42 protein-coding genes are annotated in these 50,109 nt (G+C 66.0%); 26 read left to right on the top strand and 16 right to left on the bottom strand.

The genetic code is table 11. The features are described from left to right. From D2V17_RS17665 to D2V17_RS17650, 4 genes are all read left to right on the top strand, one after another. On the top strand, positions 1-2,112 hold a 2,112-nt coding region (locus D2V17_RS17665), incomplete at its 5' end, for a TonB-dependent receptor (protein WP_119594416.1). Positions 2,113-2,191: 79 nt separating this feature from the next. Beyond that, positions 2,192-5,359 carry an autotransporter outer membrane beta-barrel domain-containing protein gene (locus D2V17_RS17660; protein ID WP_119594400.1) on the top strand — a complete coding sequence of 1,056 codons (3,168 nt, stop codon included), beginning with the start codon at positions 2,192-2,194 and terminating at the stop codon, positions 5,357-5,359. 205 nt (positions 5,360-5,564) lie between these two features. Then, entirely contained in the window at positions 5,565-6,095 is a 531-nt protein-coding gene (locus D2V17_RS17655) for a MarR family winged helix-turn-helix transcriptional regulator (protein ID WP_191229269.1), read from the top strand. A gap of 84 nt (positions 6,096-6,179) precedes the next feature. Continuing rightward, positions 6,180-7,835, top strand: a complete 1,656-nt coding sequence (locus D2V17_RS17650; protein ID WP_119594396.1) for a dihydroxy-acid dehydratase — start codon at positions 6,180-6,182, stop codon at positions 7,833-7,835. A 105-nt stretch (positions 7,836-7,940) separates the two neighbouring features. On the opposite strand, the gene D2V17_RS17645 is transcribed toward D2V17_RS17650, so the two are convergent. Further along, positions 7,941-9,431 (bottom strand): FAD-dependent oxidoreductase, encoded by a 1,491-nt coding sequence (locus D2V17_RS17645; RefSeq protein WP_119594394.1) that lies wholly within the window; start codon positions 9,429-9,431, stop codon positions 7,941-7,943. A gap of 209 nt (positions 9,432-9,640) precedes the next feature. Here D2V17_RS17645 and D2V17_RS17640 point away from each other — a divergent pair, with 209 nt between their 5' ends. The 3 genes from D2V17_RS17640 (at position 9,641) to D2V17_RS17630 (ending at position 14,251) form a co-directional block, all read left to right on the top strand. Next, complete coding sequence (locus D2V17_RS17640) at positions 9,641-12,718, top strand: TonB-dependent receptor plug domain-containing protein (RefSeq protein ID WP_191229268.1); 3,078 nt, start codon at positions 9,641-9,643, stop codon at positions 12,716-12,718. Positions 12,719-12,779: 61 nt separating this feature from the next. Next, positions 12,780-13,307, top strand: coding sequence for a hypothetical protein (locus D2V17_RS17635; protein ID WP_119594390.1), 528 nt, complete (start codon positions 12,780-12,782; stop codon positions 13,305-13,307). 32 nt (positions 13,308-13,339) lie between these two features. Further along, positions 13,340-14,251: a TauD/TfdA dioxygenase family protein gene (locus tag D2V17_RS17630; protein WP_119594388.1), complete on the top strand. Its 912-nt coding sequence runs from the start codon at positions 13,340-13,342 to the stop codon at positions 14,249-14,251. Positions 14,252-14,267: 16 nt separating this feature from the next. Here D2V17_RS17630 and D2V17_RS17625 read toward each other — a convergent pair whose 3' ends face one another. Both D2V17_RS17625 and D2V17_RS17620 read right to left on the bottom strand, forming a co-directional pair. Then, complete coding sequence (locus D2V17_RS17625) at positions 14,268-15,218, bottom strand: MarR family winged helix-turn-helix transcriptional regulator (RefSeq protein ID WP_119594386.1); 951 nt, start codon at positions 15,216-15,218, stop codon at positions 14,268-14,270. A gap of 147 nt (positions 15,219-15,365) precedes the next feature. Further along, a complete protein-coding gene (locus tag D2V17_RS17620) occupies positions 15,366-18,326 on the bottom strand; it encodes a TonB-dependent receptor plug domain-containing protein (RefSeq protein WP_191229267.1) in 2,961 nt (986 codons plus the stop codon). Positions 18,327-18,784: 458 nt separating this feature from the next. On the opposite strand from D2V17_RS17620, the gene D2V17_RS17615 reads away from it, so the two are divergent. Next, entirely contained in the window at positions 18,785-19,528 is a 744-nt protein-coding gene (locus D2V17_RS17615) for a hypothetical protein (RefSeq protein ID WP_119594382.1), read from the top strand. Positions 19,529-19,550: 22 nt separating this feature from the next. Continuing rightward, positions 19,551-19,934 carry a DUF6152 family protein gene (locus D2V17_RS17610; RefSeq protein ID WP_119594380.1) on the top strand — a complete coding sequence of 128 codons (384 nt, stop codon included), beginning with the start codon at positions 19,551-19,553 and terminating at the stop codon, positions 19,932-19,934. Positions 19,935-19,958: 24 nt separating this feature from the next. Here D2V17_RS17610 and D2V17_RS17605 read toward each other — a convergent pair whose 3' ends face one another. Both D2V17_RS17605 and D2V17_RS17600 read right to left on the bottom strand, forming a co-directional pair. Then, positions 19,959-21,581, bottom strand: a complete 1,623-nt coding sequence (locus D2V17_RS17605; RefSeq protein ID WP_119594414.1) for a mechanosensitive ion channel family protein — start codon at positions 21,579-21,581, stop codon at positions 19,959-19,961. A 10-nt stretch (positions 21,582-21,591) separates the two neighbouring features. Further along, positions 21,592-22,827 (bottom strand): patatin-like phospholipase family protein, encoded by a 1,236-nt coding sequence (locus tag D2V17_RS17600; protein ID WP_191229266.1) that lies wholly within the window; start codon positions 22,825-22,827, stop codon positions 21,592-21,594. A 481-nt stretch (positions 22,828-23,308) separates the two neighbouring features. Between D2V17_RS17600 and D2V17_RS17595 the strand changes: the two genes are divergently transcribed. Then, on the top strand, positions 23,309-25,690 hold the full coding sequence (locus D2V17_RS17595) for a TonB-dependent receptor (protein ID WP_245978783.1): 2,382 nt from the start codon (positions 23,309-23,311) through the stop codon (positions 25,688-25,690). Between the two features lie 76 nt (positions 25,691-25,766). Here D2V17_RS17595 and D2V17_RS17590 read toward each other — a convergent pair whose 3' ends face one another. Beyond that, positions 25,767-27,011 carry an MFS transporter gene (locus tag D2V17_RS17590; RefSeq protein ID WP_119594376.1) on the bottom strand — a complete coding sequence of 415 codons (1,245 nt, stop codon included), beginning with the start codon at positions 27,009-27,011 and terminating at the stop codon, positions 25,767-25,769. Between the two features lie 202 nt (positions 27,012-27,213). On the opposite strand from D2V17_RS17590, the gene D2V17_RS17585 reads away from it, so the two are divergent. The 3 genes from D2V17_RS17585 to D2V17_RS17575 all read left to right on the top strand — a co-directional run bounded on the left by D2V17_RS17585 (position 27,214) and on the right by D2V17_RS17575 (position 33,456). Beyond that, positions 27,214-29,577, top strand: a complete 2,364-nt coding sequence (locus tag D2V17_RS17585) for a TonB-dependent receptor (protein WP_119594374.1) — start codon at positions 27,214-27,216, stop codon at positions 29,575-29,577. 26 nt (positions 29,578-29,603) lie between these two features. Next, on the top strand, positions 29,604-31,259 hold the full coding sequence (locus D2V17_RS17580) for an alkaline phosphatase D family protein (RefSeq protein ID WP_119594372.1): 1,656 nt from the start codon (positions 29,604-29,606) through the stop codon (positions 31,257-31,259). Between the two features lie 148 nt (positions 31,260-31,407). Further along, a complete protein-coding gene (locus D2V17_RS17575) occupies positions 31,408-33,456 on the top strand; it encodes a S46 family peptidase (protein WP_119594370.1) in 2,049 nt (682 codons plus the stop codon). A 52-nt stretch (positions 33,457-33,508) separates the two neighbouring features. Here D2V17_RS17575 and D2V17_RS17570 read toward each other — a convergent pair whose 3' ends face one another. From D2V17_RS17570 to D2V17_RS21610, 9 genes are all read right to left on the bottom strand, one after another. After that, positions 33,509-34,222 (bottom strand): sigma-70 family RNA polymerase sigma factor, encoded by a 714-nt coding sequence (locus tag D2V17_RS17570; protein WP_119594368.1) that lies wholly within the window; start codon positions 34,220-34,222, stop codon positions 33,509-33,511. Continuing rightward, positions 34,219-36,300 (bottom strand): flagellar biosynthesis protein FlhA, encoded by a 2,082-nt coding sequence (locus D2V17_RS17565; protein WP_119594410.1) that lies wholly within the window; start codon positions 36,298-36,300, stop codon positions 34,219-34,221. The genes D2V17_RS17570 and D2V17_RS17565 overlap by 4 nt, the downstream gene beginning before the upstream one ends. Positions 36,301-36,335: 35 nt before the next feature. Continuing rightward, on the bottom strand, positions 36,336-37,157 hold the full coding sequence (locus tag D2V17_RS17560) for a transglycosylase SLT domain-containing protein (RefSeq protein WP_119594366.1): 822 nt from the start codon (positions 37,155-37,157) through the stop codon (positions 36,336-36,338). A 118-nt stretch (positions 37,158-37,275) separates the two neighbouring features. Then, complete coding sequence (locus D2V17_RS17555; protein WP_245978782.1) at positions 37,276-37,578, bottom strand: hypothetical protein; 303 nt, start codon at positions 37,576-37,578, stop codon at positions 37,276-37,278. Further along, positions 37,578-37,883 (bottom strand): flagellar biosynthesis anti-sigma factor FlgM, encoded by a 306-nt coding sequence (gene flgM / locus D2V17_RS17550; protein ID WP_119594364.1) that lies wholly within the window; start codon positions 37,881-37,883, stop codon positions 37,578-37,580. The genes D2V17_RS17555 and flgM overlap by 1 nt, the downstream gene beginning before the upstream one ends. Before the next feature lie 101 nt (positions 37,884-37,984). Continuing rightward, positions 37,985-38,500 carry a flagella basal body P-ring formation protein FlgA gene (locus tag D2V17_RS17545; RefSeq protein WP_119594362.1) on the bottom strand — a complete coding sequence of 172 codons (516 nt, stop codon included), beginning with the start codon at positions 38,498-38,500 and terminating at the stop codon, positions 37,985-37,987. Positions 38,501-38,566: 66 nt separating this feature from the next. Then, a complete protein-coding gene (locus tag D2V17_RS17540) occupies positions 38,567-39,004 on the bottom strand; it encodes a hypothetical protein (RefSeq protein ID WP_119594360.1) in 438 nt (145 codons plus the stop codon). After that, positions 39,001-39,657 (bottom strand): MotA/TolQ/ExbB proton channel family protein, encoded by a 657-nt coding sequence (locus tag D2V17_RS17535; protein WP_119594358.1) that lies wholly within the window; start codon positions 39,655-39,657, stop codon positions 39,001-39,003. Before D2V17_RS17535 ends, D2V17_RS17540 begins: the two co-directional genes overlap by 4 nt. A 65-nt stretch (positions 39,658-39,722) precedes the next feature. Then, positions 39,723-39,860, bottom strand: coding sequence for a hypothetical protein (locus D2V17_RS21610; protein ID WP_220474153.1), 138 nt, complete (start codon positions 39,858-39,860; stop codon positions 39,723-39,725). 15 nt (positions 39,861-39,875) lie between these two features. On the opposite strand from D2V17_RS21610, the gene flgB reads away from it, so the two are divergent. Genes flgB through D2V17_RS17470 form a run of 13 tightly spaced genes read left to right on the top strand, consistent with a single transcriptional unit; the run spans position 39,876 to position 49,483 of the window. Continuing rightward, on the top strand, positions 39,876-40,223 hold the full coding sequence (flgB, locus tag D2V17_RS17530) for a flagellar basal body rod protein FlgB (RefSeq protein ID WP_119594356.1): 348 nt from the start codon (positions 39,876-39,878) through the stop codon (positions 40,221-40,223). A gap of 2 nt (positions 40,224-40,225) precedes the next feature. Next, a complete protein-coding gene (flgC, locus tag D2V17_RS17525) occupies positions 40,226-40,627 on the top strand; it encodes a flagellar basal body rod protein FlgC (RefSeq protein ID WP_119594354.1) in 402 nt (133 codons plus the stop codon). Next, positions 40,624-40,956: a flagellar hook assembly protein FlgD gene (locus D2V17_RS17520; protein WP_119594352.1), complete on the top strand. Its 333-nt coding sequence runs from the start codon at positions 40,624-40,626 to the stop codon at positions 40,954-40,956. Before flgC ends, D2V17_RS17520 begins: the two co-directional genes overlap by 4 nt. Before the next feature lie 31 nt (positions 40,957-40,987). Beyond that, positions 40,988-41,800: a flagellar hook-basal body complex protein gene (locus tag D2V17_RS17515; protein WP_119594350.1), complete on the top strand. Its 813-nt coding sequence runs from the start codon at positions 40,988-40,990 to the stop codon at positions 41,798-41,800. Positions 41,801-41,809: 9 nt separating this feature from the next. Beyond that, positions 41,810-42,556 (top strand): flagellar basal body rod protein FlgF, encoded by a 747-nt coding sequence (locus D2V17_RS17510; protein ID WP_119594348.1) that lies wholly within the window; start codon positions 41,810-41,812, stop codon positions 42,554-42,556. 38 nt (positions 42,557-42,594) lie between these two features. Continuing rightward, on the top strand, positions 42,595-43,383 hold the full coding sequence (flgG, locus tag D2V17_RS17505) for a flagellar basal-body rod protein FlgG (protein WP_119594346.1): 789 nt from the start codon (positions 42,595-42,597) through the stop codon (positions 43,381-43,383). An 8-nt stretch (positions 43,384-43,391) separates the two neighbouring features. Further along, a complete protein-coding gene (locus D2V17_RS17500) occupies positions 43,392-44,051 on the top strand; it encodes a flagellar basal body L-ring protein FlgH (protein WP_119594344.1) in 660 nt (219 codons plus the stop codon). Next, on the top strand, positions 44,051-45,151 hold the full coding sequence (locus tag D2V17_RS17495) for a flagellar basal body P-ring protein FlgI (protein WP_119594343.1): 1,101 nt from the start codon (positions 44,051-44,053) through the stop codon (positions 45,149-45,151). The genes D2V17_RS17500 and D2V17_RS17495 overlap by 1 nt, the downstream gene beginning before the upstream one ends. Continuing rightward, positions 45,151-45,495: a rod-binding protein gene (locus tag D2V17_RS17490; RefSeq protein WP_119594341.1), complete on the top strand. Its 345-nt coding sequence runs from the start codon at positions 45,151-45,153 to the stop codon at positions 45,493-45,495. The genes D2V17_RS17495 and D2V17_RS17490 overlap by 1 nt, the downstream gene beginning before the upstream one ends. Positions 45,496-45,498: 3 nt before the next feature. Continuing rightward, positions 45,499-46,836, top strand: a complete 1,338-nt coding sequence (gene flgK, locus D2V17_RS17485) for a flagellar hook-associated protein FlgK (RefSeq protein WP_119594339.1) — start codon at positions 45,499-45,501, stop codon at positions 46,834-46,836. Then, positions 46,836-47,747: a flagellar hook-associated protein FlgL gene (gene flgL, locus D2V17_RS17480; protein ID WP_119594337.1), complete on the top strand. Its 912-nt coding sequence runs from the start codon at positions 46,836-46,838 to the stop codon at positions 47,745-47,747. Before flgK ends, flgL begins: the two co-directional genes overlap by 1 nt. Before the next feature lie 34 nt (positions 47,748-47,781). Beyond that, entirely contained in the window at positions 47,782-48,645 is an 864-nt protein-coding gene (gene motA / locus D2V17_RS17475) for a flagellar motor stator protein MotA (RefSeq protein ID WP_119594335.1), read from the top strand. Position 48,646: 1 nt separating this feature from the next. Continuing rightward, positions 48,647-49,483, top strand: coding sequence for a flagellar motor protein MotB (locus D2V17_RS17470; RefSeq protein WP_119594333.1), 837 nt, complete (start codon positions 48,647-48,649; stop codon positions 49,481-49,483). 539 nt (positions 49,484-50,022) lie between these two features. Here D2V17_RS17470 and D2V17_RS21840 read toward each other — a convergent pair. Further along, positions 50,023-50,109: flagellin (locus D2V17_RS21840; RefSeq protein ID WP_281270604.1), on the bottom strand; the 87-nt coding region annotated here is incomplete at its 5' end.

The following is a 50,109-nucleotide window of genomic DNA, read 5'->3' as shown; positions in this document are numbered from 1 at the left end:
GAGGGGCGCGCGCCGACCACGCCGCCGCCTGTGCGCATCGCGCCGCTCGAACCGGCGGAAATCGTCGTTTCGGCGAGCAAGCAGGACGCCATGCTGAGCCAGTTCGCCGGGCAGGTGTCCTTCATCACGGGAGAGGATATCGCCCGTGGCGGGATCGGCGGCACCGAGCGGATTTCCGAGCGGATCGCCACCGTGTCCTCGACCCATCTGGGCAGCGGGCGCAACAAGCTGTTCATTCGCGGCATCGCCGATTCCAGCTTCACCGGGCCGACACAGGCGACCGTCGGGCAATATCTCGGCGACCTGCGCCTGAGCTATAACGCCCCCGATCCCGACCTGCGCCTGTCCGACATGGAGCGGGTGGAGGTGCTCGAAGGTCCGCAGGGCACGCTTTATGGCGCGGGATCGCTGGGCGGGATCATCCGGCTGGTGCCCAATGCGCCGGAGCTGGGCGTGGTGGCCGGGTCAGCGCAGATCGGCGGTTCGCTCACGCAGCACGGTGCCGGCGGGGCAGATGCGAATGCGGTGGTCAACCTGCCGCTGCTGGGCGAGAGTGCGGCGCTGCGGGTCTCGGTCGATGCAGCGACCCAAGGGGGCTATATCGACAAGCCGCTGCTTGGGATGGAGAACGTCAACCGCACCAATATTCTCGGCGGCCGCGCCACGGTTCGCGTCGAACTGACGCCCGACTGGACGGTCGACCTGATCGGCCTGGCGCAGACCACCGAGGCCGACGACAGCCAGTATGCCGACCGCGATGGTCTGCCGCTGGTCCAGTCATCGCAGGTGGTGGAGGGCTCCAGGGCGGACTACCGGCATGGGCAGGTGGTGGTCTCGGGGTGGCTCGGCGACATTCGCCTGCGCTCGACCACGGGCGTGGCCTCGCAGGAACTGCGCGAACGCTACGACGCGACATTGCCCGAGGGCGCGCCGCGGTTGTTCGTGCAGGCCAACAACACCGAGATGGTCGCCAACGAAACGCGGATATGGCAACCGCTCACAGGCCGCATCGGCTGGCTCGCGGGTTTTGCGTTCACGCACAACACCACCCGGCTGACGCGGTCGCTGGAAGGGGCGGCGCTTACCGAAAGCACGACCGGCGTTTCCAACACGGTCGACGAAGCGGCGCTCTATGGCGAGGTGCGGCTGGCCTTGCGTGAAGGCCTGATTGCCAGCGTTGGCGGGCGTCTGGCCCATTCCCGGCTCGGCGGTGCGGCCGAGGATGTTGCAGAGGTGTTGAGCATCCGACTGGGGGACGCGACGGCCAGCCGCAGCGAAACGGCCTTCCTCCCCTCGGCCTCGCTGCTGGCGCGGCTGGGAACGAAGGACAGCCTGTTCGTTCGCTATCAGGAGAGCTTTCGTCCCGGCGGCCTCGCAATCGAAGGGCCGTTCGTGCGCCAGTTCGCCAACGATCACACCTCCACCTTCGAACTGGGCGCGCGGCACGGGCAGAGCGGCAGCGGCAAGTTCGATCTCGCGGCGAGCCTCTCCTACACGCGCTGGACGGATATTCAGGCCGACTTCATCGACAGCGCGGGCTTTCCCACCACCGCCAATATCGGCGACGGTCACGTCTGGTCCGCCAGCCTTTCGGGCGGAGTAGAGCTTGCAGCCGGACTGCGCATCGAGGCGGGGCTGGTGTTCAACGAGAGCGAGATCGACAATTCGGACCTTGCGCAATTGCTGCGGATGACGGCCTTGAAGGGGCTTCCGGCAGACTATCTGGATCAGGGCAATACCCCGCAGGTCGAGGCCTTGCGCGAACTCACGCAGGTGCCGAATATTGCGCGCTTCGCCGGGCGGCTCGGGTTCGACTATCGGCGCCCGATCGGGTCGAGGCTGGAGCTTGGGGCGAGGGGCTGGGCGAACTATGTCGGTAAGTCCCGGCTTGGGGTCGGCCCGGAACTGGGCGACTTGCAGGGCGACTATCTCGACAGCGGCGCAACTTTGCGCATCGGCACGAGGACAAGCGGCCTGACCCTCAGCGTGACCAATATCGCCGATATCGAAGGCAACCGCTTTGCGCTGGGTACGCCTTTCGCGGTGGGGCGCGAACAGGTGACTCCGCTGCGCCCGCGTACCATCCGGCTCGGCTTCGACGCCGCTTTCTGAATTTTCTGCAAATCGGGCCAAGGTGCCCGCCAATCGGCTCCGTCTTCCTGGTCATAGGCACCTGGGAGGACTTTCTTACATGCGCAATTTCCTGTTCGTTTCGACTGCCATGATCGCGCTCGCCACGCCTGCGCTGGCGGAAGACATCGGCACTGCGCGGACCACGCCCGCTCGCACCTCGACCATCGCCAACGGCGCGCCCGGTGCGATCACGATTACCGACAAGGGCTCGATCACGCTGACCACCGGCACGGCGGTGACGATGGACAGCAACCACGCGGTCACCAACGCCGGTGCGATCAAGATCACCGGTGCCAATGGCGCGGCCGGGATCGTCGCACAGGCGGGTACAAATGGTGCAATCGTCAATTCGGGCACGATCACCATCGACGAGGACTACACTCCGACCGATACCGACAAGGACGGCGACCTCGACGGGCCCTTCGCGCTCGGCAGCAACCGCTTCGGCATCCGCATCGACGGGGCCCACACCGGCAAGGTGGAGAACAGCGGCAAGATCATCGTGGAAGGCAACAATTCCGCCGGCATCTGGATCGCCGGACCGCTTGACGGCGCGTTCACCCACACCGGCGCGACCTCGGTGCTGGGCGATGGCAGCACCGCAATCAGGACGGATGCGATCACGGGCGATGTGCGCCTGGCCGGCACCGTCACCGCTCAGGGCAAGGACGCGGTTGCAGCGCAGTTCACCGGCGATATCACCGGAGCCATGGTGGTGCAGGGCAGCGTCAGCGCGACCGGCTATCGCTATCCCACCGCGCCCTCCGATCCTTCCAAGCTCGACGCCGATGATCTTCTGCAAGGCGGCTCGGCCCTGCTTGTCGAGGGCAATGTCACCGGCGGGATTGTTATCGCCGCCAAGCCCAAGGACGCGAAGGATGGCGAGGTCGCGGGCAGTGTCATCGGTTATGGCGCGGCCCCGGCCATGGTGATCGGTGCGCAAGGGCGCGATGTGGCGATCGGGCCGGTCGGCTCCACCGCCAGCAAGTTCGGCTTGCAGATCGACGGCGCGGTGCGCGGTGCGGGCGTCTATGCGGGGGTCGATGCCAACGGCTTGCAGATCGGCGGACGCGGCGGTGCGGTCTCGGTGGCCAATGGCATTTCGGTCGCGGGCGGCGTCACGGCGGTTTCGCTTGGTGCCAATGCCACGGCGCTGCGGCTGGGTGCCGGAGCGACCACCCCGGTGCTGCAGGTTTCGGGCACGGTCCAGGCGACCGGCGCCGATGCCGCCAACGAATATGCGAGGGCCCTGCGCATCGACGCCGGGGCCTCGCTCCCCACGCTGCGCAACAGCGGCACGATCAAGGCGGCGGCAAACGGCGAGAATGGCAACGCCACGGCCATTTCCGATGCCAGCGGCACGCTCGCCCTGATCGAGAACGCCGGCAGGATCGAGGCCAGCGGCGCGAAGGCGGGTTCGACGCGCAACATCGCCATCGACCTCAGCGCCAACACCGGCGGAGCAACCGTGCGCCAAACGGTTGTGGGCAACGGCTACGACGCCCCCACCATCGTCGGCGATATCCGTTTCGGCTCGGGCAACGATGTGCTTGACCTTGCCGATGGGTCGATGGTCGGCTCGGTCTATTTCGGCAGCGGCTCGGGCGAGATGACGCTGTCGGGCAAGGCCAGTCACAAGGGCAACGCCTATTTCGCGGGCACCGCTGACGATGCGCTCGCGCTGTCGGGCAGCTCGGTGTTCGACGGCAGGGCCGACTTCGGCGGCGGGGCGGGCACCCTGACGCTGGCGGGAAGCTCGCGCTTCTCCGGCTCGCTGGCGAATGCCGGCAATCTGGCCGTAACCGTGACAGGCGGCACGCTCGATCTGACCGCGCCATCTGCGATGGGCTCGCTCGACATGGCGAAGGACGGCCGGCTTGTCGCCACGCTCGACAAGACGGCGGGGCAGGGCTCGCTTTACGATATCGCGGGCACCGCCAGCTTCGCCAAGGGAGCCAAGCTGGAACTGCGGCTGGCCAGCATCGACGATGCGGAAGGCCGCTACGAAGTCCTGCGCGCGGGCACCTTGCAGGGCGCGTCCGACCTTGAGCTGGGCGAAGCGCTGATGCCGTTCCTGTTCAAGGCGACACTGGCCAGCAATGCTCCGGCCAATACCCTCGCGGTCGATGTCTCGCGGCGCAGCATCGAGGAACTCGGCCTCACGGGCGCGCGCGCCTCGGCCTACAATGCGGTGTTTGCCGCGCTCGGCAAGGACGAGGACATCGAAGACTTCTTCATGGGCGTGACCAAGGGCGAGGTCTTCCGCGCCGCGCTCGGCCAGTTGCTGCCCGAACACAGCGGCGGCGCCTTCGAAGGGATCAGCATGGGCACGCGCATCCTCGCGCGTCAGGCCTCCGAGAGCGTGGGGCCGACCTATTCGCTCGGCGGTGTGGACCTGATCTTCAACGCGGCGGTGTGGACCGGCTCGAAGGATGAGGCGAACACCGCCTCCTACGATGTCGACGGCATGGGCTATTCGGTCGCCGCCGAACTCGACACCGAGAAGCTGGGCACGGTCGGTGTCTCGCTGGCCTATCTCTACACCACCTTCGATCAGGGCAGCGACCTCAGCCGGGCGCAGTCCGATACCATCGAGCTGGCGGCCTACTGGCGCGGCAAGTGGGGCGGCTTCAGCGCCTTCGGTCGCGGTTCCTATGGCTTTGTCGATATCGGCGGCACCCGCACCTTCCAGATCGGTTCGGGCACCACGGCGAAGAAGCGCGAATCGCGCGGCGACTGGGGCGGCAACGTCACCACGCTGAGCGGCGGCGCCTCCTACGAGAGCGGCGGCTGGCTCTATGTGCGCCCCGCCGTCTGGGCCGATTTCACCAAGCTTTCGGAAGACGGCTATACCGAAACCGGCGGCGGCAAGGGCATGGACCTGATCGTCGAGGAACGCGACAGCGACGAGTTTGCGGTCAACGGCAGCGTCGCCGTCGGCATCGACTTCTACGGCAAGGGCCCGCGCGACAGCAGCTGGCTGCGCGTCGAAGGCGAAGGCGGCTGGCGCGAGGTGGTCGGTGGCACTCTGGGCGCGACCACCGCGCGCTTCGATGGCGGCGAGGCGTTCACCATCGCCGCCGATCAGCAATCGAGCGGCTGGTTCGCGCGCGCGCGCGCCGTGGGCGGCAGCGAGGTGTTCGAGTTCGGCGGTGAGGTCGGCGCGGAAGAGCGCTTCGACAAGACCGCCTTCTCGCTCAAGGGCACCTTGCGCATCGGCCTGTAACGGACACCCGAAAGGTGCTGCTGGCCAGACCCCACTGGGCAGGCGCCGCGGGGGTGAGGTTACTTGGAGGCCTCACCCCCGCAACTCTTCGTCCGGCCCCGTCCGCTTATCTCCGCTAACGCTGGCCGCGACAGCCATCTTCTGGCTATGGTCGGGAAGGCCCGGGCCTGCGAGCCTGGGCGTGCGTTACATGGAGAGGGCGCGAATGACGTTCGATGGCGATCTCGAGATCGACAAGTGGGCCACCCGTTTTTACGAGCACTATGCGCGCGACAGCCGGCTGGAAAAGGAATTCCTGTTCACGCGCGGGCTGGTGATCGCCGCCCGGCGCTGGACCAGCTATGTCGACGTCCTCATCAAGCAGCGAACCGGCATTTCGCGCGCGCAATGGCAGACGCTTTCCGCGCTGACCTTCCGCGATAAGCCGGTGACGGTCGGCGATCTGTCGCGCAACATGCACGTGCGCTGGCCGACCGCGATCAGGGTGCTGAAGGAACTGGAAGCGCTCGAACTGATCAGCAGCGAGCCCGATCCCAACGATGCCCGCGCGCGGCTGATCACCATCACCAAGGAGGGCGAGCGCATCATGGAAGAGGTGCGCGAGGTGCTCGACCCGACCCGCGAGAAAATTCTCGGCACCCTTTCCGACGAGCAACTGGTGGCCGGTACGCGCATGCTCGAAGCCCTGATGGCGGAGATTTCCGGAGCGCTGGAGCCGCCCGAAGCGGAAGATTGAGGCAGGCTTGGGGCGCGGCTTGCACGGGATTATGTAGTATGCGACATAACTGCAAAGCCAATATCCCTGGGAGAGAATTACGTCATGAAACTACGCAGCCTTGATGCTAACAGCCCCGGCCGCCGCGCCAACTGGAAGGCGCTTGGCCTCTCCAAGGAAGACATGGAAAAGCCCAAGATCGCGGTGGTCAATTCCTCCAGCGAACTGGCGATCTGCTATGCCCACCTCGACGGCATCGCCAAGCTGGTGAAGGAAGCGATCCGCGAGGCGGGCGGGGTGCCGTTCGAAGTGCGCACCGCCGCGCCCAGCGACTTCATCACCGGCGCTGGCAAGTCCGGCTCCTACATCCTTGCCGGGCGCGACATTATCGCCAACGACATTGAGGTGCAGGTCGAGGCGGCGCTGCTTGACGGCATGATCTGCCTCACCTCCTGCGACAAGACCCCGCCGGGGCACCTGATGGCAGCGGCGCGGCTCAATATCCCGACGATCCTCGTGATCGGCGGCTATCAGCAAGCCGGCGACATCGATGGCGAGCCGGTCGATGTGGAGGACGTGTGGTCGGGGCAGGTCGGTGCGATCTTCGGCAAGGAGCCGAAGTTCCCGATCCCCGACATGGCCGAAAACGCCATTCGCGGTCCCGGCGTCTGCGCCGGGATGGCGACGGCCAACACCATGCATTGCGTGGTCGAGGCGCTCGGCATGGCTTTGCCCGGCCATGCGCCGGTGCGCGGCAACTCGCCCAAGATGCAGGCCAATGCCAGGGCCGCGGGCAAGCGTATCGTCGAGATGGTGATGGAAGACCTGCGCCCGCGCGACATTCTCACTCCCGGTGCGTTCAAGAATGCCGTGGCGACCGTGCTGGCGGTGTCCGGCTCGATCAACGCGATCAAGCACCTTCAGGCCACAGCGATCGAGGCCGAGAACGGTGTCGATGTGTTCGCGCTGTGGGAGGAGATGAGCGACGTGCCGGTGCTTTCACCCGTGCGGCCGACCGGCCATATCCGCATCGAGCAGTTCGAGGATGCCGGCGGCGCGCGCGCCACGCTCAAGCGCCTGTTGCCGATGATCGACGGCGGCGCGCTGACCGTTTCCGGCAAGACGCTGGCGGAAAACCTCGCCGGCTACGAGATCGAGGGGCCGGACGTGATCCAGCCGCTCGACAATCCGGTGGGCAAGGGGCCTGCCATCGCGATCCTCAAGGGCAACTTTGCCGATACGGCGGTGGTGCGCCTCGGCGTGCGCGACGGCTCGCGGCCCGAGGAGTTTACCGGCCCGGCGCGGGTGTTTGAGGACACGGCGACCTGCATGGATGCGATCAAGACCGGAGCCGTGAAGCCGGGCGACGTGATCGTCAGCCGCAATCAGGGGCTCAAGGGCGGCCCGGCGATGGGCGGCGGTGCGTCGCTGATCCTGTTTGCGCTCGATGCGGCGGGGCTGGCGAAGACCACGGCTTTCGTCACCGACGGGCAGCTTTCAGGGCTGTGCCTCAAGGGGCTGACCGTGGCCGAAGTCTCGCCCGAGGCGGCGACCGGCGGCCCGATCGGCAAGGTGCGCGATGGCGATGTGATCACGATCTCGGTTGAGAGCCGCAGCATCGATGTGGCGCTGACGGCGGAAGAGCTGGCCTCGCGCAAAGGCGTTGGGGTGCGGGTGCCGGCCTCGGGCTATCTCGATAACTTCCGCCACGCGGTGCGCGGTATGGAAACCGGCGGCGTGCTGCTCCCCGAGAAGAGCTAGAGCCCTTACTCCCCTCCCCTTGGGGAGGGGCCGGGGGTGGGGGCTCGACGCTGGCCCCCATCCCAACCCTTCCCCACAGGGGAAGGGCTTTGCGAGTCGATGCGATCAGGCGACAGTAGCCGCCTCGTTGCGGGCTTCTTTCACCGCTGCATCGTCGTGCAGGTGCGCGCCCTGAGTGCGCAGCGTGCGGCGAATGTCGTCCACGTTCACCGCGCGCGGTTCGATCCCGGCATTGGCCGCCAGCGCCGCGCCGACACCGGCGGCATGGCCGGTCAGCCAGCACTGCGGGATCTCGCGCATGAAGCCGTGGCTGTTGGCATCGCAGCTGATGTGCCGTCCGCCCACCAGTAACCCGTCAAGCACACGCGGCACGAGGCTGCCATAGGGCACCGACACTACCGGGAACTTGGGGCTGATCGAGGGCGACACGCCCACCTCGTCGGCCACGGGCTTGCCCTTCGGCCAGTCGGCGCGCTCGATGCGGCCCAGTCCGCCGAGCCGGCGCGTATGGCGCACCCCCAGCTGGCTGGCGCTTTGCAGCGAATAGACGTTCTCGAAGCCGGGGGCGTGCTTGCGGAAGAACTGGCAGTGCCCCTCCATCAGCCGGTGGCTGCGGATTTCCACCTCGGTCATGTCGTCGACATCGAGCGCGCTGAGGCCCGACTGTCTCGGGCCGAGGAACAGCGCGATATCGGGCCGCCAGCTGACATAGGGCGTCTGGAAGAAGCCCAGTTCCTCGCGGCCCCGGTTCATCAGCTCGGTGAGCTGTTCGGGATAGAGCACTTTCCAGTTGATCCAGCGGTCCATGTTGACCCCGCCGAGCACCCAGCCGGTGTTCATCGAGTGGTGGACGTCGCCTTCCTCGATGTCGGTATCGAATTCGGCCCCGGCGCGCGCGAACATGTCGCCATCGCCGGTGGTGTCGACCACCACCTTGGCCTTGATCGCTTGCCGTCCCGCCTTGCTCTCGAAGATCACGCCGCGTGCGGCGCCGTCCTCGATGATCGGGCGCGCGGCCCAGGCGTGGAACACGATCCGCACCCCCGCTTCGAGCAGCATCTCCTGCGCGTTCAGCTTCATCCGCTCGGGGTCGAGCGTGGGGGCCCATTGCACGATGCCGTGGAAGGCAGTGGTGCGCTGGCTCCAGTAAGCGACCTTGGCCTCCTCGCGCGCGCCCCAGTCCTCCATCGGCGGACCGGCGACGCCGTCTTTCGGCATGCGGTCGATGAACTCGCGGGCAAAGCCCTGAATGACGTGGTTGCCGCTCCAGTCGGTCATGCGGTCGATCCACATCACGAGGCCGCCGGTGGAAAGGCCGCCGAGGCAATTATACCGTTCGACCAGCGTCACATCGGCCCCGGCCTTGGCCGCCGCCCATGCTGCCGCGCAGCCCGCGGGGCCGCCGCCGACCACCACCACATCGGCCTGATGATAGACGTCGATATCGCGCGCTTCCTCGCGAATCGTGCCGCCGCGAGTGGACGGGGGCAGGTTGCGCTCTTGCGAGCGGAATACGTCCGAACCCAGGAACCGGTCTTCGGAGTGTCCTTCAACCTTCTGTAATTCCGGTGTATTCTGTGATTTTTGTTTGGTCACGCGTCAGTCTACCTCGTCCTGTCGCCCCATGTTTCTGGAGCTGTTCTGATTACCCGCCCTGCTTGGCGATGGGAATGATTGCAGTGCTCAGCATAGGGGCTTGCACCATAATGTATCAACCTACATAATGCCTTCGGCTCGCACCGATCGGTCGATGCCGACAGAACATGGCCCACCGGTTTCGGGAGAGGTCAGCTAGGGAGAGTGATATGAAAAACGCGCAAGTTGCGCGACGGGCGGCGCTTGCCTGCTCGTCAGCGATGCTGATTTGCCTGAGCGCCAATGCGCAGGCTCAGGACAGCGTGGGAACCTCCGCCAGAACGGCCGATGATCAGATCGTCGTCACCGGTTCGCGCATCGCCCGCCGGGATTACGATTCCGAAAGTCCGATCGTCACGGTCGGCTCGGACATGCTGGAAAACACCGCGTCGGTCTCGCTCGACCAGAGCCTCAACAAGCTGCCGCAGTTCTCGGGCGGGGCGAACCAGATCACCAGCGCCGACGACGGCCAGACCACGCCCACCAGCAGCCCCGGCATCGCCACCGTCAACCTGCGCGGGCTTGGTTCCAACCGCACGCTGGTGCTGCTGAACGGACGGCGCACGCAGCCGGCCAATGCCAGCCTCGTGGTCGATCTCAACACGATCCCCACCGCCGCCTTGCAGGGCGTGGAGATCATCTCCGGCGGTGCCGCCTCGACCTACGGCGCCGACGCCGTGGCGGGCGTGGTCAACTTCCAGCTCAAACGCAATTTCAGCGGGGTGGAGATCGACACCCAGTTCGGCCAGTCGTTCCGCAGCGATGCCGAGCAATACAAGGTGACGGCGCTGATCGGCTCCGACTTTGCGGATTCGCGCGGCAACGCGATGATCGGTGCCACCTATCAGAAGCGCGAAGGCGTCCATCTGCGCGACCGCCCCTTCTATGAGGCGGCCTTCACCGATCCGAACACGCCGGGTCGCAACACCTGGCCCAACTTCGGCGGCTTCAACGGCACCTCGACACAGGCGGCCTACGATTCGGTGTTCGTGCCCAAGGGCTATCTGCCCGGTGACGTGCCGGCAGGCACCCAGCTGTTCTTCAACACCGCGCCCACGGTTGACGGGGCATCCTTGTTCGCCGTCGCTCCGGGTGCCGTTTCGGGGGAGGCAGCGCCCGGTTACACCGGGTCGCTCTATCCCGATAACAAGCTGCTGGCCGATGGCACCCTGTCGCCCAACTCCTTCCCCGGCCTGCTGTCCAGCCCGATGGAACGCTATTCGCTGTTCGCAACGGCCTACTACGAGGTCAGCCCGGCACTCGAATTCTACGTGCAGGGCAACTTCGACCAGAACGAGGTGATGACCGAGTTTATCGGTTACACCCCGGCCTTCAACCAGTGGTCGGTCAACATCCCGCGCGACGGTGCCCATGCGATCCCCGACGAGCTGGCGGCGATCCTCGATGCGCGCGGCAATCCAGCCGCGCCGTGGACGCTCTACAAACAGCTCGACTATGCCGGGCCGCGTCAGGTGACGACCAACACCTATACCTACGAGGTGCTGGTGGGCGCACGCGGCGAGCTGCCGGTCAGCGACTGGACCTATGACGTGTTCGCCTCGCACGGGCGCACCAGCTCCGATGTGGACTATGCCGGGTTCGTGGACCTCGCCCGCTATCAGGATCTGATCGCGCGCCCGAACTATGGGGCGGGGGCCGAGTTCAACAACGGCCGCACCGGCCTGCTCGCCACCTGCACCAGTGGGCTCAATCCGTTTCTCAATACCGGCGTTTCGCAAGACTGCCTCGATATCATCGCGCCGCAGTACAATTCCGAAACCGAGCTGACGCAGGATCAGATCGAGCTGAATATCCAGGGTGCGCTGTTCGCGCTTCCGGCGGGCGATCTGCGCTTTGCCGTGGGCGGGGCCTATCGCGAGAACGACTTCAGTTACGATCCCGATCCGAACTTCTCGACCTCGAACACCACCTCGCTGACGATCGGCCTGTTCGACGTGTCGCCGACCTCGGGTTCGACCAACGTGAAGGAAATCTACGGCGAAGTGCTGATCCCGGTGCTGACGGACAAACCGTTCTTCGAGGATCTGAGCCTTAATGCGGGCATCCGCTATTCGGACTACAACACCTCGGGCGGGGTCACGACCTGGAAGCTGACCGGCGACTGGCGGGTGACCTCGTGGTTGCAGCTGCGTGGCGGCTATCAGCGGGCCAACCGCGCGCCGAACGTGGCCGAGCTGTTCCAGCCCGCCGTGTTCCAGACCGTCGCCTGGCCCGACCACGATCCGTGCTCGAAGTTCACCCGCGCCGATTACGGCAACGTGCCCGGCAACCCCAACCGGCAGCAGGTGCTCGATCTGTGTTCGGCGATGGCGGGCGGCTTCCCCGTCACCGAGGACTTCGTCGGCAACGTGCCGACCTACTTCCCGCTCGGGCGCGACCTGCAACGCGGCAACCGCAACCTGACCTCGGAGAAGGCCTCGACCTGGACCATTGGCGGCGTGATCTCGTCGCCCAGTTCAAGCCCGCTGCTGCGCGATCTGAGCCTGTCGGTCGACTACTACAACATCACCATCGACGGCGCGATTGCGCCGGCCTCGACGCAGGTGGTCTATCAGGAGTGCTTCAACGCGCTGGGCAACAACCCGACCTACGACCCGAACAACGAGTTCTGCCAGCGCATCAACCGTTCGAGCATCGACGGGCGCTGGATTTCGACCGTGGCTTCGTTCGAGAACCTCGGGATGCTGGCGACCTCGGGCTTCGACGTCCAGCTCGACTGGGCTCTGGAAGCGCCGGGGCTGGGCGGTGACAGCGGCTCGATCTTTGCCAATGTGCTGTTCAACTACCTCAGCGAGTATCTGGTGCAGAACAATCCGGGCGGCCCGGTGTTCGACTATTCGGACACGGTTGGCGCGGAAATCGGCATTCCGCCCTATGGGCCGCAGTTCCGGTGGAAGCTCAACACCACAGTTGGGTATGACTTCGGGCCGGGCATGATCAGCCTCAACTGGCGGCATCTGCCCTCGGCGCGGCATTTCGTGAAGGCGACCTCGCCCAATGCCCAGCAGGACGATATCCGCGCCTACGATATCTTCGATCTGGCCGGGCGCTATCAGGTCAATGAAACCCTGCAACTGCGTGGCGGGATTGAAAACCTGTTCGACCGTGACCCGAACATCTACGGTCGCATTCCCGGCGTCACCGATGCGGTGGGCGAGCCCGAGCCGGGCGGTGCCTACGACGTGCTCGGACGCCGGTTCTATATCGGTGCGAAGGTCTCGTTCTGATGTCGGCGGGAGGGGCAAGGCAGTGGTCGTGCCCCTCCCGGCCAAACGGGAGAAGAGTGTGATGAAGGCAATCGGTTTGATGGCGGGGGCGGCTTGCTTGCTGGCGGCCCCGGCTGCCGTCGCCCAGCAGGAGCGCGACTGGGGCGGGATCGAACGCTGCGCCGCTATCGGTGAGGCGGGCGAGCGCCATGCCTGCCTCGACCGCGAGCTGGCCGCGCTCGGGTTGCTTGCGCGCGCACCCGTTACGGCGGCTGTCCAGACGCCGACCTCGCCGCCGGTGCAGGCGCGGGCAGTTCCTCCCGCCCAACCGGCCACGGCGGCTGGTGAGACGATCGTTTATGAAGACAGTACCCCGCGCGAACCGGCCATCGCCAATATGACCAGCAGTGTCACCACGGCGCGGCTCGATCGCGGGCGCGGGCTGGAGGTCGAGGCGGCCAATGGCACGCGCTGGCGCTCCACCTCCTCGGTATCGCTGCGCCGCGCGCCGCGAGCGGGGGCACCCTTCGCGGTCGAGCAGGGCGCGCTCGGCAGCTACACCTGCCGCATCGAAAGCAGCACCTATTTCAAATGTGAGCGCCTGTCGTGAGCGGCAGAGCGCAGCAGAGAGGATAACGAGATATGATTGAGGCAAAACCCCTGTCCCCGCGCTTCGGGGCCGAAATCGTCGGCGTCGATATCAGCAAGCCGCTCGATCCTGAGACGATCAGGGAACTGATCGCCTTGCAGGATCAGTGGGGCGTCACCGTCTACCGCGATACCGGGCTCGACGACGAGGGGCAGATCCGCTTCGCGGGCTATTTCGGCCATCTCGAAAGCCTGCCCCCGCGCGATGGGCGCCCGCGCCAGTTCCTGTTCAATGCGGGCAACCTCGACAAGGACGGCGAGATCAACCGCGCGCCCAGCGCCCTCACCTACCGCAAGGGCGACATGATCTTCCACACCGACAGCTCGTTCATGGACCTGCGCACCAGCTATTCGATGCTGCGCGCGGTGGAAGTGCCCCCCAGCGGCGGGCCGACCTGCTTCGTCGATGCGCGCACCGCCTATGACGACCTGTCCGACGACGTGAAGGCGAAGATCGCCGATCTCGAATGCGAGCATTCCTTGTGGTGGTCGCGCAAGCAGGGCGGGGCCGAGATCACCCGCGAGATGATCGAGGAGCGCCACCGCCCGGTACACAAGCTGGTCCACACCCACGCCGGATCGGGCCGCAAGATGGTCTATGCCGGGGCCCATTGCTACCGTGTGGTCGGCTGGAGCTGGGGCGAGAGCCGCGCGCTGATCGACTATCTCAACGCCCATGCCACCCAGGACAAATACATCATCTCGGTCGACTATGCGGTGGGCGACATGGTGATCTGGGACAACCTCGCCTGCCTCCACCGTGGCGGCGGGTTCAACTGGGACGAGCGCCGCGACATGCGCCGTGCCACGGTGCGCGAGGCGGCCGCGCCCGAGCAGCCCGACGATCCGTTCGGCGAGCTGTTCAGCAATGCCCCGCCAATGGCGCGGCTCGACAAGATCAACTGATCGGGAAAGCGGCAGCTCAGGCCGGTGGGATCGCCGCCACGATATTGGCGATCAGCCGGTCGAGCTGCGCGCGCAGGCGGTCGAGATGGATCGGGCGCAGGCCGTCGATCATGCGCGCGTTGCGTTGTTCGGAATCGGCCTCCATCAGCCGATAGACGCGCCGCCCCTTGGTCGTGAGGTCGAGACGGCGCGAAGTACCGGCACCGTCGAAAGAGCGAACGATCAGGCCCGACTGTTCGAGCGCGTTCAGCGTGCGGCTGAGCTGGCCCTTGTCCACGCCGATGTGCTGGACGAGGCCCGCAAAGGGGATCGCGGGCCGGTCGGCCATGTTGACCAGCACCCGCCATTCGAACTGCGAGACCCCAGCCAGCCGCTTGAAGGCGGCGGTGGCCGTGCGCAACACCGTGTTGGCAAGATTGTACAGCAGCGGGTGAACGCGGGTGGCAAACTCGGTGTGGGCGGTGGGCAGCTCGGCAGGCTCGCCTTCCGCTCTTGCCAGGGCCAGTTCCTCGGCCAACAGGGTGCTGGCCCGCGCTTGCAGGTGGATGAGCATGGCCACCAGTTCGATGATCTCGCCCGTCTCCAGCCCGTGCAACAGGCGCGCCTCGCGCTGTTCGGCGATGGCGAACAATTGCTTGCCCAGCTTCTCGCCCTCGGGCGTAAGGGTATAGGGATCGCGCTGGCGGCGGGTGTTGACGAGCCCATCCTTGCGCAGCGCAGTCAGCCCGCGGCTGACCTGTGCCATGTCGCTGCCCAGCGTGTAGGCCAGCTCGAACACGCGGCCTTCGCCGTTGCGATAGAGCGCGAACAGGATGCGCCGGGTGAACGAGTTATCCGGCTCAAGCCCGGCGAAATCGGTGCGGGCGCTCTGTTCGAGCAGCCGCCGCAGGACGAGGATGCGCGGTGAGAGCAGGTCATTCTGGATCCCGGCCAGCAGCGCGTGGTCGCCATTTTGCTCGCCAGCCATCGCGCCCCTGCTTCCCTTGCCGCTACATCAGACTTGTGAGGCCCCGATATTCGCAAATGCCTGAGGGTGCAAACCGCCGAACCGACGCCAGCACATCTCCTTGCGGAGCGGCTGGCGTCGTGCACCGGGGAGGTCGGTGCAACCGGATCAGAACCGGGCGCGGGCCCCGAAGGTGAAATAGCGCCCGATGGTATCGAAATAGACCGGGTTGGTCGGGAACTGGAACTCCGGCACGATCGGCGGATCCTTGTCGAGCAGGTTGTTGATCCGCGCGAACAGTTGCAGCCCTTCGCCATTCTCCCAGTTGGAGCCGAGGTTGAAGGTGCCGAACAGGTTCAGATAGAGTCGGCTCGGCACCGAGTTGTCGGAGATCGAGTTGGGCTTGGTCGGATCGTAGCCGGCCTGTCCGGGCCCGGTGTAAAGCGCGTCGACCACCCCGCTGGCGATGTAGCGCCCCTGCAAGGTCGCTGAAAAGCGCGGGTTGACCAGCGTGACGAAGGTGTTGGCCGTCCAGTCGGCTGAGGCATTGCCCGCCGACCCGCCGGTCTGGCCCGAGCGGTCGATCAACTGGCCGAACGAGAGCGTGGAAAGTTCGTCGACATAGGTGGCGAGCGCGCGCAGGATCAGCTGGTTGCTGCCGCCGAGGTCGGCGCGATATTCGGCCTCGAAATCGAACCCCTTGGTGTGCAGCTCCTCAAGATTGAGCGACACGTTGCGGATCTCGGTCAGCGCGTCGCCGGTGGCGATGGTGCCGTCGTTGATCAGCGCGCAGGCCGCCTCGCGCCCGCCGAAGCACTCGTTGACGATGTTCTGCGCGCCGCCGGGCGGGCTCGATATGTAGTCCTTCACCGTGATGTCGAAATAGTCGACCGACAGCCGCAGGCCGCTCAATGCACCGCCGGGACTGAGGATCGCGCCCGCGCCCCAGGTATCGGCCTTTTCCGGGTTCAGGAACGGGCTGCCGCCGTTGCGCAGCGAGGGGTTGTTGCCCGCGCCGCCCTGAAACGGGTTGGAGATCGTGCTGAAGGCGCTGGCCGAGGACAGGAACAGCTCGGCAAAGTTGGGCGCGCGGATATCGCGCGAGCGGCTGAGGCGGAAACGCAGCCAGTCGGTCGGCTCCCAGTTGGCGCTCAGCTTCCAGGCGGTGGCGTCGAAGGAGTTCGAGACATTGGTGCGCAGGTAGCTGCCGAAGCCGGTGATCTTGTAATGCGTCTGCCGGATGGCGGCGTTGAAGGTGAGCGCCTTGGCCATCGTAACATCGGCCAGCAGCGGCACCTCGATCTCGCCGAAGCCTTCGAGCACCTCGGTCTTGCCGTCGTAGTCGGCGCCGAAGTTCTGGAAATAGGCATAGAGGTTGGAGAGGTCGTCATGCTCAACGTCGATCTTGTCGATCCGGTATTCGGCCCCGAAGGCGAGGCCGACGCTGCCGCCGGGAGCTTCGAACAGGTTGCCGCTGACACTGGCCGCCAGCACGTGCTGTTGCAGGCGGATATCCTCGATCAGGTCGCCGTAGATATAGTCCTTGGCGGCGGGGTCGTAATTGTTCTCGCCGAACAGGTTGAGCGGCACGCACCCTTGCGCGGCGGCCCTGAGCGCAGGATCGTTGCTGAGCAGGGCGCGGCAGGTCGGCTGACCGGTTGCCGGATCGACCACCGCATCGGCGGCGAAGTAGAAGAAGGCGTTCGATTGGGCGATGGTGGCCGGATCGGTGACGGGGAACACCGCCGCGCCGACCACGAGATTGTCCTGCACCACCTGAAGCCGGTCGGTCCGGCTGTACTGGTAGTAGCCGTCCCAGCTCCACCCGCCGCCGAACTCGCCGTCGAGCCCGGCGGTGATGCGGTAGGTGTCGGCATCGGAGGTGCTGTAGCCGCGCGCGAGGTCGTTAAACAGGCGGGCCATGGTGAAGGCGGCGCTGGCGTTGCTCGGGCGCGTTAGCGAGGCCGGGCCGGTCGGCTGGGCTGGGTTGGCGAAATTGTTGCGGATGGCGGCGGGGATGAACGGGTTGTCCGCGAAGATCGGGATCGCGGTGTTGAAGAACGAGGTCTGCAACAGCTGCCCGTCGACATGGCCATAGGTGCCGTCGATGAAGGCGGTGAGCCCCTCGGCCAGTTCATAGTCGAAGTGGGCGTTCACCGAGTAGCGCTCGACCGGCACGGTGATGTTGGCGTCGATATAGGCGGGTACGATATCGCCGCCGACCTGAAACAGCGCGAAGCTCGGGCTGCCGACGTTGAAGGCCGTTGGGTTGCCGTTGCCATCGAAGGTGATGCCGCCGGTGCCGAACAGGTTTGCATAAGGCCCGCGCGTCACCACGCCGCCGCTGTTGAAGTTGAGCCCGGCGTTATCGTTGCTGCGCACGTAGTTGGGCTGGCCGTTGCCGCCCGCATAACCGAGGTTGGTGACGACCGCTCCGGGCGTACACCAGTCGCGCTCGAAGCAGTTGCCGATGCCTTCCTGCTTCGACCATTCGCCGCCGATCACGAAATGGCCGCGGTCGCCCACGCGGGTGCCGAAGGCGGCGGCGGCGTGATAGCGCTCGCCATCACCCCGCTCGGATACGCCGATGTCGGCTTCCAGCTTCAGCCCTTCGAGGCTTTCGTTGAGGATCACGTTGACCACGCCGGTGATCGCATCCGAACCATAGGCCGCCGATGCGCCGCCCGAGACGATTTCGGTCCGCTCGATCAGGATCGAGGGCACGAAGTTGAGGTCGACCGAGCCCTCGCGCGTGGTGGGCGCAAAGCGGCGGCCGTTGACCAGCACGAGGTTGCGCGTGACGCCAAGCCCGCGCAGGTTCACGATCCGCGCGCCGACGTTGAAGCTGCCGAAGCCCTGTGTCTGCGGCCCGGTGGTGTCGCGGAACGAGGGGAGTTCGGTGATCGCCTCGGCGATGTTGGTGACGCCCCGGCGTTGCAGGTCGTCCGCGCCCAGCGTGGTGACGGGGGCGGGGCTGTCGAAGGTGCCGCGCGCGATGCGCGAGCCGGTGACGACGATGGTGCTGTCCTGCTCGCGGTCTCGCTCCTGCGCGAGGGCGGGGGTGGCGGCGCAGGTGGCGCTGGCGGCCAGCAGCGCAGCGCGGAATCTGAGTGCAGTTCGGCTTGTCATCAGTGTTCCCTCCCAGACCGGCGCCGCAAGGCTCGGCGGAGGACACAGATGCGCAAGCCGCAGGTTTGCCCCTCGCTGGCCAAGCGCAACCTTATGTCGGGCCCAAAGCCCGTCTCCCCCGTTTTTGACACCTGCAAGCGCCATTTTTCTCAAGGACTTCGGTCCCCGCCATGGTCATCCAATTTGATTCAATCAATGTCAAGACCGGATCGGTATAGGGTGCATATCGGACGGAGATGGCTGAAACTTGCTGGAGCGCGCAATAATTGATGATATTCTCTCGTTTGAGACGTTCAATTTGTGAGCTGCACTCGTACTTGGATGCCTTATCGGCAATCATGAGATTGACTGGATCAACTTCGTGAATTAGCGATAGTCCATGTGTCCAGCCTGATCCGGGGCTGGGCCAGACAGCGGACGAGGGTGCGGAGTTGCGGTTTTTCAAAGCCTTGAGTGTTATGGCTCTGTCGGCGAGCGCGCTCGCCAGCACGGCTTCGGCCCAGAATGCGGGGGAGCCGAGCCGCGAGTCGGTCTATGCCGCGATTGCGCGCCTGCCTGCCTTCGAGGGCGTGTGGCAGCCCGACTGGTCGGCCATCACCCGGCTGCGCGCCGCCGAGGGAGCCGCCCCGCTGACCGAGCAGGCGCGCGCCGCGATCGATGCCTTCAACGCCGCCAAGGCGAACGGCGAAAACCTCCAGACCGAGGGTGCCAACTGTCGACCCACCGGGATGCCGGGGGTGATGCGCTATCCCTATCCGATCGAGTTCATCTATTCGCCCGGCAAGGTGAACATCGTGATCGAGACGCACAGCCAGCTGCGCCAGATCTTCACCGACGGGCGCGAGCTTCCGGCTGAGCCCGACTATCTGTTCAACGGCAATTCGGTCGGCCACTGGGAGGGCGAGGTGCTGGTGGTCGACACCGTGGCCTTTTCGCCGCTGATTTCGCTGATGTCCGGCCTGCATCCCACGCCGCAGACCGTGATGCACGAGCGCATCTATCTCGAAAACCCGGAGAAACTGGTGGTCGAGACCACGATCACCGATCCGGCGTTGTTCACCGAGCCCTTTACCACCTCCGTCTCCTACCGGCTCGAGCCCGATTGGGATCTGCGCGAATACATTTGCCAGGAAAACAATCGCGACGCGGCCGACGAAGACGGGCGCCCCAGCATGAACCTCGGGTTCGATGAACTCGATTAACCGATCAGGTCCAGGAGCCAGTATGAAACTGCCAGCTATCGCACTTGCCACTGCCGGGCTTCTCGCTCTCGGCACCACCACATCCTCGGCGCATCACTCCACCGCGATGTTCGAATGGGGCAGCGCGGTCCCGCTCAGGGATGCGACCGTCACGCGCTGGGAATGGACCAATCCGCACACCTTCCTTTATGTCACCGCGAAGGACAGCAGCGGGCAGACCAAGCGCTGGGCGTTCGAGGGGATGAGCCCCAATCACCTCAGCCGCGCCGGGTGGTCGCGCACCACCTTGCGGCCGGGCGAGAAGATCGACCTCACCTATTACCCGCTGCGCGATGGTCGCAATGGCGGCTTCAACGTTACCGTGACCTTCGCCGACGGGCGCACGCTCAACCAGCTCGAATTCTGATCCGCAGCATCCGGCGATGCCGGACTAGGCGCGCGCGGTGTCGGGTTGGCCCGCTGCACCGGGCGCATTGTGCAGATGGATCGTCTGGGTCGGAAAGGCGAACGAAAAGCCGCCGCGCTCCAGCTCGTCCATGATCGCGAGCAGCAGCTCTTCGCGCACCTCCAGACTATCGGGGTAGGTCGGGGCGGCGATATAGGCGTAGATCTCGATGTTGAGCGAACTGGCCCCCAGGTCGACGAAGCGGACCCGCGCATCTTCCTCGAACACCCGCTCGTTGTCGTCCACCACCTTGCGTACCAGCCGGAGGGCCTCGCGCATTCCGGCGGCGTCGGTGTCGTAGGTCAGCCCGATGCGCGGATTGAACAGGAAGCGGTCGCGGCGGCTGTAGTTCTCGATCCGCTCCGAGGCGAAGTCGCTGTTGGGAATGGTGACATGCGTGCGCTCGGTGGTGCGGAGCTTGGTCGAGCGGATGCCGATGTCCGTCACGGTGCCCAGAGTGTCGCCCACCCGGCAATAGTCGCCCACCTCGACCGGGCGGTCGGCGATCACGGTGATGCAACCGACCAGATTTTCGACCGTTTTCTGCGCGCCCAGCGCCAGAGCAAGGCCGCCCACGCCGAGCGCCGCGACACCGGTGGTCACATCGAAGCCGAGCGTGTCGAAGATGGCGAGCAAGGCGAGCGCGACGGCGGCGATCTTGCAGGTGCGGCGGATCAGTACCACCAACGATGCGCCCTGTCGCCGTGCGGTGCGCTCCATCCGGTTGCTGGCCGTGCGCGCAACAGCGTCGATCAGGCGCAGCGCGAACCAGGCCAGCGCGATCCAGCCGGCGATCCCGATATAGCGCAGGATCGCCTGCCGCGCGACGATCGAGGCTTCGATGCCCTGCGTCCAGAACTGGAAGGTGATGACCGCCAGCAGCAGGCTGGCCGGGGGCAGGGCTGCCTCAATGAAATTCAGCACGAATTTCGACTGCGCTTCGGCGAAGGCGCGCCGCACCAGCCACAGCACCCCGGCGGTGGCCAGCCAGTAGAACAGGAAGCTGCCCCCGGCCGCACCCAGCAGCTTGAGCCAGTCGGGCAGGGGAGCGCCCGCCACCTGCACACCCTGATCGCTGGCGGGCTGTTCGTCGGCGGGGGCGATGGTCAGATGGTCGAGCGTTTCCTGCGACACCCGCCAGACAGGCGGAGTGTCCATGGCATCGCTGCGCACCAGCAGAATGGGCGTTTGCTCGTCATCGCCCAGTGCGCCGACCCGCTCCTGATCCGGGGGCAGCTGATCGTCGCGCTTGCCAAGCGGATCGTTCGACAGCAGCAGGTAGGAGAGCAGTTCGCCGCCGCCGTCGAGGCTCGCTTTCAGCGCGCGGGCGAGCTGCGCGTCCTGCTCGCGAAATTTGTCCGGGTCGACGTTTTCGAAATAGGCTGAGGCCCCGGCATAATCCTGTCGTCCCAGCGCATTGAGCAGGCCAGTGACCGTTCCGCGCGGCGTTTCGCGTCCGAGCGGATCGGTGGCAGGCGCGGGCGTCGCGGTTGCTTCGGCGGGACTTTCGGTTTGCGCGGCGGCCGTGCTTGTCAGCGCGCAGGCCACGGCCAGCGCGAGCACGACAAGCGCCAGCTCCAGGCGTTCGATCAGTGCGCGATTGGGCATGGTCAGGCCATCACCAACCGGATTCGGGCGACGCTGGATCGGCCTCGTGCGCCCCGGCATCGAGGCGCGGGGTAAAGGCTGGCGGGCGATCCTGCCACAGGCCCTCCCGGCCACGGGCAAGGCCATAGGCGTAGAGCCCGCGCATGAAGTCCTGGTCGAAGAGTTCGTGCTCTCCATCGTCGTAGTCCTGTCCGATATAAGTCAGGCGATAGGCCGCACCGACGCCTTTCGCCCAGACATAGGCGGAATTCACCCGGTCTTGCAGGCCCGAAAAGAGCATCACGTCAATCGCGCGCGCCGCAATATCGGGAAGCGAGCCATCGATCATGTCGAATTCGCCCGCCATCTTGCCGTTTACCAGCAGATAAAGCTCGCTCGGCGGCGTGTCGGGATCGTTGGGCCCGTTGGCGGGCGATGGTGCGGCGAGCAGGGTAGCGATGGTGCCGCCATCGACGTGCAGCTCGCTGATCGCGTGGCCGTCGACCTGCGTTTCGATCAGCACCGGCGGGAAGGCGACCGGCACCGAACTGCTGGCGAGCATGATCCGGCGGAACAGGTCATAGCGGCCCGGCGCGGTGCTGGCGGCGATCGCGCCCATGTCCCAGATCGCGTTGCCGGGCCGGTCAAGATTGACGGTGCCGACGAACAGCCGCCGTCCGAGGCGATGCTGCTCGGCGACCGCGTCGATCACGGCATCGGTGGCAAAGCGGGCGATCAGCCGTTCGAGCGGGCGGGTGGTCGCCGCGCTTGACGAGAACGGGATCGCGAGCGGGAAGCGCGGCTGGTAGATATCGTCGGGGGTGATGCCGGTATAGGCGGCGGTGAGGTCGTCGTCGTAGCCGGGGCCGAGCAGCGCAAAGGGGGCGATCAGCGCGCCGGTGCTCACCCCGGTAACAATGGAGAACTCCGGCCGCGTGCCGGACTGGGTCCAGCCGTTGAGAAAGCCCGCGCCATAGGCCCCCTTGTCGCCGCCGCCCGACAAGGCGAGCAGGCGCAGCGGCTCGCCCGCAGGCGGGGCGGGCAGGGCCATCTGTTCGAGCAGGTCTGGCGCGTCGGCCCAATAGCGCACGCGCGGCATGTCGGCGGGTTGTGCGGCCTCCACCTGCAAGCCTGTGAAGGTCTCGCGCTGGATACTGGCGCAGCCGCCGAGCAGCGCCAGCGAGGCGACCAGAAACATGACAAGAGGGCGGCGCAGCCGGGCATGCGCGGCACCTTTGCCAGCCATCGCCTCCGCTTGCCTCGTCATCGGTGCCTCCATTGCCGCTCTCATAGCGCAAATTCCCAAGCGGCAATGCCTCTCCTCGATCCAGCCACCTCATGGCGGGCCGCACCGAGAGTACATCAGGGCGATGAGGAGGTGAAACGGGCAGGCCGTGAATGACGATTGCCTTTTGCCGCGAATAACCCTAACGGGCGTTACGGTAAAACGTTTGTAACGATCGTTAGGAAGCGGGAGGTCCTCGTCAAGAGCCTCCGCTTCGAGGAGAGGATGCTCAAGCTGTGGCGCTGGCCCGCCATCACCGCAGCCAGGTTTCCCGACATGTTGCGCCGCCCTTCCACGATCATGCGGGGAAGCGATCGGAGCATCGGGTCGCCGAGGCCTCGGGCATGACAGGTGTCTCTCTCCTTCATCGATCAGAAAACCAGGCCTCTGGCCGAAAATGCACGCCGAATGGCGCTGCATGTTCGGTCCGCTGGCTGACAAAATGGACAGAGGAGAAGCTAGCGTGCTGAAATCCAAGACCCGTCTTAACGCCATTCTGGCCGGTGCCTCGGTGATGGCGCTGGGCACTGCCTTGCCCGCCCATGCGCAGGACAACGCGGCTGCATCCGCGCGGGAAGCCAACAATACGATCGTCGTTACGGCCCAGTTCCGTGAGCAGAACGTGCAGGATACGCCGATTGCGATCACCGCGATGACCGGGCAGATGCTCGAAGCGCGCGGGCAGACCAGCGTGGCCGATCTCGGCGACTTTGCGCCCAACGTCGCGCTCGAACCGGCCACCGGCCTGCAGGGCAACTCGATTGCCGCCTTCATCCGCGGCGTCGGCCAGGCCGACAGCAGCTTCGCGCTCGAGCCGGGCGTGGGCATCTACATCGACGACATCTACTACGGCACCACCTTTGGCGCGGTGATGGACCTCACCGATCTGGAGCGCGTCGAAGTGCTGCGCGGCCCGCAGGGCACGCTGGCCGGCAAGAACTCGGTTGGCGGCGCGGTGAAGCTGTACACCGCCAAGCCCGATGGCACCGGTGGCGGCTTCGTCGAGGCGACCTATGGCAGCTATGACCGGCTCGATCTGCGCGCCAGCGCCAACTTTGCGATCTCGGACGAGCTGTTCGCACGCGTTTCGGTCGTTTCCAAGTCGGCTGACGGCTATTTCAAGCGGCTGGACTACGGCTGCGTCAATCCGGGCGAGGGCTTCCCCGCCACCGGCGATGGCGGTTCGGACTGTGTCCTCGGCACCGAAGGCGGCCGCGATTTGCAGGCGGTGCGGCTGGCGCTGCGCTATGCCCCGGTCGATGCGCCGTTCGAAGTGACGCTGCGCGCCGACTATGCCAACGACAAGTCGGAAATCGCGCCGACCAAGCTGCTCTATGCCAACAATCCGAATGTGCGCAGCTATGTCGAGGGCGATCCGGCGGCGGGTATTCCGTTCGATAGCCGGTTCCTGACCGCGCCCGACAGCTACACCAGCTATGCCACCTATTCGAACGGCGGCAACTACACGACCCCGTTCGGCATCGACCGGCAGGTTGCGCCGGGCAGCTTCTCGGTCAATCCGCAGGGCTCGGTCGAAAGCTGGGGCGTGTCGGGCCATGTCGATATCGACCTTGCCGACAATCTCGTGCTGACCTCGATCACCGGCTACCGCAAGGCCGAGGGCACCAGCGGCATCGATGTCGATGGCTCGCAGCTCGCAATCCTGTTGCAGCAGTTCAACTACAGCCACGAGCAGTTTACGCAGGAACTGCGCCTGTCGGGCCAGTTTGCTGACGGCATGGTCGATGCAACTGTCGGCGGGTTCTACTACGATGCGAACGACATCCTCACCGGTCGCAACCAGATCCCGACGCTGCTGTTCGACTTCCTCTCCGACGATCTGGTGACCAACCGCTCGGCCTCGGCCTTCGGCCATGTCGAAGTGCATGTGACCGACAATATCAACCTGATCGGCGGGCTGCGCTACACCAACGACAAGAAGGTCTACAACTACAGCCGCCTGAACGTCGACGGCTCGGTGCCGAGCGGCGTTCCGCTCACCCCGAACTTCCTGCTGGCGGGCCTCAACGGCGAAAGCGGCACCTTCAAGGGCGACCGGGTCGACTACCGCCTTGGCTTCAACGTGACGCCGATTGACGACCTGATGCTCTATGCGCAGGTCTCGACCGGCTTCAAGGGCGGCGGCATCAACCCGCGTCCCTCGGCGCCCGATCAGGTGCTGACCTTCGGTCCGGAGAAGCTGACCACCTACGAAGCGGGCTTCAAGTCGCAGCTGGTTGACGGGCGCGTGCGCCTCAACGGTGCGGTGTTCCTGAACGACTACACCGACATCCAGCTGGTGCGCTACAACTGCCCGGACAGCGTCGTGCTGTCGTGCTCGGTGCCGTCGAATGCGGGCGATGCCGAGGTGCTGGGCTTCGAGCTCGAAACCTTCCTCGAACCGGTCGACAACTTCACCATCGACGGCTCGCTCGGCTATCTCGATTTCGACTACAAGGAGATCAAGAACGCCTCGACGCAGGTGACGCTCGGCATGGTCGCGCCGTTCATCAGCAAGTGGCAGCTTTCGGCTGGCGCGCAGTACCGCGCCGAACTGCCGGGCGGTGCCTCGATCACGCCGCGCGTGGACTGGAGCTACCGTTCGGACTTCTGGTACAACTCGATCAACAACGATTATAACAAGATCGACGGCTACAACCTCGTCAATGGCCGCATCACCTTCGAGAGCGCCGATGGCAACTGGTCGCTGAGCGGCGCGGTCACCAACATCTTCGACAAGTTCTACTACACGGGCAAGTCGGAGAACGTGGCCAGCTTCGGGGTCGTGACTGGCAATCCGGGCCGTCCGCGTGAGTGGTCGGTGACCCTGCGTCGCAACTTCTGATCCTTAGGCATTCCGAAAAGGGCCGGGCCAGCGCATCTGCTGACCCGGCCCTTTTTGTATGCCCTGATGCAGTGCCCTAGCTGTCGCCGTTCTGATCGGTGGTTGCGCTCGGCTCGCTTTCGAGCACGGCGGCCGCGGTGCTGGTGCGCGGCAGACCGACGAAGGCCTGCTGTTCCTCGGCCGGCACCGGCAAGGCGATTATCGTGCGCCACAGTCCGAACAGCGCGGCAAGCAGCGCCACGCTGCCGATCGCCGCGAACAGTCCGCCCGGTCCGGCCATCGCCATCGCAAACGAACCGAGCAAGGGGCCGACCACCGCGCCCGCCGAATAGACCAGCACCAGCCCGCTGCTCGCGCCGACGCGTTCGCCTTCGCTCAGGTGATCGTTGGCGTGGGCCACGCACAGCGGATAGAGCGCAAAGGCAAAGCCGCCGAACAATGCCCCCGGCACGAACACCGCCAGCGGGCCGTCGGCCAGCACCAGCGCGGCACAGACTGCCGCAGTCGCCAGCATCGTGCCGACGATCACGCGCCGCCGGTCGAACCGGTCGGACAGGATGCCGAGCGGATATTGCAGCACGACCCCGCCCGCGATCACGATTGAGGTGAAGGCCGCGACCAGCGCCAGCGGCAGGCCGAGCCGCTGCGCGAACACCGCGCCAAGGCCGTAGAACGCGCCCATCATCAGCCCGGTCGAAAGCACCCCGACGATCCCCAGCGGCGAGGCGGCGTAGAGGCGGCGCAGCGAAAAGGGGGCGATATCCTCCATCACCGGCTGCGCGATCCGCGTCAGCACCACGGGCAGCAGCGTCAGCGACAGCAGAATGGCCGAGATCATGAAGGGCAGCGAGGGTGCGTTGTCCTGCAGGTTGAGCAGGAACTGCCCGAGCGCCTGCCCCAGATAGAGCGCGATCATATAGGCCGCGAGGATGGCGCTGCGGTTGTCTGGCCGGGCCACGCGGTTGAGCCAGCTTTCAAGGCATACGAACACGCCGCTCATCACGAACCCGTCGATGAAGCGCAGCACGATCCAGATCGGCCAATAGTCCGTAAGCGCGTAGGTGAGGCTGCTGGCCGAATAGATCGATACGAAGGCGGCAAAGGCGCGGATATGCCCGACCCGCACGATCAGCGGCGTCACCCGCAGCGCGCCGAACATCAGTCCGGCAAAATAGGAGGTGGCGACAAGGCCGATGACCAGTGCGCCGACGCCCGCCTCTTCGAGGCGGATCGCGATCAGAGTCGCGAGAAAACCGCTGCCTGCCATCAGCATGAAGATGGCCACGAGCAGAGCGCGCACGGAAAGGAGCGAGGCGAACATGGCCCGCACATAGGAGCGCCAGCCAAGGCAAGCTAGCCCATGCACGCGGCGGGGGCTTTTCAATCAGGGCAGGGCGCCTTCGCCGCGTTGTAGCGGTTGGGCAACAATATTACGGGGTCACGCAATCGTCATCAAGTTGCCGCGAACCCGTCATTCATCATGAATAGGCGCGCTCCGGTTCAACCAACACGGGAATCGCACAATGACCATTCGCTCGTCGCTCAAACTCACGCTGCTGGCAGGCACCACGCTTGCCGCCATCCCTGCCCATGCGGAGGAGTCTGAGGGCATCGGCAACAGCATCGTTGTCACCGCACAGAAATTCGAACAGCGCGTGGAAGACGTTCCGATCACCGTCACCGCCACTTCGGGCGAGCGGATGGAACAGCTGGGCGTGTCGGACCTCGACGAGCTTTCGAACTACGTCCCCGGCCTCAACATTCAGGAGCAGAGCGCCAACAACCCCGGCATCGTGATCCGCGGGATCACCTCGGACTCGGGCTCGGCGCAGCAGGGGCCGCGCGTCACGCTCTATTACAATGGTGTCGACATCTCGCGTTCGCGCGGGTCGTACCAGGCGGTCTACGACCTTGACCGGGTCGAGGTGATCAAGGGGCCGCAGGCAACCTTGTTCGGCACGGCCTCGGCGGTGGGCGCGATCAGCCTTGTCTCGGCCAAGCCGCAGCCGGGCGTTTCGGCCGAGCTGACGGGCGGCCTTGGCAACTTCGACTACCGGCTGCTGCGCGGTCACCTCAACGCGGGCAACGACGTGCTCGCGGGCCGTGTGGCCTTCGAGTGGAAGACCCGCGACGGCTATGTGAAGAACCTTGCCGCCTCGCAGGACGATGATCTTTACGCGCTCGACAACCTTGGCCTGCGCGGCTCGCTGCGCTTCACCCCCGGCGATGATCTCACCATCGATCTGATCGGCACCTTCGACCGGCAGCGCAACGGCGGCACGCCGTTCATTTCCGGCAACTTCCCCACCGCCGCCGGTGCCGCCAACCCCTTCGGAGATGCGCAGCTCGGCGGATCGCCGCTGTCGGGCAGCGTGCTCGGCAAGGACAAGCTCGGCCTCGACCGCGAAGTCTATGACGCGAACCTCACCGCCGAGTGGCAGTTCGCCGACAACTGGACCTTCACCACGGTCAACGGCTACCGCGAGTTCGACAGCCTCGAAACCTTCGACGCCGACGGGTCGGCGGCCTGGTTCCTCGAATTCGCCGAAGACGCTTCGGGCTGGCAGTTCAGCCATGAGGGCCGGTTCGCCTACGAGGGCATGAACCTGCGCGGATCGTTCGGGTGGAACTACTTTACCGAGGATGGCCGCCAGTCGGTTCCGTTCTCGGGTGAGGAAGGCACGTTCCTTCAGTGCCTCGCCAATATCGCTGCTGCTGCCGGGCTCAACCTGCCGTGCACGGCCACCGATGGCTCGGTGCCGGCCTCCCAGCTGACCGGCCTTCTGACCGGCGGCGCGGTCACGCAGCTGCCCTATCAGTCGCGGTTCGAGAACCAGGGCCAGAACGACAGCTATTCGGTCTTCGCCGATGTTACGTGGATTCCCACCGATGCGCTCGAACTGACTGCGGGCCTGCGCTATCTCTGGGAAGACCGCCAGTCGGGCTATTTCGCCAGCGTCCCGGTGCCGGTGCTGCCGGGTCTGCTGCCCGCCGATATGCGGGCGGCGCTGCTGGCGGCGATGCCGAGCCTCGCCTTCTCGCTGGTCCCCGGACAGGTCGACACCGCCGGTCAGACCTATTCCGCCGATGACAGCTTCGATGCCTGGTTGCCGCGTTTCAATGCGCTGTACCGGGTCAGCCCGGACGTGAACCTCTATGCCACCGTTTCGAAGGGCCGCCGCTCGCCGGTGGTGCAGCTTGCCGCCACGCGCAACGCCGCGCTCGTGTCCGTTCCGCGGTTGCAGATCGTGCCCGAGGAAACGGTGTGGAACTACGAAGGCGGCGTGAAGGTCGCGACCGGCGCGGTGCAGGGCTCGCTCGGGGTCTACTACCAGACCTATTCGGGCTTCCAGGTCAGCAAGCGTCAGGATGACGGTTCGACCCGCACCGAAAGCGCGGGCAATGCCAAGAACCTGGGCGTCGAGGCCGAGCTGTTCGTGCAGGCAACCGACGCGGTCAGCCTGTTCATCAACGGTGCCTATGCCGATGCCAAGATCGATGAGGATAATACGCTTGCGCCTGCCTACTCGGGCGCGCGCTTCCGCCTCCAGCCGAAGTTCCAGATGGCGGCGGGATTCACCGTTGATACCATGATCGCCAACGATGTGCGCTTCTTTGCCACACCGAGCGTGACCCACCGCAGCACGATCTTCTTCGAGCTGCCCAACTCGGCGAAGATTTCGCAGGGTCCGGTCACGCTGCTAAACCTGCGCGCCGGTTTCGCCTTCGCCGACGACATGATCGAGGTGGCGGGCTTCATGCGCAACATGAGCAACGAGGACTATCTGCTCGATGCGGGCAACACCGGCGGGGCCTTCGGCTTTCCGACCTTCATCCCCGCCGAGCCGCGTTTCTACGGCATTGAACTCACTGCGCGCCTGCGCTGATTGTGACCAGGGAAAGGAAACGTCCGATGCAAATCAATCGTCGTGGACTTCTGGCCCTGATGGGCGCGGGCGGGACGATGGGGGCGGCGAGCGTTACGCTCGCCCAACCCGCGCCCGCCGCCATCACCTTCGCTCATGGCGTGGCCAGCGGCGACCCCGCCGCCGATGGGGCCGTCATCTGGACCCGCGCCACGGCTGACGAGGGCTTTGGCGGAGATATTGTCCTCAGCTGGTATGTCTCTGCCAGTGCCGACGGCTCGCCCGTGGTCGAAGGCGACGTGACCGCGCGCGCCAGCGCCGATCACACCGCCAAGGTCGAAGTGGCCGGGCTTCAGCCGGGCAGGGACTATTACTACTGGTTCACCGCCGCCGACGGCACCCGTTCGCCGACGGGCCGGTTCCGCACCTTGCCGGTCGGCGCGACCGACGAGGTGGTCTATGCCGTGGCCTCGTGCCAGCTGTGGGCGGGCGGCTTCTTCAACGCCTATGCCGACATGGCCGCGCTCGACCGGCTCGACGCGGTGATCCACCTCGGCGACTATATCTACGAATATGGCGCCGATGGCTATGGCGCCGAGGTGGGCAAGGCCATCGGTCGTCTGCCCGATCCGCCGCACGAGATCGTGACGCTCGCCGACTATCGCCGCCGCCATGCGCAGGTGAAGACCGATCCGGCGATGCAGGCCGCGCACGCCCGCGCTGCTTTCATTTGCGTGTGGGACGATCACGAAACCGCCAACGACAGCTGGGTCGGCGGGGCCGAGAACCACCAGAGCGACGAGGGCGACTGGGCCGCGCGCAAGGCTGTTGCCATGCAGGCCTATTTCGAGTGGATGCCGATCCGCGATCCCAATCCGGTGCGGGCGCGCGAGGCGATCTTCCGCGCCTTCGAGTTCGGCGATCTGGCCACGCTGGCGATGGTCGAGACCCGGCTGCTGGCGCGCAGCAAGCAGGTGATGCCCAAGGGCGATGCGCCGCCCGCCGAAGCGCTGGCAGCGCTGTTCGCCGATCTGGGCGACGAGAGCCGCGAGATGCTCGGCAAGGATCAGAGCGACTGGCTCGAAGGCGTGCTTTCGCAGTCGGTGCAGGCGGGCAAGCCGTGGCAGGTGCTGGGCAATCAGGTGGTGATGGCGAAGGTCGCCGGGCCCGATCTGGAGGCCGAGCTGGGGCCGGACGCCTATCAGCAGACGCTCGCCGCCATGCCCGAGTTCTATCGCCAGCGGATCGCCACCTCGATGCAGGCGTTCCGCGCCGGGGTGCCGTTCAACCTCGATGGCTGGGACGGCTATCCCTATGCACGCGAACGGCTCTATGCGCTGTTCGAGCGTGCCGGGTCGCGGCCGCTGGTGCTGGCGGGCGACAGCCACGCCGCCTGGACCAACAACCTGCACGATAACGGCGGGCGTCTGGCTGCCGTCGAGATCGGCTGCACCGCGATCACCAGCCCGTCATACGGCTCGCTGCTGCCGGGGCTGGGCAAGTACCTCGCCGCGCGCAACGAAGAGGTCGTGTTCTGCGATCAGGACCGCAAGGGCTATGCGCTGGTGCGCCTGACGCCCGAGCGGGCCGTGGCCGAGCATGTCGTCGTATCGACCGTCACCCAGCCGGAGTTCGAGCGCTCTGTGGCAGCAACCTTCGTCGCCGATGCCGGCGCTGAAGGCGGGCCCTTCCGCCCGGCCTGAGCCTGACCGTAACGCGAGGCACGCGCGGGGTCTGGAAACAGGCTCCGCGCGACCGGCTTGCGGCGGGAATTTGGTAACTGCTGGAACCGGATTGCCTTGGGGGCTTCAATGCGGCAAAGTCGCCGCAAGGGTTTCTCAAGGATATATCATGACCAGACACGTTCTCGCAGCCGGTGTCGCTCTGGCTGCTTTCGCCGTTTCCGCCGCTCCTGCTCAGGCGGAAGAGGGCATGTGGACCTTCGACAACTTCCCGGCGGAAAAGCTGGCGGCGGACTATGGCTGGTCGCCCGATGCCGTCTGGCTCGAACGCACGCAGCTTTCGGCAGTGCGGCTTACCGGCGGCTGCTCGGCCAGCTTCGTTTCGGGCGAAGGGCTGATCCTCACCAACCACCACTGCGTGGCCAGCTGCCTGTTCGACAACTCGACCGGCGATAACGATCTGCTCAAGAACGGCTTTATCGCGGACCGCCGCGAGGACGAGAAGGCCTGCCCCGGCCAGCAGGCCGAGGTGGTGATGTCGATCACCGACGTGACTGACACCGTGAAGAGCGCTTTCGCCGGGCTCGAAGGCGAGGCGCTGACCCGCGCGCGCGACGCCGCCATTGCCAAAATCGAGGACGAAGGCTGCACCGACCGCGACACCATGCGCTGTCAGGTCGTGACCCTGTTCGGCGGCGGGCAGTACAAGCTCTATACCTACCGCAAATATTCTGACGTGCGCCTTGTCTGGGCCCCGGAAGACCGCGCGGCGACCTTCGGCGGCGATCCCGACAACTTCAACTTCCCGCGCTACTCGCTCGATGGCAGCTTCCTGCGCGCCTACGAGAACGGCAAGCCGGTAACGCCCGAGGCGCACCTCACCTGGAACCCGCGCGCGCCCAGGGAAGGCGAACTGACCTTCGTGGTCGGCAACCCCGGCTCGACCGCTCGCCTGTGGACCGAAAGCCAGCGCGCCTTCGAGCGCGAACTGCGCCTGCCGGTGACGCTCGCCACCATGTCGGAGCTGCGCGGCCGCCTGATCTCGGCGATGGAGGTCAGCGAGGAGCGTGAGCGCGAAGGTCTCGACATGCTCAACGGCATCGAGAATTCGCTCAAGGTCTATATCGGCCGCACCAATGCGCTGAACGATCCTGCCTTCACCGACAAGCTGGCCGCAGCCGAGGCCGAACTGCGCGAACTGAGCGCGGGCAATGCCGCCATCGGCGATCCGTGGGCCGAGGTCGATACGGCGGTGCAGGCTTACCGCGCGCTCTATCTGCCCTATCGCTTCATCGAGCCTACGGGCGATCTCTATGGCTATGCCCACTCGCTGGTGATGGCGGCGCAGGAACGCGCGAAGCCCAACGGCGAACGTCTGCCCGGCTATACCGACAGCGCCCTACCGCTGCTCGAAAAGCGCATCACCGACGAACGCCCGGTCTATCCGTGGCTCGACCAGCTCGCGATGAGCTGGAGCCTCTCGAAGGCGCGCGAATATCTCGGTGTCGACGATGCCGATTCGCAGCTGCTGCTGGGCAAGGAAAGCCCCGAGCAGCTGTCGCAGCGGCTGGTGACGGGCACGCGCCTGGCTGACCCGGCCTATCGCCGGCAGCTGTGGGAAGGTGGCCTTGCCGCCATCGAGGCCTCGGACGATCCGATGATCCGCTATGCGCTCGGCCTCGTGCCGCGTCAGCGCGAGCTGCAGCAGCAGGTCGACGAGGTCTATGCCGGGCCGCTCGCGGCGGCGGGGGCAGAGCTGGCCGATGCCCGCTTCGCCGCCTATGGCGACAGCCTCTATCCCGATGCCACCTTCACCCTGCGCATTTCCTACGGTCAGGTGAAGGGCTGGGTCGAGCGCGGCAACGAAGTGCCGATTGCCACCACGCTGGGCGGCACCTTCGAGCGCGCGACGGGCAACGCGCCGTTCGATGTTGCACCCGCCTTTGCCGCCAACCGCGATGCCATCGACCCGACCGTGGCCTACGATTTCGTCACCACCAACGACATCATCGGCGGCAACTCGGGCAGCCCGGTGATCGACCGTGACGGCGGCGTGATCGGCGCGGCCTTCGACGGCAACATCCACTCGCTGGGCGGCAACTATGGCTACGACGGTACGCTGAACCGCACCGTGGTGGTCTCCACCGCGGCGATTCAGGAAGCGCTGGAGACGATCTATCCGGCCCCGGCGCTGGTGGCGGAACTGGCCGCTCGCTGATCCATGCTGAGCGCGGCGGCGGGCTTGCCTGAGCCCGCCGCCCGATCCTTGCTCAGCCTAGCGCGGTGCGCAGCGCTTTGAGGGCGGCTGCCTTCAACTGGTGTACGCGCGGCACCGAGACTTCGAGCACCTCGGCGATTTCCGACAGGTTCAGTTCCTCAAGAAAATAGAGCTGGATCACCAGCTGGTGCCGCTCCTGCAAGCTGGCGATGGCAGCGGCCAGCTCGGTGCCGCTTTCGGCCTCGATGAGGAGGTCTTCCGCGCCCATTTCCTCGCTGGCGAAAGCCGCGCTGTTCTCGTCATAGGCGCCCTCCATATCGACATGGCGCACAGGCGCGCTGCGGCTCTGCTTGTCCGAAAATTCGGCGGGCGTCAGGTGCATTACCGCGGCAACTTCCGCATCGGTGGGCGGGCGGCCATATTGCGCGGACAGCACCGAGCGCGCCTTTTCGATCCGCTTGCGATCCTTGCGCGCGCTGCGGGTGTCGTTCTGCATCTTGCGGATCGCGTCGATCATCGCCCCGCGCACGCGCAGCTTGGCATAGGCGGCAAGGCCATCGTCGGTGGGCCGATCATGCCGCCGCGCGCATTCGGTGAGAGCGATCAGCCCGATCTGCATCAGGTCGTCGGCATCCATCGAGGGACCGGCGGAAGCGGCAAGATGCCAGGCGAGTTTGCGCACCAGCGGCGTAAACTGCTTGATCAGCCGTGCATCGCCGCCGCCATAGGCGCTTTTCGGGTCAAACTGGCGTTGATCGTGGATCATGCGGCGAGAGCCTCCTGGCCGTAGTGTTCGAGTTCGGGCTGAGCCGGCTGCTGGACTTCACCGCCAATGACCGCGATCACGTCGATCGGCTGTTCGGGCGGCAATTCGGAAATCGAGAGCACCGCGCATTGCGGCGCGCGCAGCTTGAGCAACGCTGCCAGCGGACGGCGCGCGCGCGGCTGCACGATCAGCGCGGCAGGGCCGGAGCCGGGCGGACGCTGTGCCAGCACATCGGCGAGCTGCGCGCCGAGCGTGCGGGCAAGATCGGGGTCGATCACGGGTTGGCCGGTGCTCGGGTCGACCAGACCGCCGACCACCATGTCTTCCAGCTCGGCGGCGAGGGTGATGACCGGGAGCTTGTCGTTCGGGCCGCAGATCTGGCCGATCAGTTGCCCGCCGAGCTGGGTGCGTATCATGTCGACCAGCGTGTCGTGATCGGTCGTCACCTGCACGCACTGCGCCAGCGCATTGAGCACGGGCAGCGGGTGGGCCAGCGTAATCCCGTCATCGAGCAGCGAACGCAGCAGGCGGGTGAGCGCGCCAAGGCTCATCGGCTGCGGGGTGATCGCCTCGACCAGCGCGGCATTGCGCACCTTCACGTTGTCGAGCAGCTCGCGCAGCTCGTCGGGGCCGAGCAGCAGGTGCGCGCGGGCCATCAAAAGCTGGTTGATATGGGTGGCGATGACGTTCTCGGGTTCGACCACCAGATAGCCCTCGGCGACGGCCATCTCGCGCTGGCGGGCTTCGATCCACTTGGCCGGGCAGCCGAAGCTGGGGTCGAAGGTGTCGTCGCCGTCGATGAAGGCGTGGGGGCTGACGTCACCCGCGTCGATGGCCAGCAGCCGGTCGGGCCGCACCATCGCGCCGCCCAGACGCGTGCCGCCGAGCCTGACGCGGTATTCGCCGGGCTGGCATTCGAGGCTGTCGCGGATGCGGATCTGCGGGACGATGAAGCCGAAGGTCTCCGACAACTGGCGCCTGAGGCCGGTGAGGCGGGCCACCAGCGGCGCGCCCTTGCGCTCGTCGGCGAGGTGGACGAGGCCATAGCCAAGCTCCACGCTGACCAGTGCGTTCTCGGACACGTCCTCGATGGTGATCGCCGCCGGATCGGGCGCGGGCTCGACTGCGGCAGCGGCCTCGGCCACGGCGCGCTCGGCAGCGCTCCGGCGCAGCTTGTGCCAGAGGAAAAAGCTGATCGCGGCAAAGGGCAGGAAGATCGTCTGCGGCATGGCCGGGATCAGGCCGAGCAGCAGCAGGATCACGCCCACCGGCAGCCAGGTGCGGTGATCGGCGAACTGGCCGCCGATCTGGCCCGAAAGGTCGCGGGTGTCGGACACGCGGGTCACGATCATCGCCGCCGCAATCGAGAGCAGGAGCGAGGGAACAGAGGCCACCAGCGCATCGCCGACGGCAAGGGTGATATAGAGTTGCCCCGCTTCACCGGCGCTCAGGCCGTGGGTGACCATGCCGAGCACCAGGCCCGCAATCACGTTCACCGCGAGGATTAGCAGCGCGGCGATGGCATCGCCCTTCACGAACTTGCTGGCACCGTCCATCGAACCGTAGAAGTCGGCCTCGGTGGCGATTTCGCGGCGACGGGTCTTGGCTTCGGCGGCGGTGACGAGCCCGGCGGCAAGGTCGGCGTCGATCGCCATCTGCTTGCCGGGCAAAGCGTCGAGGGTGAAGCGCGCCGACACTTCCGACACGCGGCCCGCGCCCTTGGTCACCACCATCAGGTTGATGATCATCAGGATCATGAACACGAACAGGCCAACCACAAAGTCGCCGCCGACGAGGAAGGCGCCGAAGGCCTCGATCACCTTGCCGGCCGCATCGCCGCCTTCATGCCCGGCGATGAGCACCACGCGGGTCGAGGCGACGTTCAGTGCGAGGCGCAGCAGCGTGGCGAACAGCAGCACGGTGGGGAACGAGGAGAAGTCGAGCGGCTTGTTGACGTTCATCGCCGTCATCAGCACCGCCAGCGACAGCGCGATGTTGAGCACGAAGAACACGTCGAGCATCATCGCCGGGATCGGCAAGACCAGCAGGAAGATGACGATCAGGATCGCCAGCGGCATGGCCAGCGACGGGCTGAGGTAGGCTTTCAGGGCGTTCACAGGCCGAACCTCGCGATCTTGCTATAGGCCGAGGCGACATGCGCCGGGGCGGAAGAGGAATTGGGATTGGAGCCGAAGGTGCTGGTCAGCACCTGCGCCATGCTCGGGCGCGCAGCGGGCGTGGCCGAGGGCTGGGCGGAGGCGGTCTGGAACACCGCTTCGCCCCAGCCACCGGCGTGGGAGGGGAAGGGGCCATAGCCACCATCTGTGCTGCCAGCCTTTTCGAGCTTGGCGGAAAACAGGTCGCGCACCTCGGCCAGCGAGCGGGCACGGCCGTTGTCGTAGAAGATGGCGCGGTTGGCTCCGGCAGCGCGCGGGAACAGGCTTGCCGCCTCCCGGCCAGGATCTGCCGCATGGGCGGCAATGAACTCGCGCGCCCCGGCAGCGCCGAGGAAGTGGGCGAGATAAAGTTCGGTGTGGTCGGGGCTGCGCCCGAAGGTCTGTTCGAGATAGGCGGCGTTGTCGCCCGCCAGCTCGCCCGCCATCAGCGAGGCGGCCTCGGGATTATAGCGCAGTTCCATGATCGCGCTGGCCATCGCGGGATCGGTGATCCGCGCCCGTCCACGGCTGGAGGAAATGGCGTCGGCAGCCCAGCCGAGCCCGTGCTGCGCCCCGTGGCGGTCAAGCGTATTGAGCCAGGTCTGGTCGGTAAACTGATATAGCCCGGCGGCGGATGAGGTGCGCGCCTTGGCCGAAGGGTCAAGCGCGCTTTCCACCCGCGCCTGCGCCATCAGGTAATCGAAATCGACCGAGGTTCGTGTCGAGGCTTCGGCAATGGCTGCATGGACCCGCGCATTGTGCGGAGCCGGTGCAGCCATAGCGGCCTGCAAACCCGATCGCTGGATTGACGACACTTGGCTTATCTCCCCGTGGGTAACGGGGATGGTTAAGCAAGCCTCATGCCAATCTGCGAGTCGGGCCTCTGCGCAATCGCTCCTAGGCGACGGCCGGGGCGGCGTAGAGGAAGCTGTTGCCGGTAAGCGAGCCGAGACGCGACTGCACGTTGTCGGCAATCATGTTGCGCATCTTGCGGTTGACTTCGTTCATGCGGCGCACGGCATTGAGCAGGCCTTCGCACTCTTCGTCGAGCGGCTGGCCGGCAACGCTTTCCAGCTCGCTGCAAATGCGCTGCTTGCCGTCGGCACAGGTGATGATGCGTTCGAGATCGAGCCCGGCGAGGGCTGCGCGCTCGCTTTCGAGGATGGCGAGCATTTGCCGCAGGTTTTCTGCAAGGTGCATTACGAGTCCTTCTTGCCCTCGATGAGGATAAAGCGCGAGGCGATCATGGCGTCGGCCACGCTGGCGGGGACGAGCGGGTAGGTGCCGTCCTTCAGCGCGTTGCGAATTTGGGTTACGCGGTCGGTATCGACCGGCGGGTTCGATCCGGCGGACAGGCTCGCGGAGCGGGAAACCATTTCGGTTTCGGGCCGCGAGGCGGGCGCTGCGGCAGGGGTCGGAGCGGCAGGAGCGGACGAGACCGTCCGCTGCGCTTCGGCGCCAAGCGGGCGGCTCCTGGCAACAGAGTTGATCTCGATCGGCTTCATGACTGGTCCTTTACTAGGGGTCTACGTAGAGCAGAACGGTCATCTTTTACCGGCTTTAAGGCCCTTGCAAAAAAATTCTGCAAGGACCGTGAGATAGCTCCTTACCGTACGGCGATGCGGACCAGCCCGGCCTCGACCACGCGCGCTGTCACCACGCGGCCCTGACGGGTGCCGTCGTCGATCTTGACCCGGATCGCCTGGCCCACGCGGCCTTCTTCCAGCGCCTCGCCGCTGCGGCTGATGCGGAAGCCCGCGCCGCCCGCTTCCACGCGCAACAGGTCGCGCCGGGCAATGACCGGGGTCTCTTCAGCGAGCGGCACGCTGGCGGCGGTGCGCATGATCGGCACGAACACACGCCAGCTGCCGGGGCAGGTGACGCGCACGGCGGTTTCGCCGGCACCATACCAATCGAGCGCGAGCGGGGCCGCACAGGTGGCGAGCCGCATCTGCCGGTCGACCGGGGCCTGCGCGCCGCCCGACTGGCCGATCTCGGCTCCGGCGAACCGGGCCACGGCGCTGTCGATGGCGGCAAGGTCATGAAAACCGCTGGCGGCAACAGGTGCGGCCGCGAGGGCGGCAAGCGGCGCGGCGGCGGCGATCAGGGCAAGACGGCGCATGGCGGGCTCCTTCGAAGCGGAATGTCTCATGCGCGTTACTATGCAATATGCGGGCCAGTTTCCGTCTCAGGGTTGCGCGGGCGCAGGCGGATTGTCCTGCACGAGGCTCACCATGGTGCCGCTGCGCTCGCCCTCGGCAATGGTGATCCGCGCCCGGCTGCCGGCCGCACCGCTCTCGGCGCGCAGGGTGGCCGCACTGGCGAGCGCCTCGTCGAAGCCGCCCTTGGCATAGGTGATGACGATGGCCAGCCGCTGGCTTTCATCGGGCGTCTGTTCGGCCAACCACTCGGCGAGCGGCGGCGCGCCGGGGCCGGGGCTCCACATGGTGAGCGCGATATCGGCAGTCTCGCCCGTTGCGACCTCGTGCGTTTCGGCGGGATCGCGCGTTGCGGCGGCCACCGGCGCGGGGCTCTGGTCGAGCGCCGAGGCGGTGACGAGAAACAGGATCAGCGAAAGGTCCGCGATCACCGTCTGCCAGCGCGCTTTGGAGACACCTGCGATCATGCCACGCCTTTGTGAAGCACGGTCAGCGGCTCCTCATCGCGCAGCCTGGGCACGGCGATGTGGGCGTGCATTTCCAGCCATGTGAACACCTCTTCACGCGCATCGTCGTCGCTGCGCGAGCGCCGCTCGATCAGCCCGGCAAGCGGAATGAACACGAAGTTGCCGAGCGCCACCCCGGTCAGCGTGGTGCCGACTGCCATCCCGACGGCGCCGGTCAGCGAGGGGCCTGCCGCAGCCGAAGGGGCGAGTGTGGCCAGCGAGATCAGCGTGCCGGCAAGGCCCATCATCTGCGCGAGGTCGGCGGCGTGGTGGCACACTTTCTGCGCGGTGGCGGCCTGGGCGAAGCGGCGCGTGCGGCAGGCTTCGTGCTCGGCCATCAGCGCTTCGACCGAGCGTGCCCGGACCATCGCGTTGGTCGATCTGTCGAACTCGGGATCGCCGCTTGCCGTGGGCCGCGCGCGGACCAGCCCGTCCTTGCGCAGATCCCCGATCTCGCGGGCCAGCTCGGCGCGGGTCTGGACCGGGTCGAACGGCTTTTTCAGCAGCGCCGCACACTGCACAAGGCAGGTCCGGCTGTCGCGCAGACCCGACTGAAGCAGCGTTGCCAGCAGCGTCAGCCCGACGACGATGGCAATGGAAGTCGGGTCGGGCAAAATGCGGGCTCCTGAGGTGCGCGGGGGTGGTCCTGCATCCCAGAACGGCAGCCGGCAGCACATTTTCAGGGGGCGGCGAAGAATTGCCGGTTTGCGGCGAACGATTGCCGGATCGCCGTTGCCGCCCCGGCAGCACCACGGTTTTCTGCGCCAAACGGCAATTGGCACGGTGCTTGCGAGATCATCGGCGGATCGTAATCCACGACGGGAACACTAGCATGAGCGAACGTTTGTTCGGCATTCACGGGACGGCACTGCAACTGCGCTCGCAGCGCATGGAGCTGCTCGCCTCGAATATCGCCAACGCCGCTACGCCCGGCTACAAGGCACGGGACATCGACTTCCGCGCCGCGCTTGCCGCGAGTGAGAACGGACAGTCGATCGATCAGGCGCAGGCCGGGGCCATGCGCTATCGCCGCCCGGTCATCGCCAGCCTCGACGGCAACACGGTCGAGATGGGCGTCGAGCAGACGGCCTTCGCGGAAAACGCGGTCGGCTATGCCACCACGCTCGAACTGCTGCGCGGGCGGGTCGATACCGTCAAGCGCGCGCTCAGGGGCGAGTGACGATGGGTCCGGCCAACATCTTCGAACTCGCCCAGCGCGCGATGTCCGCCCAGACGGTGCGGATGAACGCGGCCGCCTCGAACATGGCCAACGCCGGCAGCGCCTCGGCCACCGAGGAAGGGGCCTATCGCCCGCTGCGTCCGGTCTTCGCCGAGGAGCTGGGCGCAGTCGAAAGCCTGCGCGGCGTTTCGGTGCAGGCGGTGCGCCGCGCCGAAGTCGCACCAACCCGCATGCACCAGCCGGGGCACCCGCTGGCCGATGAGAACGGCGATGTCTGGATCAGCCCGGTCGATGAAACCGAGGAGATGGTCGAGATGCTCGAAGCCAGTCGCCAGTACCGCAACATGGTGGAGGCGCTCTCCACCGCCAAGCAATTGATGCTCGAAACGATGAGGATGAAATGACCGCAACTTCCGTGACGGCGTCAAACAGCGCCAGCGCTACCAGCCAGAAGCAGTCTACCGCCGGGCGCGGTTATGGCGATCTGGGCCAGAGCGATTTCTTCCGCCTGCTGACGACCCAGTTGATGCAGCAGGATCCGACCAACCCGGTCGATAACACCGATATGCTGGCGCAGATGGCGCAATTCACCTCGCTGTCGAACAGCACCGAAATGAACGACACGCTCAAGCAGATCAGCAGCAAGCTCGACATGCTCAACGCCACGCAATCGGCGGCCGCAGCCGCCAGCGCTGCCCGCGATGCCGCCGCCGCCGCTGCCAGCGACGCCTGATCCACACAGATTTTAGACGGAGTACCTTCAGATGTCCTTCTACACCTCACTCAACGGCCTCAAGAACGCCCAGACCGACCTGGGCGTGATCAGCCACAATATCGCCAACGTCGAAACCTATGGCTTCAAAAGCTCGTCGACCCAGTTCAGCGACATCGTGGTCAACTCGGCCCAGAGCAATCCGAAGCTGACGCAGGGCCTCGGCGCCACGGTCACCGCGATCGAGCAGAACTTCAAACTCGGCCCGACCGAGCAAACCGGCGGCGCGCTGGAAATCGCCATCGGCGGCGACGGCTTCTTCACCAAGGTCGGCGGGGCCAGCGGCGAGACGATGTACACGCGCAATGGCAAGTTCCAGATGGACGCCAGCGGCAACATCCATGATGGCAGCGACAACCGCCTGCAGGTCTTCCCGACCGATGCAGCCGGCAACGTCACCTCGACCACGCCGGTATCGGCGCAGATTCCGCTGACCAACGGCAGCGGGTCGGAATTCGTCTCGGTTACCGTGAGTGAGAACGGCAATATCAATGCCGGCTATGCCGATGGCACGGTGGATGTGATCGGCAAGGTCGCGCTGGCAAGCTTCGCCTCGCCGACCGGTCTCAAGCAGACGGGGGCGTCGAACTGGCAGTCGAGCGGGCTGTCGGGCGCGGCCAAGATGGGCGAACCGGGCGTGGGCCTCTATGGCGGCCTGATGTCGGGCTCGCTTGAGCGTTCGAACGTCGACATCGCCGAGGAGCTGGTCGGCCTGATCACCGCCCAGCGCAACTTCCAGGCCAATGCCAAGGCGATCGATACCGCCACCCAGATCAGCCAGACCGTCATCAACCTGCGCACCTGAGGCTGACCGATGGACCGCCTGATCTACTCCGCGCTCTCGGGCATGCGCTCTTCGATGGAGAAGCAGCGCGTGCTCGCCAGCAACATGGCCAATGCCGAGACGGTCGGCTTTCGTGCCGAACTGATGGATGCGCGGGCGGTCACCGTCGAAAGCCGCGATGGCTCGCTGGAAACCCGCGCCATGCAGAGCAGCGCGGTGCGCGGGGCCGACATGAGCCAGGGCGAAATGACCCTCACCGGGCGCAACCTCGACATTGCGGTCGATGGCGATGCGCTGATCGCGGTGCAGGCCGAAGACGGCTCCGAAGCCTATACGCGGCGGGGCGACCTGACACTGTCGGGTACGGGCCTGCTGCTGAACGGCGATGGCCGCCCGGTGCTTGGCGAGCGGGGTCCGATCACGGTTCCTCCGGGCGGGGATATGGCCATCGCGCCGGACGGGACGGTGACCGTGACCAACCCCGCCACGCCCGAGGCTCCTCCGGCGGAAATCGGGCGGATCAAGCTGGTCAGTCCGGCCGGCAGCACAGTTACCAAGGGGCTCGACAACCTGTTCCGTGTGGAAGGCGGCGGCGTACTGCCGGCCGATCTCTCCGCAACCGTTAAAACCGGATACCTCGAACAATCCAACGTGAAGATGACGCAAGTGCTGGTCGAACTCGTCGATCAGCAGCGTCTCTTCGACATGCGCACCAAGCTGGTGGCGACCGCCAAGGAGCTCGATGAGAGCGGCGCGTCGCTGATGCGTCTGACCTGATCCGGCCAGACTGACTGACGACAAGGGGGATTTCACCAATGCCAGTTTCCGCTCTCCAGGTCGCCCGCACCGGGCTTGAGGCACAGGATGCGCGCATGCGCGTCATCGCCAACAACCTCGCCAACGTCGGCACCACCGGCTTCAAGCGCGACCGCGCCAACTTCGCCACGCTCGCCTATCAGGATGTGCGCGTGGGCGGGGCCCGCAGCTCGGGCGAGACCGCCTATGCGACCGGCCTCAATCTCGGCACCGGCGTTGCCATCCAGTCGACCAGCCAGATCATGACGCTGGGGCCGCTGAACGGCACCGGCAACGGGCTCGACTTCGCGCTCGACGGCGATGGCTACTTCGAAGTGCAACTGCCGGGCGGCGAACTGGGCTATACCCGCGCGGGCAACTTCACGCTCTCTTCGGAGGGGCAGATCGTCACCCAGCAGGGCTATGCGCTGCAACCGGCGATCCAGATCCCCGAAGGCGCGCAGGCGATCACCGTATCGCCCGATGGCATCGTTTCGGCCATGCTGCCGGGGCAGAATGAGGCGCAGGAACTGGGCACGATCCAGGTCGCGCAGTTCACCAATCCGGCGGGCCTGCGCGCGATCGGCGACAACTTCCTGACCCCGACCGCCGCTTCCGGCCCGGCCCAGCTCGGCGCGCCCGGCGAGAACGGGCGCGGCAATGTGCGGCAGGGCATGCTCGAAGGCTCCAACGTCAACGTGGTTGAAGAGCTGGTCGACATGATCGAGGCGCAGCGCGCCTACGAGATCAATTCCAAGATGGTCAGCGCGGTCGACGAGATGCTGCGCAACGCCAACCAGACGCTGTGAGGCGAAAGATGAAAAAGATTGCTATCCCCGTGCTTTGCTGCGCCTTTCTGGCCGCTGGCTGCACCACTTCGCGCCCGGCTGGCTATTCCGCCACGCTGGCTCCGCCGCCGCCGGTGGAGCAGATCGTCGCGCCTGCCAACGGGGCGATCTTCTCGACCTATGCCGGCTATGCGCCGCTGCACTATGGCCAGCGTGCCGCGCGCGTCGGCGATTTGGTTACCGTCGTGCTAACCGAACGCACCCGCTCCAGCAAAGGCACCTCGGCCAGTTCCGACCGTCAGGGCAGCATCGACCTGACTCCGCCTTCGGTCGGGCCGTTCTCGTTCGACCCCGGCAACCTTAATTCGGGCGCATCCGGGTCGTTCTCTGGTGGAGGCGATGCCAGCCAGACCAATTCGCTGAGTGGCACCATTACCGTCACCATTGCCGAGGTGATGCCCAATGGCGTGGCGCGCATTCGCGGGGAAAAGTTGATGAACTTCAGTCAGGGTGAGGAATGGGTCCAGCTTGCTGGTCTGATCCGTCTGGCCGATGTTGATGCCGACAACCGCATTTCGTCGAGCCGTGTCGCCGACGCACAGATCGCCTATTCGGGCAGCGGCCACTTCCAGCGCGCTTCGCGCCCCGGCTGGCTGAGCCAGTTCTTCACCATGGTGAGCCCGTTCTGATGGCCCGCCTGCTCGCACTTGTCGCCGCCGCCTTCGTGGCTCTCGGCCTTGCCGCTCCGGCGCAGGCAGAGCGCGTGCGCGATCTCGGCGCGTTCCAGTCGGTGCGCTCGAACCAGCTGACCGGCTACGGCATCGTCGTCGGCCTCGATGGCACGGGCGACGATGGCTTTGCCTACCTCACCCAGGCCATGCGCGGTGTGTCGGGCCGGTTCGGCCTGCAACTTCCGCCGGGAGTGAACCCCGCGCTGAAGAATGCGGCGGCGGTGATGATCACCGCCGATCTGCCCGCCTTCGCCAAGCCGGGCCAGCGCATCGACATCACCGTTTCGACCATCGGCAAGGCCAAGAGCCTGCGCGGCGGCGCGCTGATCATGACGCCGCTTTACGGTGCCGATGGCGAGATCTACGCCATGGCGCAGGGCAATCTCGCGGTGGGCGGGCTCGGTGTCTCGGGCGCGGACGGTTCGAGCCTGACCGTCAACGTGCCGACCGTGGGCCGCATTCCCGATGGCGCGAGTGTCGAACGCGCGGTGGCAAGCGGCTTCGATGCCGATCCGATCCTGCGCTTCAACCTGCATCAGGCCGATTTCCTCACCGCCTCACGGGTGCGCGATGCGATCAACAGGCGCTATCCCTCCATCGCTTCGGTGGAAGATGGCGTGACGCTCGCCTTGCGGCTGCCCGAAGGTGCCGACGCGCGCGCCTCGCTGATGGCCGACATCGAGATGATCCCGATTTCGCCCGCCGAAGCGGCGGCGCGGGTGGTGGTCAACTCGCGCACCGGAACGGTGGTGATTTCCTCGGCGGTGCGCCTGGCTCCGGCCGCGATCAGCCATGGCTCGCTGGTGGTGCGGGTGGAGGAAGATCCGATGGTGGTCCAGCCCGCGCCGTTCTCCAACGGCCGCACGGCGGTCGAGCCCGACAGCACGATCAGCGTGGAGCAGCCCGCCAACCACATCGCGATGTTCGATCCGGGTGCCTCGCTTGCCGAGGTGGTCGATGCGCTCAACGCGCTCGGTGCCACGCCGTCCGATCTGGTGGCGATCCTCGAAGCGCTCAAGCAGGCCGGTTCGCTCAAGGCCGAAATGGTGGTGATCTGATGGACCTCACGCCCGCAACCGACTTTGCGCTGCCCTCGCTGAGGGCGCAGTTCGCGCTCAATCCCTCGGGCCGGAAAGGCTCGGGGGACGATGCCGCGCAGCTGAAACAGGTCGCCGAGGGCTTCGAGGCCGTGTTCCTGCGCCAGATGCTCGCCTCGGCGGGCAAGGCGGACTTCGGCGGCGAAGACCTGTTCGGCTCGTCGGGCGAAGACACCTTCCGCGAAATGCGCGACGCGCGCTTTGCCGAGATCGCAGCCGCCACCGGCACCATCGGTCTGGCAACCCAGATCGAGGCGCAGCTGGCACGCCATCTCAAACCCGAAGCTACGGGCGGGGAGGGCTAAGCCATGGCTGCGGACATGCTCACGGTCGGGCTTTCGGGCACCAAGGTCGCACGCGGCGCACTTGAGATCACGGCCAACAACATCGCCAACGCCTCGACCGAGGGCTATGTCCGCCGCTCGGCGGTCGCTTCGGAAGTGTCGGCGGCAAGCATCTCGATGCGTCCGGGCGACATCTCGCTTTCGGGCGCGCGGATTTCGGCCATCCATCGCAATGCCGACATGTTCCGTCAGGCCGAGGTGCGCCGCACGTCCAGCGATTCCGCCCGCGCTGCCTCTGAACTCAACGGGCTGGAGAACATCGAAAGCGCGGTCGAAGGCGCGCGCGTATTCGACCTGCTGGTCGGCTTCGAAGCTTCGCTCAGCGAGCTGGCCGCCGATCCGACCGATCCCTCGCTTCGCGCCGCGGTGATGTCGGCTGCCAGCAACATGGCGGGCAGCTTCCGCATCGCGCACGACAGCCTCGATGCCGCGGCCAAGGGCCTGCAGTTCGAGGCCAATGGCGAGGTCGAGGAAGTCAACATCATGACCGGCGAGCTGGCGCGCATCAACCTGCGCATCGGCCGCACCGCCGAGGGCACCAGCGAACGGGCGACGCTGCTCGACCAGCGTGATGGCCTGCTCGAAAAGCTCTCGAAAAAGGTCGACGTGCAGACCACTTTCAACGCCATCGGCCAGGTCGAGGTGCGCGCGGGCGGTGCCTCGGGCGAACTGATCGTGCAGGGGGGCAGCACCTTTGCGCTTGGCGCTACCACCGCCGCTGACGGCACGATCAGCTTCGATGTCGGCGGCGCGGCGGTTACGCTGGGTGGCGGGTCACTCGCGGGCAAGGCGCTTGGCTTGCAGGCGATTGCCGACACCCGCTCCAGCCTCGATACGCTCGCCAGCGGCATCATGAACACGGTGAACACCGCGCAGGGCAATGGTGCCGCGCTGAACGGCGCGAGCGGACAGCCGCTGTTTTCCGGTACCGGCGCGAGCGACATGCGCCTCGCCTTCACCAACGGCGAGGGCCTTGCCACCGCACCTGCGGGTTCGCCTGCCGGCAGCACCAACGCGGGCAACCTCACGTCGCTGCGCTCGGCGATGGAAACCAACGGCCACGCGCAGTCTGTCAGCAACCTCGTCTTTTCGATCTCCGCGCAGGTCGCGGGCAAGAAGGTCACCAGCGAGGCGCTTGACGCAATCTCGTCATCGGCGCGCATTGCGCTCGATCAGCAGAGCGGGGTCGACCTCGATCAGGAAGCAGCCAATCTCATGCGCTTCCAGCAGGCGTTTCAGGCCTCGGGCCGCGTGATGCAGGTCGCCACCGAAATCTTCGATACCTTGCTGGGAATCCGCTGATGGTCACCGTAAGTACCTCCGCCTTCTACGAAAGATCCAACCAGCAGATCGGGTCGCTGCGCAAGCAGGCCGAAAACCTGCAGCAGCAGGTCGGCTCGCGCGAGCGGCTAAGCCGTTCGTCGGAAGATCCGCTCGCCGCCGCCAAGCTGCGCAGCCTCGCCCGGCGCGAGCGACTGAGCGAAATCGACCAGCGCAATTCGGACCGTGCCAAGACCAGCCTGAGCCTGGCGGACAGCTCGCTCAGCTCGGTCACCAGCTCGATCATCCGCGCCCGTGACCTTGCGCTGAAGGCGGCATCGACCACGCTCACCGATGATAACCGCAAGGCGATTGCCGCCGAAATCGAGGCGATTCGCGGCAACCTCATCGCCCTTGGCAATACGCCCGATGGCGAAGGCGTGAGCCTGTTCGGTGGCGCGGTTTCCGGGCCTGCCTATGTCGAGAGTGGCGGCGTTGTCTCCTATGTCGGCGGGGCCAATGCCCAGGTGACCGAACTGGGGGAAGGCCAGACGGTCGAGCGGTCGATCACCGGGCCGGATATCTTCTCGTTCAACGGACCCTCGGGTGCGACCGACATCTTCGCCGTGCTCGGGGCCTTTTCCGCCGCCCTCAATGCTGGCGGCACAGCCGCTGCCGCAGCAGCCGACGATGCGGTGGCAGCGCTCGACCCGGCGTTGCAAAAGGCGACCACCGCGCAGACCGTGATCGGCACGCGCATGGCCTGGGTCGAAACCATGGACGAGCGCCGCATCGCCTCGGACGAAATGATTGCGCAGGATCGCGAAACCGTGGGTGGGGCCGATTTCGCCACCACCTACACGCGGCTGCAGGAAATGATGACTGTGCTCGAAGCGAGCCAGGCCAGCTTTATCAAACTGAGCAGCCTGTCGCTGTTCGATCAGCTGCGCTGACACCACAAGTTCGGGGACAAAGGGGACCGACAACATGATTGCAGGTATCGGGATCGTTGTGCTGCTGGTCTGCGTGTTCGGCGGGTTTATTCTCGCCGGCGGCTCGATGGGGCCGGTGCTTCACGCCCTCCCGTTCGAGGGGCTGATGATCATGGGCGCCGCCATTGGCGCGCTCATCATCGGCAACTCGATGCACGAGGTGAAGGCCGTTGCCGGGTCTTTCTCCAAGGTATTCAAAGGCCCGCGCCACACCAAGCAGGACCACATCGACGCCATCGCGCTCACCACCAAGCTGATGAAGATGCTGAAGACCGAGGGTCCGGTGGCGCTGGAAAGCCATGTCAACGATCCGGCTAACAGCACGATCTTTGCCGAATATCCCGCGATCCTCGCCAACAAGCCGCTCACCGGCCTTATCTGCGATACGCTGACGCTGATCGTCGTCTCCTCGGGCACGCTCGATGTGAACGCGGTGGAAGACGTGATGGACAACGCCATGAAAAGCACGTTCCACGAAATGAACGAGCCGCAGCACAACCTCCAGAACACGGCCGACGCGCTGCCCGCGCTGGGGATCGTCGCGGCCGTGCTCGGCATCGTGAAGACCATGGGCGCGATCAACGAGCCGCCGGAAATTCTCGGCGAGATGATCGGTTCGGCGCTGGTCGGCACCTTCCTCGGCGTGTTCATCGCCTATGGTCTGGTGGGCCCGATGGCGAGCCGCCTGAAGCAGGTAATCGAGGCCGATCAGCAGATTTTCCAGGCAGTGAAGCAGGTGATTATCGCCAGCCTCAACGGACACCCGCAGCCGCTGGTGGTCGAAAGCGCGCGTTCGGGCCTCGGGCACGATTTCCGCCCCGGCCTCAGCGAACTGCTTGACGCTCTGAGGGGCAGGTAAGATGGCGCGCGGCAAGGCGGAGGAGCCGGTCCGCCCGATCATCGTCAAGAAGGTGACGGTAATCGAGAGCGGCCACCATGGCGGCGCGTGGAAGGTGGCCTATGCCGACTTCGTGACCGCGATGATGGCGTTTTTCCTGATGCTGTGGCTGCTCGGTGCAACCACCGAGGAACAGCGCAAGGGCATTGCCGACTATTTCACGCCAACTCTGGTGAACTACCGCGAGAAGTCTGCCGGGTCTGACGGACTGCTGGGCGGCGAATCGCTCACCTCGGTGGATAACTATCCCAACCGCGCCGGGCAGACCGGCACCAAATCGCTGACCATTCCGCGCGATGCTACGGGCGGCCCGAAGGAGGGCGGTTCGGCGACCAGGAACACCGCCAGCGCGATGCGCGCCCAGCTGGAGGAAAAGCTGGCCGAACAGCGTAACGCCCGCCGTCTGCTCAAGCAGGTGCGCATGGTCGACACGACCGAGGGCGTGCGGATCGATCTGGTCGACGATGCCGACTTCTCGATGTTCTCGCTCGGCACCACGGTGCTGAGCCCCGATGCACGGCTGCTGATCGATGCCTTGAGCGAGGTTCTCGCGGGCAGCGATGGTGAGCTGGTGGTGCGCGGACATACCGATTCGCTGACGTTCCGGTCCGACCGTCAGGTCAACAACTGGACGCTGTCGGCCGGTCGCGCCGAAGCAACCCGTCAGGCCTTGTTGCGTGAGGGCGTGGCCCAATCGCGCTTCCGCCGGATCGAGGGGGTGGCCGATCGCGAACCGCTGATCGCCAGCGACAAGACCGATCCGCGCAACCGGCGCATTTCGATCACGGTCGCCGACTAACCTTTACAGCCTTCTGACGCGCATCAACCGGGGCCGCGGCTTATCCATGCCGCGACCCCGGTTTTTGTTGTGCGCCGCTTGCTGCGCCTGACCAGCCTGAGCGCTGGAGAAGGTCTCAGCTGCGTCTGTACAAGGGGACAAGTGCAGGGGGACGGCGCGTGCTTGGCGATCTGGCTGGCGCATACTTGGCAGCGCGCAGCCTCAGGCGAGAGGCTGTGGAATGCCCTGTGCGTGCCTATGCCGCACTCTCACTTTCACGTTAGGACGCGTCGTTTCAGCAGGACACCGACGGATCGCATGCGCGCCGGGAAGGGGAGCTGCGGGGGATGGTTCGCAGGACGACGTCGACGACCGTTCCGGGGCCCTGTCGCGCCTAACATGGGCTGATGGGGGTGAAGACCCGTGTGGCGCTCGCAGGCATGGGTGTTGCCCGTCCGCGCAGCTGTCAGACAGAAAAAAGCCCCGGCATCCGTTGGGGGGATGCCGGGGCTATGCGATCACCGCCCTTGGCTAGCGGTGTCGATGTTCGGTGAAGAGACTTACTTCAGCAGCGAAAGCACGTTCTGCTGCGCCTGGTTGGCCTGCGCCAGCATCGCGGTCGAGGCCTGGCTCAGGATCTGGGCCTT

It is taken from the genome of Aurantiacibacter xanthus, assembly GCF_003584015.1.
GTDB lineage: Bacteria > Pseudomonadota > Alphaproteobacteria > Sphingomonadales > Sphingomonadaceae > Alteraurantiacibacter > Alteraurantiacibacter xanthus.
Note: the sequence above shows the minus strand (reverse complement) of the source record. Positions and strands in the feature narration are given on the sequence as shown.

Excerpts from the sequence above, each read along its gene's own strand:
- D2V17_RS17600 (WP_191229266.1), bottom strand. The coding sequence starts at position 22,827 with ATGACGAGGCAAGCGGAGGCGATGGCTGGCAAAGGTGCCGCGCATGCC.
- D2V17_RS17635 (WP_119594390.1), top strand. The coding sequence starts at position 12,780 with ATGAAGGCAATCGGTTTGATGGCGGGGGCGGCTTGCTTGCTGGCGGCC.
- D2V17_RS17655 (WP_191229269.1), top strand. The coding sequence starts at position 5,565 with ATGACGTTCGATGGCGATCTCGAGATCGACAAGTGGGCCACCCGTTTT.
- D2V17_RS17540 (WP_119594360.1), bottom strand. The coding sequence starts at position 39,004 with ATGATCGCAGGTGTCTCCAAAGCGCGCTGGCAGACGGTGATCGCGGAC.
- D2V17_RS17510 (WP_119594348.1), top strand. The coding sequence starts at position 41,810 with ATGGACCGCCTGATCTACTCCGCGCTCTCGGGCATGCGCTCTTCGATG.
- D2V17_RS17560 (WP_119594366.1), bottom strand. The coding sequence starts at position 37,157 with ATGGCTGCACCGGCTCCGCACAATGCGCGGGTCCATGCAGCCATTGCC.
- D2V17_RS17590 (WP_119594376.1), bottom strand. The coding sequence starts at position 27,011 with ATGTTCGCCTCGCTCCTTTCCGTGCGCGCTCTGCTCGTGGCCATCTTC.
- D2V17_RS17620 (WP_191229267.1), bottom strand. The coding sequence starts at position 18,326 with ATGACAAGCCGAACTGCACTCAGATTCCGCGCTGCGCTGCTGGCCGCC.
- D2V17_RS17500 (WP_119594344.1), top strand. The coding sequence starts at position 43,392 with ATGAAAAAGATTGCTATCCCCGTGCTTTGCTGCGCCTTTCTGGCCGCT.
- D2V17_RS17575 (WP_119594370.1), top strand. The coding sequence starts at position 31,408 with ATGACCAGACACGTTCTCGCAGCCGGTGTCGCTCTGGCTGCTTTCGCC.
- D2V17_RS17640 (WP_191229268.1), top strand. The coding sequence starts at position 9,641 with ATGAAAAACGCGCAAGTTGCGCGACGGGCGGCGCTTGCCTGCTCGTCA.
- D2V17_RS17605 (WP_119594414.1), bottom strand. The coding sequence starts at position 21,581 with ATGCCCAATCGCGCACTGATCGAACGCCTGGAGCTGGCGCTTGTCGTG.
- D2V17_RS17565 (WP_119594410.1), bottom strand. The coding sequence starts at position 36,300 with ATGCCGCTGGCGATCCTGATCGTCATCTTCCTGCTGGTCTTGCCGATC.
- flgK (WP_119594339.1), top strand. The coding sequence starts at position 45,499 with ATGGCTGCGGACATGCTCACGGTCGGGCTTTCGGGCACCAAGGTCGCA.
- D2V17_RS17515 (WP_119594350.1), top strand. The coding sequence starts at position 40,988 with ATGTCCTTCTACACCTCACTCAACGGCCTCAAGAACGCCCAGACCGAC.
- flgC (WP_119594354.1), top strand. The coding sequence starts at position 40,226 with ATGGGTCCGGCCAACATCTTCGAACTCGCCCAGCGCGCGATGTCCGCC.
- D2V17_RS17570 (WP_119594368.1), bottom strand. The coding sequence starts at position 34,222 with ATGATCCACGATCAACGCCAGTTTGACCCGAAAAGCGCCTATGGCGGC.
- D2V17_RS17625 (WP_119594386.1), bottom strand. The coding sequence starts at position 15,218 with ATGGCTGGCGAGCAAAATGGCGACCACGCGCTGCTGGCCGGGATCCAG.
- D2V17_RS17520 (WP_119594352.1), top strand. The coding sequence starts at position 40,624 with ATGACCGCAACTTCCGTGACGGCGTCAAACAGCGCCAGCGCTACCAGC.
- D2V17_RS17650 (WP_119594396.1), top strand. The coding sequence starts at position 6,180 with ATGAAACTACGCAGCCTTGATGCTAACAGCCCCGGCCGCCGCGCCAAC.
- D2V17_RS17470 (WP_119594333.1), top strand. The coding sequence starts at position 48,647 with ATGGCGCGCGGCAAGGCGGAGGAGCCGGTCCGCCCGATCATCGTCAAG.
- motA (WP_119594335.1), top strand. The coding sequence starts at position 47,782 with ATGATTGCAGGTATCGGGATCGTTGTGCTGCTGGTCTGCGTGTTCGGC.
- D2V17_RS17585 (WP_119594374.1), top strand. The coding sequence starts at position 27,214 with ATGACCATTCGCTCGTCGCTCAAACTCACGCTGCTGGCAGGCACCACG.
- D2V17_RS17580 (WP_119594372.1), top strand. The coding sequence starts at position 29,604 with ATGCAAATCAATCGTCGTGGACTTCTGGCCCTGATGGGCGCGGGCGGG.
- flgB (WP_119594356.1), top strand. The coding sequence starts at position 39,876 with ATGAGCGAACGTTTGTTCGGCATTCACGGGACGGCACTGCAACTGCGC.
- flgL (WP_119594337.1), top strand. The coding sequence starts at position 46,836 with ATGGTCACCGTAAGTACCTCCGCCTTCTACGAAAGATCCAACCAGCAG.
- flgM (WP_119594364.1), bottom strand. The coding sequence starts at position 37,883 with ATGAAGCCGATCGAGATCAACTCTGTTGCCAGGAGCCGCCCGCTTGGC.
- D2V17_RS17660 (WP_119594400.1), top strand. The coding sequence starts at position 2,192 with ATGCGCAATTTCCTGTTCGTTTCGACTGCCATGATCGCGCTCGCCACG.
- flgG (WP_119594346.1), top strand. The coding sequence starts at position 42,595 with ATGCCAGTTTCCGCTCTCCAGGTCGCCCGCACCGGGCTTGAGGCACAG.
- D2V17_RS17610 (WP_119594380.1), top strand. The coding sequence starts at position 19,551 with ATGAAACTGCCAGCTATCGCACTTGCCACTGCCGGGCTTCTCGCTCTC.
- D2V17_RS17545 (WP_119594362.1), bottom strand. The coding sequence starts at position 38,500 with ATGCGCCGTCTTGCCCTGATCGCCGCCGCCGCGCCGCTTGCCGCCCTC.
- D2V17_RS17495 (WP_119594343.1), top strand. The coding sequence starts at position 44,051 with ATGGCCCGCCTGCTCGCACTTGTCGCCGCCGCCTTCGTGGCTCTCGGC.
- D2V17_RS17615 (WP_119594382.1), top strand. The coding sequence starts at position 18,785 with ATGGCTCTGTCGGCGAGCGCGCTCGCCAGCACGGCTTCGGCCCAGAAT.
- D2V17_RS17630 (WP_119594388.1), top strand. The coding sequence starts at position 13,340 with ATGATTGAGGCAAAACCCCTGTCCCCGCGCTTCGGGGCCGAAATCGTC.
- D2V17_RS17490 (WP_119594341.1), top strand. The coding sequence starts at position 45,151 with ATGGACCTCACGCCCGCAACCGACTTTGCGCTGCCCTCGCTGAGGGCG.
- D2V17_RS17555 (WP_245978782.1), bottom strand. The coding sequence starts at position 37,578 with ATGCACCTTGCAGAAAACCTGCGGCAAATGCTCGCCATCCTCGAAAGC.